The 57671-nt window shown below is 65.6% G+C and carries 46 protein-coding genes and 2 pseudogenes (1 of these 48 running past the window's edge); 18 read left to right on the top strand and 30 right to left on the bottom strand.

The window, feature by feature from the left end:
* Window positions 1-1733, bottom strand: the start of a protein-coding gene (locus tag V3B30_RS13935) for a type ISP restriction/modification enzyme (protein ID WP_262083108.1). The gene continues 3187 nt to the left of window position 1, outside the view; the window shows 1733 of its 4920 coding nt (coding positions 1-1733); its start codon is at window positions 1731-1733; its stop codon lies off the left edge, out of view.
* 573 nt (window positions 1734-2306) lie between these two features.
* Between V3B30_RS13935 and V3B30_RS13930 the strand changes: the two are divergent.
* Together V3B30_RS13930 and V3B30_RS13925 are read left to right on the top strand one after the other, a co-directional pair.
* A pseudogene (locus V3B30_RS13930) lies at window positions 2307-2969 on the top strand (substrate binding domain-containing protein); the annotation flags it as partial.
* A 551-nt stretch (window positions 2970-3520) separates the two neighbouring features.
* Window positions 3521-3892, top strand: a complete 372-nt coding sequence (locus V3B30_RS13925; protein WP_262084178.1) for a hypothetical protein — start codon at window positions 3521-3523, stop codon at window positions 3890-3892.
* A gap of 511 nt (window positions 3893-4403) precedes the next feature.
* Here the strand turns inward: V3B30_RS13925 and V3B30_RS13920 are convergent.
* The 8 genes from V3B30_RS13920 to moeB form a co-directional block, all read right to left on the bottom strand.
* Window positions 4404-4889 carry a hypothetical protein gene (locus V3B30_RS13920; RefSeq protein WP_262084177.1) on the bottom strand — a complete coding sequence of 162 codons (486 nt, stop codon included), beginning with the start codon at window positions 4887-4889 and terminating at the stop codon, window positions 4404-4406.
* A gap of 103 nt (window positions 4890-4992) precedes the next feature.
* Window positions 4993-5907: a nucleotide-binding protein gene (locus V3B30_RS13915; protein WP_329809670.1), complete on the bottom strand. Its 915-nt coding sequence runs from the start codon at window positions 5905-5907 to the stop codon at window positions 4993-4995.
* 277 nt (window positions 5908-6184) lie between these two features.
* The gene (gene guaA / locus V3B30_RS13910; RefSeq protein ID WP_142234605.1) at window positions 6185-7750 is read right to left on the bottom strand and encodes a glutamine-hydrolyzing GMP synthase; all 1566 of its coding nucleotides are present in this window, start codon (window positions 7748-7750) and stop codon (window positions 6185-6187) included.
* Window positions 7747-8226 (bottom strand): hypothetical protein, encoded by a 480-nt coding sequence (locus V3B30_RS13905; protein WP_315973638.1) that lies wholly within the window; start codon window positions 8224-8226, stop codon window positions 7747-7749. Before V3B30_RS13905 ends, guaA begins: the two co-directional genes overlap by 4 nt.
* Window positions 8227-8333: 107 nt before the next feature.
* Window positions 8334-9791, bottom strand: a complete 1458-nt coding sequence (gene guaB, locus V3B30_RS13900; RefSeq protein ID WP_329809679.1) for an IMP dehydrogenase — start codon at window positions 9789-9791, stop codon at window positions 8334-8336.
* 402 nt (window positions 9792-10193) lie between these two features.
* Window positions 10194-11072, bottom strand: a complete 879-nt coding sequence (folD, locus tag V3B30_RS13895) for a bifunctional methylenetetrahydrofolate dehydrogenase/methenyltetrahydrofolate cyclohydrolase FolD (RefSeq protein ID WP_014036908.1) — start codon at window positions 11070-11072, stop codon at window positions 10194-10196.
* Window positions 11073-11238: 166 nt separating this feature from the next.
* Window positions 11239-13071 (bottom strand): monovalent cation:proton antiporter-2 (CPA2) family protein, encoded by a 1833-nt coding sequence (locus V3B30_RS13890; RefSeq protein ID WP_262084173.1) that lies wholly within the window; start codon window positions 13069-13071, stop codon window positions 11239-11241.
* 277 nt (window positions 13072-13348) lie between these two features.
* A complete protein-coding gene (moeB, locus tag V3B30_RS13885) occupies window positions 13349-14485 on the bottom strand; it encodes a molybdopterin-synthase adenylyltransferase MoeB (protein ID WP_262084172.1) in 1137 nt (378 codons plus the stop codon).
* An 89-nt stretch (window positions 14486-14574) separates the two neighbouring features.
* Between moeB and V3B30_RS13880 the strand changes: the two genes are divergently transcribed.
* The 3 genes from V3B30_RS13880 (at window position 14575) to V3B30_RS13870 (ending at window position 16977) form a co-directional block, all read left to right on the top strand.
* On the top strand, window positions 14575-15390 hold the full coding sequence (locus V3B30_RS13880) for an AraC family transcriptional regulator (protein WP_262084171.1): 816 nt from the start codon (window positions 14575-14577) through the stop codon (window positions 15388-15390).
* 74 nt (window positions 15391-15464) lie between these two features.
* The gene (locus V3B30_RS13875; RefSeq protein WP_262084170.1) at window positions 15465-16100 is read left to right on the top strand and encodes a LysE family translocator; all 636 of its coding nucleotides are present in this window, start codon (window positions 15465-15467) and stop codon (window positions 16098-16100) included.
* Between the two features lie 94 nt (window positions 16101-16194).
* Complete coding sequence (locus V3B30_RS13870) at window positions 16195-16977, top strand: lysine transporter LysE (protein WP_262084169.1); 783 nt, start codon at window positions 16195-16197, stop codon at window positions 16975-16977.
* Between the two features lie 92 nt (window positions 16978-17069).
* Here the strand turns inward: V3B30_RS13870 and der are convergent, their stop codons facing one another.
* The 7 genes from der to ndk form a co-directional block, all read right to left on the bottom strand.
* Entirely contained in the window at window positions 17070-18467 is a 1398-nt protein-coding gene (der, locus tag V3B30_RS13865) for a ribosome biogenesis GTPase Der (RefSeq protein WP_014646861.1), read from the bottom strand.
* Window positions 18468-18484: 17 nt separating this feature from the next.
* Window positions 18485-19693 carry an outer membrane protein assembly factor BamB gene (bamB, locus tag V3B30_RS13860; RefSeq protein ID WP_100472043.1) on the bottom strand — a complete coding sequence of 403 codons (1209 nt, stop codon included), beginning with the start codon at window positions 19691-19693 and terminating at the stop codon, window positions 18485-18487.
* The gene (locus V3B30_RS13855) at window positions 19693-20331 is read right to left on the bottom strand and encodes a tetratricopeptide repeat protein (RefSeq protein WP_100472042.1); all 639 of its coding nucleotides are present in this window, start codon (window positions 20329-20331) and stop codon (window positions 19693-19695) included. The genes bamB and V3B30_RS13855 overlap by 1 nt, the downstream gene beginning before the upstream one ends.
* 65 nt (window positions 20332-20396) lie before the next feature.
* Window positions 20397-21269, bottom strand: coding sequence for a RodZ domain-containing protein (locus tag V3B30_RS13850; protein ID WP_100472041.1), 873 nt, complete (start codon window positions 21267-21269; stop codon window positions 20397-20399).
* An 18-nt stretch (window positions 21270-21287) separates the two neighbouring features.
* Window positions 21288-22073 (bottom strand): type IV pilus biogenesis/stability protein PilW, encoded by a 786-nt coding sequence (gene pilW, locus V3B30_RS13845; protein ID WP_262084168.1) that lies wholly within the window; start codon window positions 22071-22073, stop codon window positions 21288-21290.
* Window positions 22060-23265 carry a 23S rRNA (adenine(2503)-C(2))-methyltransferase RlmN gene (gene rlmN / locus V3B30_RS13840; RefSeq protein WP_005409296.1) on the bottom strand — a complete coding sequence of 402 codons (1206 nt, stop codon included), beginning with the start codon at window positions 23263-23265 and terminating at the stop codon, window positions 22060-22062. The genes pilW and rlmN overlap by 14 nt, the downstream gene beginning before the upstream one ends.
* A gap of 10 nt (window positions 23266-23275) precedes the next feature.
* Window positions 23276-23701, bottom strand: coding sequence for a nucleoside-diphosphate kinase (ndk, locus tag V3B30_RS13835; protein WP_008265389.1), 426 nt, complete (start codon window positions 23699-23701; stop codon window positions 23276-23278).
* 391 nt (window positions 23702-24092) lie between these two features.
* On the opposite strand from ndk, the gene V3B30_RS13830 reads away from it, so the two are divergent.
* From V3B30_RS13830 to V3B30_RS13820, 3 genes are all read left to right on the top strand, one after another.
* Complete coding sequence (locus tag V3B30_RS13830) at window positions 24093-24746, top strand: TetR family transcriptional regulator (RefSeq protein ID WP_043397021.1); 654 nt, start codon at window positions 24093-24095, stop codon at window positions 24744-24746.
* 39 nt (window positions 24747-24785) lie between these two features.
* Complete coding sequence (locus V3B30_RS13825; RefSeq protein ID WP_262084167.1) at window positions 24786-27158, top strand: 3-hydroxyacyl-CoA dehydrogenase/enoyl-CoA hydratase family protein; 2373 nt, start codon at window positions 24786-24788, stop codon at window positions 27156-27158.
* Between the two features lie 99 nt (window positions 27159-27257).
* Window positions 27258-28466, top strand: coding sequence for an acetyl-CoA C-acyltransferase (locus V3B30_RS13820; protein ID WP_046430192.1), 1209 nt, complete (start codon window positions 27258-27260; stop codon window positions 28464-28466).
* A gap of 375 nt (window positions 28467-28841) precedes the next feature.
* Here the strand turns inward: V3B30_RS13820 and galU are convergent, their stop codons facing one another.
* The 8 genes from galU to cmk form a co-directional block, all read right to left on the bottom strand.
* The gene (galU, locus tag V3B30_RS13815) at window positions 28842-29720 is read right to left on the bottom strand and encodes a UTP--glucose-1-phosphate uridylyltransferase GalU (protein ID WP_100472037.1); all 879 of its coding nucleotides are present in this window, start codon (window positions 29718-29720) and stop codon (window positions 28842-28844) included.
* Window positions 29717-31630, bottom strand: coding sequence for a nucleoside-diphosphate sugar epimerase/dehydratase (locus V3B30_RS13810; protein WP_100472036.1), 1914 nt, complete (start codon window positions 31628-31630; stop codon window positions 29717-29719). Before V3B30_RS13810 ends, galU begins: the two co-directional genes overlap by 4 nt.
* A gap of 3 nt (window positions 31631-31633) precedes the next feature.
* The gene (locus tag V3B30_RS13805; protein ID WP_100472035.1) at window positions 31634-32623 is read right to left on the bottom strand and encodes a glycosyltransferase family 4 protein; all 990 of its coding nucleotides are present in this window, start codon (window positions 32621-32623) and stop codon (window positions 31634-31636) included.
* Window positions 32624-32626: 3 nt separating this feature from the next.
* Entirely contained in the window at window positions 32627-33805 is a 1179-nt protein-coding gene (gene lapB, locus V3B30_RS13800) for a lipopolysaccharide assembly protein LapB (protein ID WP_005416232.1), read from the bottom strand.
* A gap of 6 nt (window positions 33806-33811) precedes the next feature.
* The gene (locus tag V3B30_RS13795) at window positions 33812-34096 is read right to left on the bottom strand and encodes a lipopolysaccharide assembly protein LapA domain-containing protein (protein ID WP_100472034.1); all 285 of its coding nucleotides are present in this window, start codon (window positions 34094-34096) and stop codon (window positions 33812-33814) included.
* Window positions 34097-34173: 77 nt separating this feature from the next.
* Entirely contained in the window at window positions 34174-34479 is a 306-nt protein-coding gene (locus V3B30_RS13790; RefSeq protein WP_005409286.1) for an integration host factor subunit beta, read from the bottom strand.
* A gap of 87 nt (window positions 34480-34566) precedes the next feature.
* A complete protein-coding gene (rpsA, locus tag V3B30_RS13785; protein ID WP_005416230.1) occupies window positions 34567-36252 on the bottom strand; it encodes a 30S ribosomal protein S1 in 1686 nt (561 codons plus the stop codon).
* Window positions 36253-36450: 198 nt separating this feature from the next.
* Window positions 36451-37128 carry a (d)CMP kinase gene (cmk, locus tag V3B30_RS13780; RefSeq protein ID WP_014036894.1) on the bottom strand — a complete coding sequence of 226 codons (678 nt, stop codon included), beginning with the start codon at window positions 37126-37128 and terminating at the stop codon, window positions 36451-36453.
* 197 nt (window positions 37129-37325) lie between these two features.
* Here cmk and ykgO point away from each other — a divergent pair, with 197 nt between their 5' ends.
* The 6 genes from ykgO (at window position 37326) to V3B30_RS13750 (ending at window position 41825) form a co-directional block, all read left to right on the top strand.
* Window positions 37326-37451 (top strand): type B 50S ribosomal protein L36, encoded by a 126-nt coding sequence (gene ykgO / locus V3B30_RS13775; RefSeq protein WP_005409283.1) that lies wholly within the window; start codon window positions 37326-37328, stop codon window positions 37449-37451.
* 145 nt (window positions 37452-37596) lie between these two features.
* Window positions 37597-37926, top strand: a complete 330-nt coding sequence (locus V3B30_RS13770; protein ID WP_100472033.1) for a hypothetical protein — start codon at window positions 37597-37599, stop codon at window positions 37924-37926.
* A 39-nt stretch (window positions 37927-37965) separates the two neighbouring features.
* Window positions 37966-39003, top strand: coding sequence for an agmatine deiminase family protein (locus V3B30_RS13765; RefSeq protein ID WP_100472032.1), 1038 nt, complete (start codon window positions 37966-37968; stop codon window positions 39001-39003).
* Window positions 39004-39167: 164 nt separating this feature from the next.
* Window positions 39168-40055 (top strand): carbon-nitrogen hydrolase, encoded by an 888-nt coding sequence (locus V3B30_RS13760; protein WP_049442792.1) that lies wholly within the window; start codon window positions 39168-39170, stop codon window positions 40053-40055.
* 14 nt (window positions 40056-40069) lie between these two features.
* Window positions 40070-40600 carry a GNAT family N-acetyltransferase gene (locus V3B30_RS13755; RefSeq protein ID WP_100472031.1) on the top strand — a complete coding sequence of 177 codons (531 nt, stop codon included), beginning with the start codon at window positions 40070-40072 and terminating at the stop codon, window positions 40598-40600.
* Entirely contained in the window at window positions 40593-41825 is a 1233-nt protein-coding gene (locus V3B30_RS13750; RefSeq protein WP_262084166.1) for a TraB/GumN family protein, read from the top strand. Before V3B30_RS13755 ends, V3B30_RS13750 begins: the two co-directional genes overlap by 8 nt.
* Window positions 41826-41972: 147 nt before the next feature.
* Here V3B30_RS13750 and V3B30_RS13745 read toward each other — a convergent pair whose 3' ends face one another.
* The 3 genes and pseudogenes from V3B30_RS13745 to V3B30_RS13735 all read right to left on the bottom strand — a co-directional run bounded on the left by V3B30_RS13745 (window position 41973) and on the right by V3B30_RS13735 (window position 49719).
* Entirely contained in the window at window positions 41973-45059 is a 3087-nt protein-coding gene (locus tag V3B30_RS13745; protein ID WP_262084165.1) for an efflux RND transporter permease subunit, read from the bottom strand.
* Window positions 45056-48511: pseudogene (locus tag V3B30_RS13740) on the bottom strand (efflux RND transporter permease subunit); the annotation flags it as partial. The gene V3B30_RS13745 and the pseudogene V3B30_RS13740, both read right to left, overlap by 4 nt.
* Before the next feature lie 62 nt (window positions 48512-48573).
* Window positions 48574-49719: an efflux RND transporter periplasmic adaptor subunit gene (locus V3B30_RS13735; RefSeq protein WP_262084164.1), complete on the bottom strand. Its 1146-nt coding sequence runs from the start codon at window positions 49717-49719 to the stop codon at window positions 48574-48576.
* Between the two features lie 205 nt (window positions 49720-49924).
* On the opposite strand from V3B30_RS13735, the gene V3B30_RS13730 reads away from it, so the two are divergent.
* Together V3B30_RS13730 and V3B30_RS13725 are read left to right on the top strand one after the other, a co-directional pair.
* Window positions 49925-50314: a c-type cytochrome gene (locus V3B30_RS13730; protein ID WP_005413034.1), complete on the top strand. Its 390-nt coding sequence runs from the start codon at window positions 49925-49927 to the stop codon at window positions 50312-50314.
* 9 nt (window positions 50315-50323) lie between these two features.
* Window positions 50324-50785 (top strand): cytochrome c, encoded by a 462-nt coding sequence (locus V3B30_RS13725; protein ID WP_100472027.1) that lies wholly within the window; start codon window positions 50324-50326, stop codon window positions 50783-50785.
* Window positions 50786-50932: 147 nt separating this feature from the next.
* On the opposite strand, the gene V3B30_RS13720 is transcribed toward V3B30_RS13725, so the two are convergent.
* Both V3B30_RS13720 and V3B30_RS13715 read right to left on the bottom strand, forming a co-directional pair.
* Window positions 50933-52819, bottom strand: a complete 1887-nt coding sequence (locus V3B30_RS13720; RefSeq protein WP_262084163.1) for an ATP-binding cassette domain-containing protein — start codon at window positions 52817-52819, stop codon at window positions 50933-50935.
* A gap of 397 nt (window positions 52820-53216) precedes the next feature.
* On the bottom strand, window positions 53217-54092 hold the full coding sequence (locus V3B30_RS13715; protein WP_262084162.1) for a LysR substrate-binding domain-containing protein: 876 nt from the start codon (window positions 54090-54092) through the stop codon (window positions 53217-53219).
* A 101-nt stretch (window positions 54093-54193) separates the two neighbouring features.
* Between V3B30_RS13715 and V3B30_RS13710 the strand changes: the two genes are divergently transcribed.
* Window positions 54194-55273, top strand: a complete 1080-nt coding sequence (locus V3B30_RS13710) for a YeiH family protein (RefSeq protein ID WP_262084161.1) — start codon at window positions 54194-54196, stop codon at window positions 55271-55273.
* A 154-nt stretch (window positions 55274-55427) separates the two neighbouring features.
* Window positions 55428-56804, top strand: coding sequence for an ATP-dependent RNA helicase DbpA (gene dbpA / locus V3B30_RS13705; RefSeq protein WP_262084160.1), 1377 nt, complete (start codon window positions 55428-55430; stop codon window positions 56802-56804).
* 90 nt (window positions 56805-56894) lie between these two features.
* Here the strand turns inward: dbpA and V3B30_RS13700 are convergent, their stop codons facing one another.
* Window positions 56895-57431 (bottom strand): adenine phosphoribosyltransferase, encoded by a 537-nt coding sequence (locus V3B30_RS13700; protein WP_100472022.1) that lies wholly within the window; start codon window positions 57429-57431, stop codon window positions 56895-56897.
* Window positions 57432-57671: the final 240 nt, after the last annotated feature.

Genomic DNA, 57671 nt, shown 5'->3' with positions numbered 1-57671 from the left:
CGTGGGGTTAAGAACAGCACTGCGTCCAGCGCGGGCACGTCCACACCTTCGGACAGGCAACGCACGTTGGACAGCACGCGGCAGGTGTCCGGCGGCGTGGGCGCCTTCAGCCAGTCCAGCTTGGCTTCCTTTTCGCCGGCGTTCATGCCGCCGTCCACGTGTTCGGCCTGGCAGGTCAGGCGGGCGCTGTCCTCGATGTCTTCGGCGTCCTGGTAGGCCTCGACCACGGCCTGGAACATGCCGGAAATCTCCTTGGAGCTGACCTTGTGGGTCTTGCCGCCCTTGCCCGGCTCGATCACCTGGCAGAACGCCACGGCGCGCTGCATGGGCTGCGGCGATTCGCTGCCGGTTTCGTGCAGGCCCACCTTGGCCAGCGCCTTCCAGCAGCCGACGATCTTGGCGGCATCGTCCACGCGCAAGGTGTTGTTCTCGTCCTTCAGCAGGGCCTGCAGCTTGCGGTTGATGTGGCTTTCTTCCACCGCCAGCACGATGACCTTGTAGTCCACTAGCAGGCCGCGTTTCACGGCCTCGGAAAAGGTAATGACGAACAGCTGCTTGCCGTACCAAGCCTCGTTGTCCATCGAGTACAGGGTGGCATTGTCGCGCTCGGCGATGGCCTGAGCCTCGTTGCCGTAGATGCGCGGGGTGGCGGTCATGTACAGGCGCTTGGCAGCGCGGATGTAGGCGGAGTCGTGCACGCGCACGAACGCGGATTCGTCATCGCCTTCAAACGTGGCGCCGGTGGTGCGGTGGGCCTCGTCGCAGACGATCAGGTCGAACTCGGCCAGGCCCTGCTGCTGGGCGTCGTGGATGACCTCGATGGAGTGGTAGGTGCTGAACACCACGGTCATGTGGGTGTCGTCGCTGCGCGCACCGACGCTTTTCGCCAGTGCACGGGCGTCGGTGGTGGCCGGGTAGCGCAGTTCGTGGGCGAGGGTCTGGACGGCGTCATCCTCCTTGCGGCCCTTCTTCTTGCCCACGTCGCTGTCCGAGCACACGGCAAAGCTGTGCAGCGGGATGGCGCTTTCCTGGGTCCATTCGGTCAGGGTCTGCTGCAGCAGCGACAGGCTGGGCACCAAGAACAGCACGCGCCCGCCTTTGCCGGCCAGGCTTTCGGCAATCTTGAGACTGGTGAAGGTCTTGCCGGTGCCGCAGGCCATGATCAGCTTGCCGCGGTCGGCATCCGCCAGGCCGGCGGTGACGGCCTTGAGCGCGGATTCCTGGTGCGGGCGTAGCGACTTCTTCGGCTTCAGCGCAACGGCGTCCTTCGGCTGGAATTTCGCCCAGTCGATCTGGCTGGCTTCCAGGTCATGCAGAGTGATCTTGCTGACAGGCGGCTGCTGGTCGATCAGCGCGTTCTCGGCGTTGTCGCTCCAGTGATCGGTGCTGCTGACGATGACGCGGTGGGCGAAGGGCTTGCGGCCCGAGGCGGTGAAGAAGCTGTCGATGTCCTTCTTCTGCAGCCGGTAATCGGGGTCGTAGAACTTGCACTGGATGGCGTGGATCGCGCCGGTGCCGACTTCCTCAGCGACCAGGTCGATGCCGTCGTCCTTGGCGCTGAAGCCGTGCGTGGGCGCCCATTCGGCCCAGGTCCACACCTGGCGATAGAGGTCCTTATAGGTGGCCTCGTTGCGCAGGTACGCGAGAATCAGGTCCTCGAAATAGGTACCCTTTTCGCGCTCGGTCATCGAGCTCTGGCGGAGGGTGTCGAGTAGGGTCTCAAGTGCGGTCACGAATCCGGATCCTGAAAAGCGGAAAATCGAAGGAAGAAATGGACGCGACAAGACTCCAACACCATCTGAAATCAATGACATGCTCGGCATCATGCTCCGTCCAGCCCTCGATTGTAGGGGCCACCGACCTAAAGGGCGACTAGCGGGGACGATCGGCAGCCGGAATTATTGCCCGGATCCACGTAGACCCGCGGGAACCAGACTGCGGGGCCGGCGGAAGGACTTCGCACTCGCCGCTGGACGCCGTCAGCTGCCGGATGATCCGGGCGGACTCCAGCCTGTCGACGAAATCATTGACGGGGGGGTGTAGAAGTTCGGAATCCGCTCGTTCTCTTCGTCGGTGAATACTCAGTAGGCAAGTCTCCCCTTGGCGAATCCCTCACGTTGGGCTTGGTCACGGGCGGCGTACTGGGTGAGGAAGAGCCTGTACAGCGCCCGCTCCTGGCGGAAGCTCCGACGCACTCAGTTGGTTGTAGAAAGCGATCCAGCCAGCGATCACCACCGTGCCGTGTACCTGGCTCTCGAGTCTGTGCCGGTGCAGGCATTGCTCTTCCATTGTCCACATCACGCGTCGACGTACTGGCCCAGGACGGCGCACTGGCAGGCCGCGTGCGCCTGAGCGTGCCCACCACCTATGGCCACTACCGGCTGCCGCCCGTGCTGGCGCGCTTTGCGCAGCAGTACCCGCAGGTGCAGGTGGAACTGAACATCACCAACCGCAACGTGGACCTGGTGGCCGAAGGCTTCGACCTGGCCATCCGCCTGGGCCAGCTGCCGGACAGCGGGCTGGTAGCGCGAAAGTTGGAAGACGCGCCACTGCTGCTGGTGGCCGCGCCGGACTACCTGCAGCGCCGCGGCACGCCGCAGACGCTGGACGACCTGCAGCAGCACCTGTGCCTGCCGTTCGTGATGCCGCGCACCGGGCGGCTGGCGCCGTGGATCTTCCGCGACGGCGGGCGCGACGTGGACTGGCTGCCGCGTTCGTCCATCGAGACTTCCGACGATGTGCTGGGCGTGGTGTCGCTGGCCGAACAGGGCATCGGCATCTGCCAGAGCTATGCGTTCATCGTGCGCGAGCGGTTGCAGCGTGGGGAGCTGGTGGAGGTGTTGCCGCAGCTGCGCGGGCGGTCGCGGCCGTTCTCGGTGATCTATGCGCCGCATCGGCGGCAGTCGGCGGCGGCACGGGCGATGATTGAGTTGTTGGTGGGGAATGCGGGTGAGGATGGCGTTGGGTGAAGCTGTGAGCTTGTTACGGTGTCGGGTTTGAACCGATTTTCGGGCTGTGCGATCGGTCGCGCGCCGCTGCCTGCCGAAGCGGACTAAGAACTGTTGTAAAGAAGGCTGTCGCGCTATTCGCTTGTGGCGTGGGCGATTGCGCCACTTTGATTCGCTATCGACAGACCAGCTGCGCGAATGCGGCTGTTGGCGTCGCGTGTTGCACGATTGGTGCGTGCAACAATAGTTCTTCGCTCTCGGATTCAGAGATTCCTTCGCGAATTTCTATTGGCATTCAGAGCGACCGCGTAAACACCATGGCGCGCCACCGACAACGGGTGGCAACGGGTCTGCAAACCCGCTTGATGCACGCGCACGTTGTTTACGCTTGCCCGTCGGCACCGTCCTTAACCGGTGCCGGGGGGCAATCCGTCGGCCTTTATGGCGGGCGGTGCGTGGGAGTCTTCGGACTCACCGGCCAATTGCGCAGCATCAACCGGTTTGCAGCCACGCATCGTCCGCCACCCGCTCACGCGGTGGCGCTGTTAAGCACAGCCAAGGAAACCGACGCCATGAACGAACCCGACACCTTCTCCTCGTACGCCGCTGTTGAGCCCATCAACGACGATACTCCCCTTCCCGACCTGAACTACCTCCTCGGCATCCTCAAGCGCATGCGCGGCTGCGAGGGTGCAGATGGGCATCCTTGGCCGGAAACCGACGTATCACCCGGCCGTCGCGTGAGTCTGGCCAGGAGCGAGCGCGCGATGGTCGGCGCGCTGACCGTGCTGGAGCTGTTGCACGCGGCGGACCGCTGCCGGGTGGCAGCGGACCCGGAGCGGCATTTGGATGAGGGGGTTGTGGATGGGTTGTTCCTGGCGTGCCGGGGGCTGGTTGAGTGGGCTGCTGTGGAGGTTAGGCCACAACGAGAGGAAATCCGCTAGATCTAGATCCAGTGAAATGTCCGATGATGTTAGCTGAGGAGCGAAAGTACGCTCACGCAGGTGACTTCACCAGCATTAATCTCGCAAGAGAACTCTGAATCAATAAGAAATTGTTAATGCTGAAACCCAAAGAATCCAGCAACTCTTCAAGCAAGTGGAAGCAAAGATTATCTTACACCGCGCTCTTTCAATACAAACAAGGATGCGGGATCAAATACTCTATTTGGCCACAACTCACCAGCGGTAAGCCGATGCACGGGCAACCTCAAGGCTCTGGCGATCGCCAGCTCGGCTCGCACCCACGGAGATTTCAAGCAGCCAGGAGTCTGGATCAACAGGAACACGTCCGATCGCAATAGAGCCGAAACTACGCCAAGCTGCTGAAAACGAAGGTTATGCTGAAGAACGCAATGTATAAATGGCTTACAGTGGCTACGCAGTGAATCATAGAGCGCCTTTAACATTTCGTCATCTACAAATCCATCTCTCCGCGTATATGAAACGAACAACCTCACGACACAAGCCCGCCCAAGTGCAGAATAAACACCACCAGATTAACCATCAAAATTATCGCGTAAATCCACATTGAACTATTGAAACCAGCCTTAAATATCAACTTGAATGCATTCCCTTTGCTTCGTTCAACACTAATTATTTCCGACGCCCTCGAACCTTTCGGAAGAGACTCTTTCTCGGAACCCCTTTCAAGAAGATTCCTCCGTATCTCCTCCATGCGACCGCGAATCTTAACCTGATAATAGTAAGCCGTAGAATCAAGAATCCAAAAACAAACCGCAACAACAGCTCCTGCAACAAACATCGACGCATCGATTGACTTTTGCAGGGTGGCAATCAATGAAATTACGACGAACCCCGTCGTAACACAAAACTTCTTGATCTCAAAACAAAAACCACTGAATTGAGACACAGCGACATGAAGCTGATCAAGAAGCTTCCAATCCAATTCATCATTCAACGTCTTGGAATACGAAGACATACCAAGCACCCTTCCAGTAAAAACAGCTTCCCTAGCTTAAATTAATTGCAAACACAGAGGAGCGAATCGACGCTTTTCGCCAGCGCTCTCAATACCCATGCAATTAACCGGAATTATTTAAATCAACCTCAATACCGCTAGCCTTCATCTCTTTAGCAAGCAAAAACCGCCATGCACCAGCCGGATCCAATGGAAGGTAAAGGACTCCCGAATAGTCCGAAGGAAGTTCAATATCCCCGGAGTATAGAACGCAGACTCGCTGCCGACCCAACGCCCCCATAAAGAACCCTAATTCAAGAACAACATTCTGACGCGGCCTTGACCTAGCTTGCTCCACCTTATTAACCGGATACCCAACGTCATCAGGAGTAAATAGAACGACCGCAAAATCAACGTCAGCAAGCCGCTCAAACTTCTCAATTATAGTTCTTCCCTGATTTGGCTGCTCATGAAGAATGACTGGTGTCATTTCAAGTTTGGACAAGTATCGGGCCACAGTTTCCTTCAGACCGTCATCATGGCCATGCACTACGAAAACACGCCGCGCGCTTTCACGGCCAATCACAGTAGATTTGGCCAATGCAGAAGCCTCATCAGAGTCTGCGATTCGCTCCTGAAAAATATCGCGAAGCGCCCTAAGCTTAAACAGCTCCCTCTTAATTCCCTCCCGATACCCAGCATGAACCTTCAGAAGAGGATCGGGGCCCCCTCCCATAATTAACGGAAGCGTATCCAAGGTCCCAATGGAATACTCTCTATATTCAACAGTGTCATGTCCAAGTACATCTTGAAGAGTACTGTTCACCCTCTTCTCCAAAGCTTCAATCGCTGGATCCCATCGCTGCTCAACCAAGTCGACGTCGAATGCCTCCAAATCTGCAATACGCCTCTCAATCTTTTTCAGACCAGACCGCATTTGTTCACCGGTAAAATTCGCAGATTTTCGCTGGGGAAGTTTAGCTCGGGCCATTGAGTTTTCACGTTTTAGGTTAAGTTTTTGGATTAACCAGAATATCAAGCAAGGAATCCACCTCAATCCAACCTAGAGGCAATTTCGATCTTAAGATCAATCCCCTTGACTGACAAGCTCAGAAGAGTGCCTTGCCTTACTCCGGCCATAAAGCTCTCAAGGGCTACTCGCCGTCGGAACATGCACCAATCGTCAGTTCGGCACCTTCTGCCGAGAGCCGAGCTCCAAGGCAGGTAAACTCTCTGACCACGGCAGGACGTCAGTGATGCAATCGAGCGTATGTAGAAACAACAAGGGCGCCTCTCGGCGCCCTCGTTCTTTCAACTCATTCCCACTCAATCGTAGCCGGCGGCTTCCCCGAGATGTCATAAACCACCCTTGACACCCCCCGCAACTCATTGATGATGCGATTACTCACCGTCCCCAGGAACTCATACGGCAGATGCGCCCAATGCGCCGTCATGAAATCAATCGTCTCCACGGCCCTTAGCGCAATCACCCACTCATAAGCGCGCGCATCGCCCACCACACCCACCGACTTCACCGGCAGGAACACGGCAAACGCCTGGCTGGTCTTGTCGTAGAGGTCCGCCTTGCGCAGTTCGTCGATGAAAATGGCATCGGCTTTGGCCAGCAGCTCGGCGTATTCGCGCTTCACTTCGCCCAGGATACGCACGCCCAGGCCCGGGCCCGGGAACGGATGGCGGTACACCATGGTGCGCGGCAGGCCCAGCTCGACGCCCAAGCGGCGCACTTCGTCCTTGAACAACTCGCGCAGCGGCTCCACCAGGCCCAGCTTCATGTGCTCCGGCAGGCCGCCCACGTTGTGGTGGCTCTTGATCACATGCGCCTTGCCGGTCTTGCTGCCGGCCGACTCGATCACGTCCGGGTAGATGGTCCCCTGCGCCAGCCACTTGGCGTTCTTCAGCTTGTTCGACTCTTCGTCGAAGATCTCAACGAACAGGTTGCCGATGATCTTGCGCTTGGCTTCCGGGTCGCTCACGCCTTCCAGCGCCTTGAAGTAACGGTCGGCGGCATTCACGCGCACCACCTTTACGCCCATGTGCTCGGCGAACATCGCCATCACCTGGTCGCCTTCCTGCCAGCGCAGCAGGCCGGTATCCACGAACACGCAGGTCAGCTTCTCGCCGATGGCCTTGTGCAGCAGTGCGGCCACGACCGACGAATCGACGCCGCCGGACAGGCCCAGGATCACTTCGTCATCGCCCACCTGTTCGCGCACGCGGGCGATCTGGTCGTCGATGATGTTGGCGGCGGTCCACAGGGTCTGGCAGCCGCACACGTCCACCACGAAGCGGCGCAGCAGCGCCTGGCCCTGCAGGGTGTGGGTCACTTCCGGGTGGAACTGCACGCCGTACCAGCGCTTTTCTTCGTTGGCCATGGCAGCCACCGGAATGCGGTCGGTGGTGGCGGTAATGGTGAAGCCCGGCGGCGCAACGGAGACGTGGTCGCCGTGGCTCATCCAGACATTCAGCTTCGGCTCGCCGCCGTGGTCGCTCAGGCCCTTGAACAGCGCATCAGGGTTGATCACGTTCACTTCGGCATGGCCGAATTCGCGCTGGTCCGCCGCTTCGGTGGCACCGCCCAGCTGCGCGGCCAGGGTCTGCATGCCGTAGCAGATGCCGAAGATCGGCAGGCCGCTGTCGAACACTTCCTGCGGCGCGGCCGGGGCGCCCGGCAGCGTGGTCGATTCCGGGCCACCGGACAGGATGATGCCCTTGGCGCCGAACGCCGCGATCTCGGCCGGGTTGTGGTCCCACGCCCAGATTTCGCAGTAGACGCCCAGCTCGCGGATGCGGCGGGCGATCAGCTGCGTGTACTGCGCGCCGAAATCGAGGATGAGGATCTTGTCGTTATGGATATTGGTCATGGTGCCGTTCCAGTGGTGTTTTTCGCAGCGCCCGGCGCTTCAAGGCTCTGCGTCAGCGTGGCGATGAACGCCTCGCGTTGTTGAATATGTGAGGGGTCTTCCTCGTCCCAGCGCAGCATCAGCAGGCTGTGCGGTGTGTTGGGGTTGGAGCGGTCAGCGCGCGGCAGCTCGGCGATTTCCTGCACTTCGGTGCCGGGCACGATGCGCCGTTGCATGGCGTGCATCGGGTAACCGGAATCCACGGCGTTGCCCCAGAACGCGGACTGCGCGCTCATCCGTTTCGGCTCCAGCGGCCCGAGCTCGGCGGTGACCACAGGATCTTCAAGCCTGTCACCCAGATCGGTAACGCATCGCAGGATGACCTGCAGCGGGCGCTCGCCGGTGCCTTTCAGCAGCCAACGCTGCTCGCCAGCGGCCTGCACCTGCCAGCCCTTCGGCAGCGAGAACGCGTTCTGGCACGCCTGCACGTCCTGCAATTGCGAAACCGCCGCGCCCGGAGACCCGGAGCGCGGCGGCGGTTCGGACAACGAACAGCCTGCCATCAGCAGGCTGCCCGTAATCGCAAGAGCAGTTCGCAAGCGCATCAGGCGCGGTAGTTCGGCGGTTCCTTGGTGATCGTCACGTCGTGGACGTGGCTCTCACGCTGGCCGGCGCCGCTGATCTTCACGAACTTGGGCTTGGTGCGCATTTCGTCGATGGTGGCGCAGCCCACGTAGCCCATGGTGGCGCGCAGGCCGCCCATCAGCTGGTGGATGATGCCGCCCACCGGGCCGCGGTACGGCACGCGGCCTTCGATGCCTTCCGGCACCAGCTTGTCGGCGCTGGCGGCGTCCTGGAAGTAGCGGTCCTTCGACCCCTTCTCCATCGCAGCCAGCGAACCCATGCCGCGGTAGCTCTTGTACGAACGGCCCTGGTACAGCTCGGTCTCGCCCGGCGATTCCTCGGTACCGGCCAGCAGGCCGCCGACCATGATGGTCGAAGCACCTGCGGCCAGCGCCTTGCCGATGTCGCCCGAGTAGCGGATGCCACCGTCGGCGATCAGCGGGATGCGATCCTGCAGGGCTTCGGCCACCAGATCAATGGCGGTGACCTGCGGCACGCCGACGCCGGCGACAACGCGGGTGGTGCAGATCGAACCCGGGCCGATACCAACCTTCACTGCGTCCGCGCCGCTGTCCAGCAGCGCCAGTGCGGCTTCGCCGGTGCAGATGTTGCCACCGATGACCTGCACGTTCGGGAAGTCCTTCTTGACCCAGCTGACGCGGTCCAGAACGCCCTGCGAGTGGCCGTGCGCGGTATCAACCACGATCACGTCCACGCCGGCGGCGACCAGCGCTTCCACGCGGCGATCGGTATCGCCACCCACGCCGACGGCAGCGCCGACCAGCAGGCGGGTCGACAGATCCTTGGCAGCGTTCGGGAAGTCGGTGTTCTTCTGGATGTCCTTGACCGTGATCAGGCCACGCAGTTCGAACGAATCGTTGACCACCAGCACCTTTTCGATGCGGTTGCGGTGCAGCAGCTGCAGCACTTCGTCGGAGGCGGCGCCTTCCTTGACCGTGATCAGGCGATCCTTCTTGGTCATGATGTGGCGGACCGGATCGTCCAGCTCGGTCTCGAAGCGCATGTCGCGGTGGGTCACGATGCCGGCCAGCAGGCCGTCGCTGCCCACCACCGGCACGCCGGAGATGTTGTGCGCCTGGGTCAGGGCCAGCACGTCGCGGATGGTGGTTTCCGGGCCGACGGTGATCGGGTCGCGGATGACACCGGCCTCGAACTTCTTGACCTTGGCCACTTCCGCGGCCTGCTGTTCCAGGCTGAGATTCTTGTGGATGATGCCCATGCCGCCGAGCTGGGCCATGGCGATGGCCAGGCGGGCTTCGGTGACGGTATCCATGGCTGCGGACAGGATCGGAAGCTTCAGCTTCAGGTCGCGAGTCAACCGCGTTTCGAGGTTGACGTCCTTGGGCAGGATGGTCGAATGGGCGGGGACGAGCGAGACGTCGTCGTAAGTGAGTGCTTCAGCCTGGATGCGCAGCATCGGCATACCCGAGATGTGGGGAAGCGCGACATTTTACCCCTTTTTCGCGCCCTGTGGCAGGGGGTAGATGCGACGCAGTGTCGCGCGGGCGGTGATTGGTTCAGGGGAGGCTGCAACCTGCTCTCAGGGCCTGGAATCTGCCCTTGGTGGGTGCGGACCGTTGGTCCGCACTCTCCCTCAGACACCAGTGCCCCAGCAGGAGCCCCACCCCTCTGGCATTGTGCCGACCAACGGTCGGCACCCACCGTAAGAGGATCACTCGGGCCAGTCCTGGAACTGCCTTTGGTAGGTGCCAACCTTGGTTGGCACGATCCGTCCGGCACCGTTGCCCCAGATGGGCCGATGGCCCCGATGGATGTGTGCCAACCAAGGTTGGCACCTACCAGGAGCGGGCCGCTGCGGTCAGCTCAGCGCTTCCGCCGCTTCCAACGTGTTCTGCATCAACGTGGCCACGGTCATCGGGCCGACACCACCCGGCACCGGGGTGATCCAGCTCGCCCGCTGGGCGGCCGCCTCAAACCCGACGTCACCCACCAGCCGGCCGTCATCCAACCGGTTGATACCCACATCGATCACCACCGCGCCCGGCTTCACCCACTCGCCCGGCACGATGCCCGGGCGGCCCACCGCCACCACCAGGATGTCGGCGTTGCGCACGGCCTGTTCCAGCACGTCCTTGGGGGTGAACTTGTGGCAGCTGGTCACCGTGCAGCCGGCAATCAGCAGCTCCAGGCCCATCGGGCGGCCGACGTGGTTGCTGACGCCGACGATGGTGGCGTTGCGGCCACGCACCGGCTGGTCGGTGTGGCCCAGCAGGGTGGTGATGCCGCGCGGGGTGCACGGGCGCAGGCCGAACTCGCGCAGGGCCAGGTGGCCGACGTTTTCCGGGTGGAAACCGTCCACGTCCTTGCGCGGGTCGATGCGCTGGATCAGCCGGCGCGCGTCGGGGATTCCCGGCAGCGGCAGCTGGATCAGGATGCCGTTGATCTTCGGATCGGCGTTGAGCTGGTCGATCAGGTCGAGCAGCTCGGCTTCGGTGGTGCCGGCCGGCAGGTCGTAGTCATGTGCTTCGATGCCGACCTTCTCGGCGGCACGGCGCTTGTTGCGCACGTACACGGTCGAGGCCGGGTCGCCACCGACCAGCACCACGGCCAGGCCCGGGCGGCTGCCACCGGCGGCCACGCGGGCGTCGACGCGCACCTTCAGGCTGTCGAGCAGGTCCTCGGCGATACGGCGGCCATCAAGGATGCGGGCAGGAAGCTGGGGGGCGGAATCGGTCATCGGGAGCAGGCGTGGGGCGGCGGGGACGCTATTGTCCCTGATTCAGGCCCCCTCGCCCACCGCGGAATGGGGTCGGATCCCTTTGCCGCAGGCAACGGGCTCTGACCCCAATCTGGCAAAACGGGTCAGAACCCTTTCCTTCAGAAAGGGATCGGACCCGCACACCTCAGTCTTCCTCTTCCGGCACATCCTGCGGGTTCAGCGTCTTGCTCTCGCGCTTCGGCGCAGTGAACGGCGTCGGCGTCGGCACGCCCTGCGGGCTGTTGCCGTAGATCATCCGCGCGCCGGCATTCAGACCGCCACCAGCAATCTCCAGCTCGAAACGTTCGGCGTCGCGGCGACGGATCTGCTCGGCAATCTCCACCGCATCGTCCTCATCCGCACCCAGTTCCACCAGCGCGGCCTGGCCGAACAACACCGCCGACTCAAACGTCTCGCGGATCTGGAAGTCGACACCGGCATGGATCAACCGCAGCGAATGCTCGCGGTCGAACGAGCGCACCATCAACTTGGCCTGCGGGAATTCATGGGCCACCAGTTCCACGATACGGTCGGCCGCCTCGGCCTTGTCCACGCACACCGCAATCGCACGTGCGGTGGCAGCGCCCGAGGCATGCAGCACATCCAGGCGGGTGCCATCGCCGTAATAGATCTTGAAACCGAACCGCGCCGCGCTCTGGATCATCTCCACATCGTTGTCGATGATGGTCACGTCCACATCGCGCGCCAGCAGCGACTGGCTGGCGACCTGGCCGAAGCGGCCGAAGCCGATCAGCAGCACGCTGCCGGACAGGCCATCGGCCTCGTCCACGCCATCCATGTTCACCGTCGGCTTCGGCGCGATGCGCTTGTAGACCAGCACCACCAGCGGGGTCAACGCCATCGACAGCACCACCACGGCGGTGAAGTTGGCATTGATCTCCAGATTGATCACACCGGCCGATGCGGCGGCGGAGAACAGCACGAAGGCGAACTCGCCACCCTGCGCCATCAGTACGCCACGATCCAGCGCCTGCGCATGATCGCTGCCCATGATGCGCGCCACCACGTAGATGCACAGCGCCTTGGCTGCCATCAGCGCCAGCACCAGGCCGAGGATCAGCTGCCAGTGCGCAGCTACCACGCTCAGGTCCAGCGCCATGCCCACGCTGAGGAAGAACAGGCCGAGCAGGATGCCGCGGAACGGTTCGATGTCCGCCTCGATCTGGTGGCGGAAGGTCGACTCGCTCAGCAGCACGCCGGCCAGGAACGCGCCCATCGCCATCGACAGGCCGGACAGCTGCATCAGCAACGCCGCGCCCAGCACCACCAGCAGCGCGGCGGCGGTCATCACCTCGCGCGCCTTCGATTCGGCCAGTACGCGGAACAGCGGGTTGAGCAGGAAGCGGCCAACCAGCACCAGGCCGACGATGGCACCAACACCAATCGCCACCGACAGCCAGCGCGAACCCTCGCCCTCGGCACTGCCTGCGCTCGGGCCCATCCAGGCTACCAGCGCCAGCAACGGCACGATCAGCAGATCTTCGAACAGCAGGATGGAGACGATCTTCTGCCCCGACGGCAACGCGATGTCACCACGCTCGGCGAGCAGCTGCATCACCACCGCGGTGGAGGTGAGCACGAAGCCGGTAGCGCCGATGAAGGCCACCTGCCACGGCAACCCGAACAGCTTGGCGATGCTCGTCAGTACCACCGCACAGGTGACGATCTGCAGCGTGCCCAGCCCGAAGATTTCCTTGCGCAGGCTCCACAGGTGCGAGGGCCGCATTTCCAGCCCGATCACGAACAGGAACATCACCACGCCGAGCTCGGCGGTATGCAGGATCGCCTGCGGGTCGGAGAACCAGCCCAGCCCGAACGGTCCGATCGCCAGGCCGGCAGCGAAGTAGCCCAGCACCGAGCCCAGGCCGGCCCGGCGGAACAAAGGCACCATCACCACCGCCGCGCCCAACAGGGCCACGACCTTGACCAGCTCGCTGGTCGCTGCTTCTACCGCCATGCGGTGTTTTCCCCAAGATCCAGACTCGAGTTCAACAATAGAGCAATGCCGATGACGGCAATAGCACGCATGTTGCGCCGGATTGTCTTGGAGGTAGAACGATGTCCGGGGCAGACCCCAACATCATCCCGAAACCATGTACCCGCTTCGGTAGGTGACAACCATGCACCCGCTTCGTTGGGTGCCAACCATGCACCCGCTTCGGTAGGTGCCAACCTTGGTTGGCACAAGAGCGCCGATCAAGGTCGGCATCCACCAATGCACTCCCCGGCCGGGTTCACCCGCCCCGGCAAAACGCGGCGTAATCGATATACCCCGGGAACGGCACACCCGGCGCACACACCGGGCAGTGCGGGTCCGGCCGGATGCCGGTCTCGCGGAAGCGCATGCCCAGCGCATCGAAACGCAGCAGGCGCCCCACCAGCGGCTCACCGATGCCCAGCAGCAGCTTCAGCACCTCGGTGGCCTGCAGCACCCCGGCCAGACCGGGCAGCACACCCAGCACACCGGCCTCGGAGCAGTTCGGCGCGAACTCCGGCGGCGGCGGCTCCGGGAACAGGCAGCGGTAGCACGGCGCCACGCCACGCTGGCGGCCGGCGTCAAACACGCTTACCTGGCCGTCAAAGCGCTCGATGGCGGCATACACCAGTGGCTTAGCGTGCTTGATGCAGGCGTCGTTGAGCAGGTAGCGCAGCGGGAAGTTGTCCGACCCATCCAGCACCACGTCCACGCCCTCCAGCAACGCATCCACGTTCTCGGACGTGACCCGTTCCGGCACCGCCTCGACCTCGATCGACGGGTTCAGCGCCAGCAGCCGCTCGCGCGCCGAATCGACCTTGAGCTGGCCGACACTGGCTTCGGTATGCACGATCTGCCGGTGGAGGTTGCTGCGCTCCACCCGGTCGTGGTCGGCGAAGCGCAGGTGCCCTACCCCGGCGGCGGCCAGATAGAAACCAGCCGGCGCACCCAGCCCGCCCGCCCCCAGCACCAGCACGCGCGACTGCTGCAGCGTGCGCTGGCCCGCCTCACCCACCTGCGGCAGCAGCAAATGCCGCGAATAGCGATCAAAGAAGTCACGGTCGGCGGCGCTGGCCAGCGGCTGCACCAGCGGCAGCGACTGCTCGCGCCAGGCCACGGTACCGCCCGTCACGGAAGCGACGTGGGTGTAGCCGGCCTCCAGCAGGAACTGCGCGGCATCGGCCGAGCGTTTGCCGCTCTGGCAGATCAGCAGAATCTCTTGGTCGAGTCGCGGCAGATGCGCAACCGGGTCGGCCTGCAGCTCGCCCTTGGCCACGCCGCGCGCGCCCTCGGCCATGCCGCCGGCCCGTTCGTGCGCCTCGCGCACATCGATCAGCACGGCGCCATGGGCCAGGCGCTCGCGTGCCTGTGCGGGGGAAAGCTCGTGGATGCTCATGGCTGCATTATCGCGCAGACACACTCGACGCGCCTTGCCCCGAACATGGCACCATGCGGGCGTTGCCCCCTGCCTCCCGGAACCGCTGCATGCGCTCTGCCACCGAATTCTGGCGTGACCCGCGCATGCCCTTCGTCGAAAGCCGACGGGCGTGCGACAGCCGCGCCTGCCATCGCCCGCACAGCCACGACACCTTCTCGATCGGCGCCGTGGACGCTGGCAACAGCGTGTTCACCGGCGCGGTAGAAGGACCGCGCCTGCTGCAACCCGGCAATCTGGTCGGCGTACCCGCAGGCCGCGTGCATGCCTGCAACCCCCTGCCCGGCCAGGTCTGGAGCTACCAGATGCTGCACCTGGATGCGCGCTGGATGGCCGAGGTCCGCGCCGAGTATGACGGCCTGCCCGGACCCGATTGGCAGCAGGAACCCATCCGGATTTCCCACCATCGCCCGCGCTACCAGCAGTACTGCCAGCTCAACGAGACGCTGTTCTCCGGCGATCCGGTCAGCGTCAAGGAAGCGGCCCTGATCGCGTTCGTCGGCGATCTGGATGAGCACGATGGTGTAGCCGTCGCCGGCCCGCCTGAAGATGCCGCACTACAGCAGCGGGTGCAGCCGGTGATGGACGTTCTGCGCCAGCGGCTCGAACACACTCCGGCCCTGCAGGAGCTCGCATCGCTGGCAGGCATGAGCCGCTACCAGCTGATCCGCGCCTTCCGACGTGCCACGGGCCTGACCCCACACGCCTGGCAGATCGACCAGCGCATCCAGGAGGCCCGCCTACGGCTGTGCGAAGGGCAGGCGCTGGCCGTGGTCGCGCATGCGCTGGGCTTTGCCGACCAGAGTCATTTCCAGCGGGTCTTCAAGGCCCACGCCGGTGCGACCCCGGGCCAGTACCGGCGCTGAGCCTGCAATAACGTTCAATACCACCGCGCGGCACATCCTCACACTGGCGCCCCAGCCAGCCTCCGCCGGACCCGATGGAACAGTTTCTGGTCATCGCCACCGTACATTTTCTCGCCCTGCTATCACCCGGCCCCGATTTCTTCCTCGTTGCACGCACCGCGATCACCTCTGGCTGGCGCACCGCCAGCGGCGCCTGCGCAGGCATCGCCGTCGGCAACGGCGTCTTCATCGTGGCGGCCTTCACTGGGATGGCCATGCTGCGCGCGGGCAGCGCAGGGTTCATTGCGGTGCAGTTGGCGGGCTGCGGATTCCTGTTGTACCTCGGCACGCTGTTCCTGCGCCATGCGGGTTCGACGACGCTGCAGGCATCTGAAGCTGCCGCCGGATCGCCAGCGGGCGGTGCACATGGATGGTGGAAGGCGGCAGGGCTGGGCGCCCTGTCTGCGCTGCTGAACCCGAAGAATGCGCTGTTCTACGCAACGTTGGCGGCAATGCTCAACGGCCCGCAGGCCAGCGCCGCAACGAAATTCTTCTATGGCGCGTGGATGTTCGGCATCGTCCTGCTTTGGGATCTGCTGGTAGCCGCGCTGGTCGGCCACCCGTGGGTGCTGCGTCGGTTCGCACGCGCCCTGCCCTGGCTGGAGCGGGCCGCAGGGCTTCTGATGATCGCACTGGCGCTATGGATCGTCGTGTCGCTTTGGGCCGGCTGATGCCGGCGATTCGCGCCTGTCGCAACGGCGTTCAATACCGCGCGTTCACACCCGCCCACACTCTGCACTTTCTGTAGGTCAGCGGCAGGTTTACGTGCAGCAGTTCTTCATCGTCGCGGTGCTGTACGGTTTCGCCATGCTCCTGCCTGCTTCGCATCACGCGAAGATCCTGCGCACCGCGATGGGCGCGGGCGGGCACGCCGCCATGGCCGCGTCGTTCGGTATCGCCATCGGTACGGGCGTCATCTGTGCCACGGCTTTCATTGCAGCGGGCATGCTGGCAAACCGCGGCCTGTGGACGCTGGCGATGCAGTGCGCGGGCTGCCTCCTGCTGCTGCGCCTGGCGGGCATGTGCCTGCGCGACGCAGGCTTGACCCCTTTCTCTCCGCTTTCCCTGCAGATGCCTTGGGGCCTGCGCGCCCGCTCCCGTTGGCCGCACGCCGAAGCAGGATGCCTGCTGGCCCTCGCCAGCAGCAACAGTTGGATGCTGCAGTTCGCGATTGCAGCCCTGGTTACCGGCCTCGTCGCCGACTCTGGCGCCAAGGTTGCTTACGTGGCCTGCCTGAGTGGCGTCGCGCTGTCGCTCGGCCTGCTGATGGCGTGGCTCGGCAGCCAACCGCGCTGGGCACAGGGGTGTTGCCGACTCCTTCCATGGCTGGAGCATGCCGCGGGCCTGCTGATCGGGGCGGTGTCGGTGGCGTACCTGGCAGGTGCACTGGGTACGACCCTGGTCTGGGCAAGCATCACGGGGCAGGTGCAGCTGCCGGAATCGATCCCTGCCACACGCCAGGCGCAACCGGCTTCAACATCGCGGCGCGGCCGAGGCATGCCATGCGCGTTGCCGCATTGCCGCGCTCGTCGCAGCAGTTCGCCATGATCGAGATCTGTAGACGTGGGGTAGTGCCGGCCGGCCGCTGGCCGGCACTATCACAAACGAAAAAGGCGGCCCTGCGGTCGCCTCTTCCTGCATCACTTGCCCTTGACGTGCTTCATCAAGCGCCGCTTGGCCTTGACCTGCCGCTCGGTGAGGACATTCTTCTTGCCCTCGTACGGGTTGGTACCCTCGCGGAAGATGAAGCTCACCGGCGTGCCGATCAGCTTGAAGCGCTTGCGGAAGAAGTTCTCCAGGTAGCGCTTGTACGATTCCTGCAGCTCCTTCAGGCGCGTGCCGTGCACGATGAAGGTCGGCGGATTGGAACCGGCCGGGTGCACGTAGCGCAGCTTGGAGACATGGCCGCGGATGGTCGGCGGCGGGTTGGTCTCGTAGGCCACTTCCAGCGCCTTGTTCACTTCGCTGGTGGTGAAGGTCTTGTTCGCCGATTCGTGCGCGCGATGCACCGCACGGAACAGCTCGCGCAGGCCAGAGCCATGCTTGGCCGAGATGCGCACGGACTCGGCCCACGGCACGAAGCCCAGCTTCAGCGACAGCATGGTCTCGGCCTGCTCGCGCTGGTACTCGGTCAGGCCATCCCACTTGTTGATGGCGATCACCAGCGCACGGCCCGCGTCGAGCACGGCACCGAGCACGGTGGCGTCCTGGTCGGTCACGCCTTCGGTGGCGTCCAGCATCAGCACAGCCACCTGGCACTGCTCGATCGACTGCATGGTCTTGACCACCGAGAACTTCTCGACGACCTCGTCCACGCGCGAACGACGGCGCAGGCCGGCGGTGTCGATCAGGCGGTACTCGCGGCCGTCACGCTCCAGGTCCACCGCGATCGAGTCGCGGGTGGTGCCCGGCACGTCGGAGGCGATCATGCGCTCCTCGCCGAGGATGCGATTGACCAGGGTCGACTTGCCCACGTTCGGGCGGCCGACGAAAGCGATGCGGATGCGGTTCGGATCGTTGTCCAGCTCTTCGCCGCTGCCCTCTTCCGGTAGGCGCTGGATCACTTCATCCAGCAGGTCGTCCAGGCCCTGGCGATGCGCAGCGGAGACGGTCAGCATCTCGCCGAAGCCATAGCGGGCGAACTCCGAACGCACGGTGTCCTCGTCGGTGCCGTCGATCTTGTTGATCAACAGCAGCGTCGGGCGCGACAGCTTGCGCAGCCAGGCCAGGATCTCGTCGTCCATCGCCGAGGTACCCTCACGGGCGTCGACCACGAACAGGATCAGGTCGGCTTCCGCCGCAGCGGCACGGGCCTGGCGGGTGGTAGCCCCTGCCAGACCCTCTTCCTCTTCCGCGATACCGCCGGTGTCGACGACGAGGAAATGATTGTCCTCGTCCAGACGGCAGACACCGTAGTTGCGGTCGCGGGTGACGCCGGGCTGGTCATGGACCAGCGCGTCACGGGTGCGCGTAAGCGCATTGAAAATAGTCGACTTGCCGACATTCGGCCGTCCAACCAGGGCGACCAAAGGCAGCATCGCGATTACTCCAATTTTTAATTTGCCAACCGGAAGGCGGTCAGCTTGCCATCAACGTTCTGCACCAGCAGCACCCCGTCTGCGACGACCGGCTGGGCCAGCAGGGCGTCGCCGCCACTTTTTGCCCGTGCCGCCATCGCACCATCGGACGCCTGCAGCCAGTGCACGTATCCCTTGTAGTCGCCGACCACCACGTAGTCGCCGTGCAGCGCCGGGCCGGTCAGCGAACGACGCGCCAGCGCGGTCTGCGACCACATCGCCGCGCCGCTGGCCTTGTCCAGGCCGAACACGCCGCCCTTGTTGTCGGTGACGAACACATTGCCCGACGACACCGCAACGCCACCGGCACCGCCATGGTCGCGCGCCCACAGCGGGCGACCGGTCGGGCCTTCGATGGCCATGGTCTGGTTCTTGAAGCTGCTCACGTAGAGGGTGTTGCCCTCCAGCACCGGAGCGCCGTCGACGTCCGCCATGCGCTCCAGCTCGGTGCGGCCTTCGCCGTTGCCGAGGGTCTGTTCCCAAAGGGTGCGGCCATCCTGCTGGGCCAGGGCCGCAACCGCGCCCTCGTCCTTGCCGATGAACAGCACGCCCGGACCGGTCACCACGGGCGCGTTGCCGCGCACGGTCAGCGCCGGCAGTTCGCTCGGGTTGAACCACTTCTGGGTGCCGTTGCCGGCATCGAAGCCGGTGATGCGACCGTCGTTGCTGCGCACGTAGACCATGCCCTGGGCAACGGCCGGCGCGGCAATGACCTCACCCGGGACACGGGCACGCCACTTCTCGCTGCCATCGTTGATATCCAGGGCGATGACCTGGCCATCCAGCGTGCCGATCACGACCAGGTTCTCACCGACACCCGGGCCGCCGGACAGGCGCAGCTTGGCCTTCTTCTTTTCCTTCTTCGGCTCCCAGGTCCAGACCTTCTTGCCGGTCTGCAGGTCGATGGCGTGCACGCCACCGGTGATCGCCGCGGCGAACACGTGGCCGTTGGCCACTGCCGGACCCTGGCGCACGCCGATGCGGCGCTCGCCCTTGCCGAGGTTGACCGACCAGGCCTTGCTGACCTTCAGGGTGGGCTCGAACTTGACCAGCTCAGCCGGTTCCTGTGCTTTCTTCGCGGCCGCGTCCTTGCCGGCGAACCAGCCCTTCATGGTGCTGCAGCCGGTCAGGGCCATGCCCATCAGGAGCACGGTGGCGACGCGGGTGATCATGACCTTCTGACTCATCAAACCGACTCCGCAGGGGCGGCGACGGTGCCGCCGGCGTCCATAACCTTGGTTTCCAGCAGGCGCCGCTGCGGCGCTGCCACATCCAGCGTCTTCAGCGCCTTCTCGTACTGTGCACGGGCGTCGTCACGCTTGCCCTGCGCCATCAGCGCATCACCATGGATTTCCAGGCTGCTGCTGTCGGTGGCGCTGCCCAGCAGCTTGATCGCCTCGTCGCTCTTGCCGGTGGCCACCAGCAGGCGGGCCACACGCTGGTCGACCACGCGCTGCAGGTCGCCTTCGACCTTCACATTGCGCAGGGTAGCCAGTGCCTCTTCGTTCTTGCCGGCGTCGACCTGGGCCTTGGCCAGCTGCAGCGCCGCGAGGTCGCCGTAGATGCTGGACGGGCCGGCTTCGAGCGCCTTGACCGCCTTGGCGGCGTCGTCAAGCTTGTTCTGCTGCAGGCCCTGCAGGGCCTTCTGGTACTCGACATTGGCCGCAGCCATCTTGCCGCCCTGATCCTTCTGGTACCACTGCCAGCCGGCAATGGCACCGATGGCGATGACTACGCCACCGAGGATGCTGGCGCCATTCTTCCGCAGCCAGCTGCGGACGCGTTCACTTTGTTCGTGCTCGTCGAGCAGATCGTCGATCGCCATGCGTACTCTCGCCCCGCCCATCGGGAGGGACCATTGGGTTTAATCGAAGGTGGTGAAACCGCGCCTCAGTGCGAAACCGGGACTACGGAGCCTTCAGAGGATACCTGAAAGCGTGCCACGTTGGCTCGCTGGTAGGGGGTCAGATCGACGATAGCGCCGTTCTGCTGAACCTGGACCGCCGAGGCGTTGCCCAAGGTCACCCGGGTCACCTGGCCCGGCGTGAAGCTGCGGGTCTCGCCGGACTTGATCAGCGCCTTCTCGACAGTGCTGCCGTCCGGGCCGCCGATGTCGACCCAGCTGTCGCCGCTGAACTGCATTTCCAGCGCATTGCCGGAAGCCGCCGGGGCCGGCGCCGGGCGCGGCACCGGGGCCAGCGAGGCCACGTACGGGGTAGCCGCCGGCTTGTTGGCCGGGGCAGTGGTCGCTTCTGCCGGCGCGACAGCCTCGGCACCGGCCGCGGACGGGGCGACCGGCACGGCGGCCGGGATCACGTCCAACGAGGCGGTGCTCGGCGACGGGGTCGCGCTGTCGTCGAAATGGCCACGGGTGGCGAACCACACCGGCACCGCCAGCACTGCAGTGATGCCGACGTACAGCGCGCGCCGGCCGAGGTTCTCGGCGATGCGGCGCGCACGCGGGGTATGGGTATGGCTGACCAGGGTGGGCGGAACCACCGGGCCGACCTGGGCCTGTTCCAGCAGCTGGCCCACGTCCACGTCCAGCAGGCGCGCGTAGCTGCGCAGCTGGCCGCGCACGAATACCGGCGCCCCCAGCTTCTGCCATTGTTCCTCTTCCAGCGACTTGACCACCTGGACCGGCATGCGCAGGCGCGAGCCGACATCTTCGAGGGTCAGTCCGGCCGCTTCACGGGCCTGGCGCAGGCGGGTGCCGCAGCCGGCCGCAGTCTCGAGAGCGCTCACAGTCTGGTCATCAATCACAATGCATCAACCCTGGAGTTAGGAGCCCGCTTCCTGCGGAAATTCCTGTCGAATCCGCTGCAGATAGCGATCAGATGCCGCCCGATCGCCCAGCCTCGCTTCGATTTGAGACGCAAGTTGTAACACGGAACGCGTTGCGGGTGCAGCCGCAATCCTACGTTCGGCGAAGGCCCGGGCCTCCATGTAGCGGCCCTGGCGGAAGCTCAGCTGGGCCATCGACTCCAGCGCGACCGGGTTGGCCGGCGCCGCGACGAGGGCCGCACGCAGGTCGCGTTCGGCACGCTCAAGCTGGCCCGCGTCCAGTGCGCAGCTGCCGGCATTGGCCTGCGCCTCGCCCGGGGTGGCATAGCCCGGCGCCTGCAGCGCCCGATCGAACCAGACCAGTGATTCGGCCGCCTGGCCCTGCTGGCACAGCCAGGCACCGTAGTTGTTGAGCACGTCTCCGCGCTGCGGCGCCAGCTCGGCGGCCTTGCGGAAGTTCTCTCCCGCCTGGCGGGTGCGGCCACGGCGGTCGTCGATGCCGGCCTGCAGCACCAGCGCATCGGGGGCCTCGGGCGCCAGCTTCAGCGCTTCGCGTACCTTGCGCTCGGCGGCGTCGAGATTGCCGACCTGCATGTCGCGGGTCGCCAGGGTCAACAGGTCGCGCCAGCGCACTTCGCGCCGCACGCTTTCCGGGTCACCCACCGAATAGACCGGCGCCTGGCTCGGGCCGAGCTTGGCCTTGGGATGGGATTTGCAGCCGCCGACCGCAACGGCCAGCACGCCTGCGAGCAGAACCAGCCAGAGGCGGTCAGGCCGCGGCATCGCTCCCCTTCCCCGCCTGCAGCGTCTTGTTGAACTCCGCCTGGCGGCGGGTGCGGTCCATCACCTGGCCCTTGAGCTGGCCACAGGCGGCGTCGATGTCGTCGCCACGGGTGCGGCGGACCATCGTCAGCACGTTGCTGTCGAGCAGGATCTTCTGGAAGGCGCGGATGTGTGCTTCTTCCGAACGCTCGTAGCGGGTGCCCGGGAACGGGTTGAACGGAATCAGGTTGACCTTGCCCGAATCCTTGGCCTGGACCGCGTTGTCGAACTGGCGCATCAGGCGGGCCAATTCGCGGGCATGCTCGGGCTTGTCGTTGATGCCCTTCATCAGGGTGTATTCGAAGGTGACCGACTCGCGGCGCTTGTTGGCGCGCAGGTAGCGCGCGCACGAAGCCATCAGCTCGGCGATCGGGTACTTCTTGTTGAGCGGCACCAGGGTCTCGCGCAGCGCGTCGTTCGGCGCATGCAGCGACACTGCCAGCGACACGTCGCTTTCGGCGGACAGGCGGTCGATCTGCGGCACCAGGCCGGAGGTCGACAGGGTCACGCGCTTGTTGGCCAGGCCGTAGCCCAGGTCGTCGCGCATCACGCTCATGGCGCGCACGACGTTGTCGAAATTCATCAGCGGCTCGCCCATGCCCATCATCACCACGTTGGTGAGGCGGCGCATCTGGTGCGGCACGTTGCCCAGGTGGCGTGCGGCAACCCACACCTGGCCGATGATCTCGGCGGTGGTCAGGTTGCGGTTGAAGCCCTGGGTGGCGGTGGAGCAGAACGTGCAGTTCAGGCCGCAACCGACCTGCGAGGACACGCACAGCGTGCCGCGGGTCTTGTCGGGGATGTACACGGTCTCGATGGCGTTCTTGCCATCCACGCCCATCGCCAGCAGCCACTTGTGGGTGCCGTCGGCGGAGGGCTTGTCGAACACGATGTTCGGAACCAGCACCTCGGCATGGGCCTGCAGCTTGGCGCGCAGGACCTTGCCGAGGTCGGTCATTTCATCGAAGTCGGTGACGTAGCGATGGTGGATCCACTTCATCACCTGGTGGGCACGGAACTTCTTCTCGCCGAGAACCTCGACGAAAAACTTCTCCAGGCCCGCGCGATCGAGGTCGAGCAGGTTCTGCTTGCCAGCCGTGGGTGCCGACTTCGGCAGCGGCTGGATGGCGGGGGACTGTACGACCTCGTTCACGGCATTACTCTCAGCGCGAAACGACTTCGGTAGCGGCGAAGAAGTAGGCGATTTCAATCGCGGCATTCTCGACCGAGTCCGAGCCGTGGGCGGCGTTGGCATCGATGGATTCGGCGAAGTCGGCGCGGATGGTGCCCGCAGCGGCTTCCTTCGGGTTGGTGGCGCCCAGCAGGTCGCGGTGGGCCAGGACGGCGTTCTCGCCTTCCAGGGCCTGGATCATCACCGGGCCGGAGATCATGAACTCGACCAGCGCGTTGAAGAACGGACGCTCGCGGTGCACGGCGTAGAAGCCTTCGGCTTCACGGCGCGACAGCTGCTTGTACTTGGCGGCCACGACCTTCAGGCCGGCCTTCTCGAAGCGGGCGTAGATTTCGCCGATGACGTTCTTGGCAACGGCGTCCGGCTTGATGATCGAAAGGGTGCGCTCCAGCGCCATGGGATGTCTCCAATGGAATCGGGCCGCGGATGGCCCGAAGGGTAACATGAAAAAAACCCGCGTCGGGACGCGGGCTTAGCCTGATAAACGTAGGCGAATTGTAAAAGATAAAGCGGCAGGGTGGTAGTGGCGGGGGGGGGGGGGGGGGGGGGGGGGGGGGGGGGGGGGGGGGGGGGGCGGGGGGCCGCCCCGCCCCCCCCCCCCCCCCCGCGGCCCCCCCCCCCCCCCCGCCCGCGCCCCCCCCCCCCCCCCCCCGCCACTACCCTTTGCGCCCATTCACCCACCTGAGCGGATTCTGACCGCTCCGGGCATTTTTGCTGCACTGCAAAATGCCATACGCCACCGTCTGGTCCTAGTATCAAACAATCGTTTGATTAAGGTCCGCCCGCCGATGGCCAAACCCGCCCACTTCTCGACCAAGGACCGCATCCTCGGCGCGGCTGAGGAGCTGTTCGCACAGCACGGCTTCGCCGGTACTTCGCTGCGCCAGGTGACCAGCCAGGCCGACGTCAACATTGCTGCGGTCAACTACCACTTCGGCTCCAAGGAAAACCTGGTCAACGAGGTGTTCCGCCGCCGCATGGACGAGATGACCGGCGCCCGCCTGTCCCAGCTCGAACGCGCCCGCAGCGAACACCCCGGGCAGCTCCGCCCGGTGCTGGCCGCCTTCGTCGAGCCGGCGCTGGCACTGGCCCAGGACCGCCAGAACGGCGGCGCCTTCGTGCGCGTGATCGCCCGCGCCTACGCCGAGAAGAACGACAACCTGCGCAAGTTCCTGTCCGACCACTACGGCCACGTGCTGCGTGCGTTCGGCAAGGCCATCGGCGAGTGCGTGCCCGGCCTGAGCAAGGAAGAGCTGTACTGGCGCCTGGACTTCCTCGCCGGCTCGCTCACCTATGCCATGGCCGACTTCGGGCTGATCAAGCGTCCCGCCGGTGTCACCGAAGCGGCGCATCGTGCCCATGCCGCCCACGAACTGATCCATTTCGCCGAAGCCGGGTTCCGCGCCGCCGCTCGCGCCAGCGCCCTGCCCGCTTCCCTTTGATTCCACCCAGTAACTGCTGACCAACAAAGGCCCTACACCATGTCCAATTCCCTGCTAGTCCGCCGCGCCGCCGTGCTGGGTGCCGGCGTCATGGGTGCCCAGATCGCTGCCCACCTCACCAACGCTGGCGTCGACACCGTGCTGTTCGACCTGCCCGCCAAGGAAGGCCCGGCCGACGGCATCGTGCTGAAGGCGATCGCCAACCTGGGCAAGCTGAGCCCGGCACCGCTGGCCAGCAAGTCGCTGGCCGAAGCCATCACCCCGGCCAACTACGAGTCCGGCCTGGAGCAGCTGAAGGACTGCGACCTGATCATCGAGGCCATCGCCGAGCGCATGGACTGGAAGCAGGACCTGTACAAGAAGATCGCGCCGTTCGTGGCCGACCACGCGGTGCTGGCCTCCAACACCTCGGGCCTGGGCATCAACAAGCTGGCCGACGTGCTGCCCGAGCAGCTGCGCCACCGCTTCTGCGGCGTGCACTTCTTCAACCCGCCGCGCTACATGCACCTGGCCGAGCTGATCCCGGCCACCACCACCGACGCCGCCGTGCTGGAAGGCCTGGAAGCATTCCTGGTCACCACCCTGGGCAAGGGCGTGGTGTATGCCAAGGACACCCCGAACTTCATCGGCAACCGCATCGGCGTGTTCTCGATCCTGTCCACCATCCACCACACCCAGCAGTTCGGTCTGGGCTTCGATGAAGTGGACGGCCTGACCGGCCCGCTGGTCGGCCGCCCGAAGTCGGCCACCTACCGCACCTCCGACGTGGTCGGCCTGGACACCATGGCCCACGTCATCAAGACCATGGGCGACACCCTGCCGAACGACCCGTGGCATGAGTTCTTCAAGTCGCCGAAGTGGCTGGATGCGCTGATCACCAAGGGCGCGCTCGGCCAGAAGACCGGTGCCGGCATTTTCCGCAAGGTCGGCAAGGACATCGTCGTGCTGGACCTGGAGAAGCAGGACTACCGCCCGGCTGACCGCGCCGCTGCACCGGAAGTGGTCGAGATCCTGAAGATCAAGAACCCGGCCGAGAAGTTCGCCAAGCTGCGCGAGAGCCAGCACCCGCAGGCGCAGTTCCTGTGGGCGACCTTCCGCGACCTGTTCCACTACAGCGCCTACCACCTGGCCGACATCGCCGAGACCGCGCGCGACGTCGACCTGGCCATCCGTTGGGGCTACGGCTGGTCGTTGGGCCCGTTCGAAACCTGGCAGGCCGCCGGCTGGAAGCAGGTCGCGCAGTGGATTGCCGATGACATCGTCGCCGGCAAGAGCATGAGCAACGCCCCGCTGCCGGACTGGGTGTTCGATGGCCGCGATGGCGTGCACGCCGCCGAGGGCAGCTACAGCCCGTCGCGCAACGCCAAGCTGCCGCGCTCGTCGCTGCCGGTGTACCAGCGCCAGCGTTTCCCGGATCCGCTGCTGGGCGAAAAGTTCGCGCCGGGTGAGACCGTGTTCGAGAACGACGGCCTGCGCATGTGGCACGACGGTGATGGCATCGCGGTGGTCAGCTTCAAGACCAAGATGAACACCGTGTCCGACCAGGTGCTGGACGGCCTGCAGGAATGCGTCAGCCGCGCCGAGAAGGACTTCCAGGGCCTGGTGATCTGGCAGCAGAAGGAACCCTTCTCCGCCGGTGCTGACCTGGCCGGCGCGCTCGGTCTGCTGCAGGCCGGCAAGGTCGACCAGTTCGAAGAGATGGTGGCCAACTTCCAGCGCACCAGCCAGCGCATCAAGTACTCGCTGGTCCCGGTGGTTGCGGCCGTGCGCGGCCTGGCCCTGGGTGGCGGCTGCGAGTTCCAGATGCACAGCGCCAAGACCGTGGCCTTCCTGGAAAGCTATATCGGCCTGGTCGAGGCCGGTGTCGGCCTGCTGCCGGCTGGCGGTGGCCTGAAGGAACTGGCCGTGCGCGCCTCGCAGGCCGCGGGCCCAGGCGGCGACGTGTTCGCCGAACTGAAGAAGACCTTCGAGACCGTGGCAATGGCCAAGGTCTCCAACTCCGCGGTCAACGCCAAGGAACTGGGCCTGCTGCGCAGCACCGACAAGGTGGTGTTCAACAGCTACGAGGCCCTGCACATCGCCAAGGCCGAAGCGCGTGCCCTGGCCGAGGCGGGCTATCGTCCGCCGCTGCCGGCACGCCGCATCCAGGTCGCCGGTGACGTGGGTATCGCCACCTTCAAGATGATGCTGGTCAACATGCTGGAAGGCCGTTTCATCAGCCCGTACGACTACGAGATCGCCGAGCGCATCGCCACCGTCCTGTGTGGCGGCAAGGTCGACCGCGGCACCCTGGTCGACGAAGAGTGGCTGCTGACCCTGGAGCGCAAGCACTTCGTCGAACTGGCCCAGCAGGAAAAGACCCAGGCCCGCATCGCGCACATGCTGAAGACCGGCAAGCCGCTGCGTAACTGATTGATGGCGGGTGCCGACCTCTGGCCGGCACTTCTCTGCTTCTGGTGGGTGCCGACCGTCGGTCGGCACTCCAGCTAAAAAATTCGAGAGATCACTGCAATGACCAAGCAAATCCAGGACGCCTACATCGTCGCCGCCACCCGTACCCCGGTTGGCAAGGCGCCCAAGGGCATGTTCCGCAACACCCGCCCCGACGACATGCTTGCGCACGTATTGCGCAGTGTCGTCGCCCAGGCCCCGGGCGTGGACGTCAACCGCATCGATGACGCCATCATCGGCTGCGCCATGCCGGAAGCCGAGCAAGGCATGAATGTGGCTCGCATCGGTGTGCTGCTGGCCGGCCTGCCGAACACCATCGCGGCGCAGACGGTGAACCGTTTCTGCTCCTCCGGCCTGCAGGCCGTGGCGCAGGCCGCCGATGCGATCCGCCTGGGCAACGCCGACCTGATGCTGGCCGGCGGCACCGAGTCGATGTCGATGGTGCCGATGATGGGCAACAAGATCGCCATGGCGCCGAGCGTGTTCGACAACGACCACGTTGCCATCGCCTACGGCATGGGCATCACTGCCGAGAAGGTCGCCGAAGAGTGGAAGGTCTCGCGCGAAGACCAGGACGCCTTCGCCCTGGCCTCGCACCAGAAGGCCATGGCCGCGATCCAGAACGGCGAGTTCAAGGACGAGATCAGCCCCTATGAGATCGTCTCGCACCTGCCAGACCTGGCCGATGGCCAGCGCATCATCACCCGCAACAAGATCGCCGACACCGACGAAGGCCCGCGCCCGGATTCCTCGGCCGAAGGCCTGGCCAAGCTGCGCCCGGTGTTCCGCAACGGCCAGTTCGGTGGCACCGTCACCGCCGGCAACTCGTCGCAGATGAGCGACGGCGCCGGCGCGGTACTGCTGGCCTCGGAGCAGGCGATCAAGGACTACGGCCTGACCCCGCTGGCCCGCTTCGTCAGCTTCTCGGTGGCCGGCGTGCGCCCGGAAGTGATGGGCATCGGCCCGATTGCCGCGATCCCGAAGGCACTGAAGCAGGCCGGCCTGACCCAGGACCAGCTGGACTGGATTGAACTGAACGAAGCATTCGCCGCGCAGTCGCTGGCGGTGATCCGCGATTGCGGCCTTGATCCGGACAAGGTCAACCCGCTGGGCGGCGCGATCGCCCTGGGCCACCCGCTGGGTGCGACCGGCGCGATCCGTACCGCGACCCTGCTGCACGGCCTGCGTCGTCGCCAGCAGAAGTACGGCATGGTGACGATGTGCATCGGCACCGGCATGGGCGCGGCGGGTATTTTCGAAGCGCTGTAAGGTTCAAGGCGTGCCGGCGGACGTTTCGGTTCGCTGTGGGGCCCGGGTGGGTGAGACTGCCCGGGCCATCCAATATTCCCCGCGGCGTAGGGATGAGCAAAAGCAGTAGGTCCATGCCATGCGTGGATGCTCTGGAAGCAAGAAAGGCAGCCATCGGCTGCCTTTCTTGTTTCTGCTCCGCTCTTGATTCCGCCCTTCCCGTCCGCGCCCACGGGAAATCTGACAGGTGGGACGGGTGGACCTTTGCAGGACCGTTGGCGCCATGGATGGCGCCATCGAGCCCCCATGGACGGGTTTACGGTGTGTCCTGCAAAGGCCCACCCATCCCGCCCATCACGTATCAATCAAGGCGCTGCACGGAGCGCTCGATAAACCTTATTCCGCCAACATCGCCGCCAGCTTCTCCCGCGCCGGGCCAGCCAGCTTCGGGTTGTCCAGCGCGAAGCGGATCGTCGCCTCGACCAGCCCCAGGTGCGTGCCGCAGTCGAAACGCGTGCCCTCGAAGCGATAGGCATCGACCTCTTCGGTCTTCAGCAGCGCCGCGATCGCATCGGTCAGCTGGATCTCGCCACCGGCACCCGTGCCGGTCGCCTCCAGCAGTTCGAAGATCTTCGGGCTCAGCACATAGCGGCCGACCACGGCCAGGTCGCTCGGCGCGTCCTCCGGCTTCGGCTTCTCCACGATCTGCGAAATGCGACCCTTGCGGCCGTCGAACGCATCAGTGGCAACGATGCCGTAGCTGGCAGTCTTGTCATGCGGCACGTCTTCGACGGCGATCACGCTTGCACCACTGGCCTCATTGAGGTCGGCCATCTGCTTCAGCGCACCGGCACCCCGGTTCCAGATCAGGTCGTCGGGCAGCAGCACGGCGAAGGGTTCGTCGCCGATCACCGCCTTGGCACACAGCACGGCATGCCCCAGGCCCAGCGCCTCGGCCTGGGTCACGAAGATCGCGCGCACGCCATTGGGCAGCACGTGGCGGATCAGCTCCAGCTGCTCCTGCTTGCCAGCGCGCTCGAGCTTCTGCTCCAGCTCGTAGGCCTTGTCGAAATAGTCAGCGACCGCGTGCTTGTAGCGGTTGGTGATGAACACCAGCGTATCGCAGCCGGCTTCAATCGCCTCATCCACGGCGTACTGGATCAGCGGCCGATCAATGATCGGGAGCATCTCCTTCGGCACAGTCTTGGTTGCTGGCAAGAAACGTGTCCCCAGCCCTGCCACCGGGAAAACTGCTTTGCGGATTCGCTTGCTCATTGGTGCCTGTTTGCCTCACGTGCCGGAAAAGGCACGACTTTAGCGGATGAAATGTAAGCATCCTGTTCGATTGGCGAGAATTCCGGCATCGTCGCAAACAGGATTTCCTGGATGCTGGCAGTGTCGTAGCTGGCAATCGCCTCACGCAGGCGCGGGACGTTGCCCAGCACCAGATCCCGCGAGAATGCACGCACGCCGGCCTCGAGAATCTTCGGGTGTGCGGTGGAGCGGTAGTCTTCGTCCGAATAGAACAACGTCTCGTGCAGCTTCTCGCCCGGACGCAAGCCGGTATAGATGATCTGGATGTCCTTGTACGGTTGCTTGCCGGTCAGGCGGATCATCTGTTCGGCCAGCACGCGGATCGGCACCGGCTCGCCCATGTCGAGGGTGTAGATCGCGCCATGCGAGGCCGAGGCGGCCGCCTGCAGGATCAGCTGGCAGGCCTCGGGGATGGTCATGAAGTAGCGGCTGACTTCCGGATCGGTGACAGTCACCGGGCCACCGCGCAGGATCTGCTCGCGGAACAGCGGCACGACGCTGCCGGCCGACGCCAGCACGTTGCCGAAGCGCACCGTGACGAAACGAGTGTGCGTGGACTTCTGGTCCAGGCTCTGGCAGATCATCTCGGCGTAGCGCTTGCTTGCACCCAGCGCATTGACCGGATCGACCGCCTTGTCGGTGGAGATGAACACGAAGTGCTCCACGCGGGCCTCCAGGCAGGCGCGGGCCACGTTCTCGGTCGCCAGGATGTTGTTGCGCACCGCCTCGCGCAGCTGGCGCTCCAGCACCGGCACATGCTTGTAGGCCGCAGCATGGAAAGCGGTATCGACCGGGTGCAGCGACAGCGCGTAGCGAATCACCGCCGGATCGCCACAATCGCCCAGCACTGCCTCGATCTCGACATCGGGGAAGCTGCGACGGAGCTCGCCTTCGATGGTCAGCAACAGCAGTTCACTGATTTCCAGCAGGATGATGCGGCCGGCACCATGGCGCGCGCACTGGCGACAGAGCTCCGAGCCGATCGAACCACCGGCGCCGGTGACCATCACGGTGCGCCCGCCCAACCAGCCGCGGATCAGGTTCCAGTCCGGCATGATCGGCTTGCGGCCCAGCAGGTCCTCGATCGCCACTTCCTTCAGCTGGCCCGGCAGCGACTGGCCCTGCAGGATGTCACTGAGCTTGGGCACGGTACGGAACGGCACGCCGGTGCTTTCGCAGATCGCGACGACGCGCTGCATGCCCGCAGCATCCAGCGACGGCATGGCAATGACCAGCAGCTTGGCAGCAGTCTCGCGGACCACCGTCGGTGCGTCATCCAGGGTGCCGAGGATCGGCAGGCCCTGCAGCTTGGCACCACGCAGGTGGGGTGCATCGTCGAGCAGGCCGACCGGCTCGAAGTTGCCGGAACGGCGCAGGTCGCGGACCAGGGTTTCGGCGGCCTGGCCGGCGCCGAGGATCAGCACGCGACGGGCGCTGGAATCGGACTGCAGTGCCTGGTAGTCCTTCCAGGCCCGGTACAGAAGGCGCGGCGCACCCAGCAGCGCCGACAGCGCGAACGGATAGATCACCAGCACCGACATCGGCACGCCGTCGAAGCGCTTCCACATCAGCACCAGGACGATGGCCACCATTCCGATGAAGCTGGCCTTGAAGATGTTCAGCAGGTCGCTGACGCTGGCGAACCGCCACAGGCCGCGGTACAGGCCCACGCGCCAGAACACCAGGCCCTGCAGCAGCAGGACCAGGGTGGTATCGACGTTCCACAGAGGTAGCGCCGGGGCGTTGGGCAGGATCGAGTAACGCCCTGCATGGAGCAACTGCCAGCATGCCCAGACCATGAAGAGGTCGTGGCAGACGATGGCCGAACGCGGCATCAGGCCGAGGATTCTGTCCCGCCAGGGTGAAGCCATAAGTCAGGTAATTCCTTGTCGGTGGCGCATTCCATTGCGCAGGAGGAGCCAGAGGACGCTCAGCGCGATGAACCACGCGATCGCCACGGCAGCCTCCCACCTCGGCTGCAAATTGGAGCAGACATTGAACACTGTAATACTGAACAGGCCCAAAGCAAAGTACATCCCTGTCACCTGGGGGTGACTGGCTCCTGCCTGCACCGCGCGCTGGTAGACATGCTGGGTATGGGGTTCCATCCAGCGTTGTCCTGAAATGATGCGCGCCAGCAGTGTGAAGCCCGCGTCCACAAGGAACGGCGAAACCGGTACCAGCAGCAGCAGCCAGTTGATATCGGTCCGCACGCTGGCGAGCGCCAGCACGGCGGCGACCGCATACCCCAGCGCGCCACTTCCGACATCGCCCATGAAGATCCGGGCCCGAGGGAAGTTGAACGGCAGGAATCCGAGGCACGCCAGCCCCAGGGCCACAGCGGCAAGTGAGTACGGCCACGGCAGCACCGGCACCAGCCCCAGCATCGCCACGACGGCCTGGCTGGCGGCAATGCCATTGATGCCGTCCATGAAGTTCCAGATGTTGATCAGCGAGGCGGTGAACAGCAGCACCAGCGCCGCCAACAGCCAGCTGCCACCGTTCACCTTGACCAGGCCGGCCAGCAGCGCCGCAGCGATGAAATGCACCAGCAGGCGACGCATCGCCGGCAGGGGCCTGTGGTCGTCCCACCAGCCGATGCCGGCCACCAGCACCAGCCCAAGGCTGGCCACCAGCACACTGGGCGTGCTTTCGGGCCAGGCCCAGATGGCCACGCCAGCAGTCACCAGCAGGCTGATGACGATGGCGATGCCGCCACCGCGCGGGGTGGCGACGCTATGGCTGCGGCGTTCGCCGGGCTGGTCCATCAACTGCTGGCGCAGTGCATAGCCGCGTGCAGCCCAGGTCAGCAACGCACTCAGCAGGGCGAGCCCCAGCAGCGCGCCCATCACAAGCCAGGGCATGGATCAGAGCACCGCGTAGTTCAGCAGCGGCTTGACCGTTCCCCATTCCTTGCAGCTCGGGCACTGCCAGTGGTGGGTACGCGCACCGAAGCCGCAGCGCGTGCAGCGATAAGCCGGGTTGCGCACCAGCAACTGGTCGGTGATGTGCTTGAGGTCATGCAGGGTGGCGGTGGAATCGGCCCCCTCGGCGAGGGTCAGGTCGATCAGCGCGGACTCACCCCGCACCGACGGCCGATCCTTGAGCTGGCGACCGAGGTAGGCACGGGCCGGAGCCACGCCCTCCTGCTCTTCCATCAGCCGGGTCAACGCCAGCACCGGGGCAATGCCGCGGTAATGCTCGGTCATCTCAGACAGGAAGGCACGTGCGCCGGCCAGGTCGCCGACCTTGCGATAGTTCTGCATCAACGCCGGCAGCAGTTCCGGCAGGTACTCAGGATCGTTGCGCGCGGCGCGCTCAAAGGCGCGCACGGCAGCTTCCGGATTGCCCGCGTCGGTTTCCAGCCGGCCCTCGATGATACCGGCGCGCACCGACATCGCATCGGCCTGATAGGCCCGGGCGATCGCTGCCCTCGCCTCTTCCAGCTTGCCGGCACCGCGGAACCGCTCGGCCAGCTCGCACTCGAACTGCCCGATCAGCTTGCCCATCGGCTCGCCGGTGACGTCCTCGAAACGGGTGGCGTTGTCGATCGCCTTTTCCCAATCGCGTTCGGCCTGGTAGATACCGATCAGGTGCTTGAGCGCCTGCGGTGCACGTTGATCCAGCTGCGCCAACTCGGTGAATACAGTCTCGGCACGATCCAGCAGGCCGGACTTCATGTAGTCCTCGCCCAGCGCCAGCAGCGCCTGCACGCGCTGCGCGTCACTCAGGTCATGGCGGTTGACCAGACCCTGGTGCAGGCGGATGGCGCGGTCGACTTCACCGCGGCGGCGGAACAGGTGGCCCAACGCGACCTGGGTCTCGAAGGTTTCCTTGTCCAGCTCGGCGATGTGCAGGAACAGCTCGATGGCCTTGTCCGGCTGCTCGTTGAGCAGGTAGTTCAGGCCACGGAAATAGGTGCTCGACAGGCGGCTGACCTGGCTGTCACCGTGGCGTTGACCACCACGCCGCCCGATCACCCACCCGGCCAGTGCGGCCAGCGGAACGAACAGGAAGAACCAGAACCACTCGGTGACGAAATCCATCTTCGATCAACGTCCATCAAAAGATTGCGGGGAAGCCACCGGTGCCGGCGAAGCGACAGCGGACTTGTTGGCACGGCGCAGCTGGCCGTAGAGCGGAATGACCACGCTCACCAGCACCAGCCCGGCACCGACCACGACACCGACCAGCAGCGCAGCGATCAGGGCCACGCCCACCGAGGTATGCAGTTCGGTAAACAGCAGATTGATCGACATCGCGGTCATGTTGACCGCACCGATGATCAATCCAAGGATCAGCACCGCCAGCAGGACCAGCAGACGAAAAACCTTCATGCGACAGCTCCAGTGGCAGGAGTCCGTAGCTTATCCGACTCGCGGCTGGATTCGCACGCGGTGGCGCGACGGAAGGCTCAGGCCGGATCGGCGTCCAGCGGCAGCACACTGCTGACCCGCTCGCGCAGTTCCTTGCCCGGCTTGAAATGGGGGACATGCTTGCCCGGCAGGGCAACCGATTCGCCGGTCTTCGGGTTGCGACCCAGGCGCGGCGGACGATAGTGCAGCGAGAAGCTGCCAAAACCCCGGATTTCGATGCGATCCCCGGCGGACAGCGATCCGCCCATCATTTCCAGCAACGACTTCACCGCCAGATCGACATCATCGGCCTTCAGGTGCGCCTGGCGGCGCGCAAGGATTTCGATCAGTTCGGATTTGGTCATTACCGGCTCACATCAGGGGCATCTCAGCCTGAAACGGCCCGGGCAATGCCCGGGCCGTCCAGGAAACAACGAACAGCGTAAGGCCGATTACTCGGACTTGTTGCCGTTCAGCTGTGCACGCAGCAGCGCGCCCAGCTGGGTGGTGCCGCTGGAAGCCGAAGAGGACTGGTATTCCTCCAGCACTTCGCGCATTTCCGCGTCGTCCTTGGCCTTGATCGACAGCTGCAGGGTACGGCCCTTGCGGTCCATGCCCACAAACTTGGCTTCGACCTTGTCGCCGACCTTCAGGTGCTGGGTGGCGTCGTCAACGCGCTCGTTGGCGATGTCGCGGGCCGAGACGTAACCTTCGATGCCGTCAGCCAGCTCGATGATCGCGCCCTTGGCGTCGACTTCCTTCACCACGCCTTCGACCTTGGAGCCCTTCGGATTGGCAGCCATGTACTGGCCGAACGGATCCTGCTCCAGCTGCTTCACGCCCAGGGAGATGCGCTCGCGCTCCGGATCGACAGCCAGGACGACGGCGTCCAGGGTATCGCCCTTCTTGAAGTTGCGAACGACGTCTTCGCCGGTGGTGTTCCAGCTGATGTCCGACAGGTGGACCAGGCCATCGATGCCGCCGTCCAGGCCGATGAAGATGCCGAAGTCGGTGATCGACTTGATCTGGCCCGAGACCTTGTCACCCTTCTTGTGGGTGGCAGCGAAGGTTTCCCACGGATTGGCGGCAACCTGCTTCATGCCCAGCGAGATGCGGCGACGCTCTTCATCGACGTCCAGCACCATCACTTCGACTTCATCGCCAACCTGGACAACCTTGGACGGGTTGACGTTCTTGTTGGTCCAATCCATCTCGGAGACGTGCACCAGGCCTTCGACGCCCGGCTCGATCTCAACGAACGCACCGTAATCGGTGACGTTGGAGACCTTGCCGAAGACGCGGCTGTTGGCCGGGTAACGACGGCCGATGTTGTCCCACGGATCCTCGCCCAGCTGCTTCAGGCCCAGCGAAACGCGGTTGCGCTCGCGGTCGAACTTCAGCACGCGGACGTCCAGCTCGTCGCCGACGTTCACGACTTCCGACGGGTGACGCACGCGCTTCCACGCCATGTCGGTGATGTGCAGCAGGCCGTCGATACCGCCCAGGTCCACGAATGCGCCGTAGTCGGTCAGGTTCTTGACGACACCCTTCAGGATCGCGCCTTCCTGCAGCTTGTCCATCAGCTGCTCGCGCTCTTCCGAGTGCTCGCTTTCGACGACAGCGCGGCGCGAGACCACGACGTTGTTACGCTTGCGGTCCAGCTTGATGAGCTTGAACTCGAGCTCCTTGCCTTCCAGGTAGGCCGGATCGCGCACCGGGCGCACATCGACCAGGGAACCCGGCAGGAAGGCGCGGACATCCTTGATGTCCACGGTGAAACCACCCTTGACCTTGCCGCTGATGCGGCCGGTGATGGTTTCGTTCTTTTCCAACGCTTCTTCCAGCTCGTCCCACACCATCGCGCGCTTGGCCTTCTCGCGCGACAGGACGGTTTCGCCGAAGCCGTTCTCGATCGAGTCGAGGGCGACCTTGACGATGTCGCCTTCGGCGACGTCGATTTCGCCAGCGTCGTTACGGAACTGTTCGATCGGCACGATGCCTTCGGACTTCAGGCCAGCGTTGATCACCACGACGTCGCCGCGGACTTCAACAACGGTACCGCTGACGATGGCGCCCGGCTTCAGCTTGGCCAGATTGGCCTGGCTGGCTTCAAACAGTTCGGCAAATGATTCGGTCATTAGATTTACTCTGTTGGACACATGGGTCGGTGGCGTCCCCTTCAGGGGAATGGCGACCGCCCGCCTGTTGGTCGACCCCGGAAACGCAGGTCGTGTGTAGTAGGAAAACCGCCACGCATCATTGCGCGACGGAGCTGGTACAGCACTGCTATGCGCGACCACCGCCGATGCTGCTGGCAGTGCTCCCGCGCGAACGGATCAGGCAGCCGGAACCGGAAGCAGATCCATCACTCTGGCAACGACATCATCGATGCCGATGCCTGTGGTGTCGATGAGGACAGCATCGTCTGCCGGCTTCAGGGGCGCCACGGTACGCTGAGCATCACGGGCGTCGCGGGCCATGATCTCGCGCAGGAGGTCATCAAAGTTAACAGAAACCCCCTTGTCTTTCAACTGCTTATGCCGGCGCTCGGCGCGCTCCTCGGCACTGGCGGTCAGGAAGACCTTGTAGGAGGCGTCCGGGAAGATCACCGTACCCATGTCGCGGCCGTCGGCGACCAGGCCCGGCAGCTCCCTGAATGCGCGCTGGCGCTCCTTCAGCGCAGCCCGGACCTCGGGAATGGCGGCAATGGCCGAGGCCAGCGCCCCGGTGGTCTCCAGGCGCAGCTCGTCGGTGGCATCGGTGCCGTTGACCATGACCCGCATGGCATCACCCTGCTCGACAAACTGAACGTGGGTGTCGAAGGTGCATCGAACCAGCGCCGAGGCATCGGAGGTATCGATGTCGGCCCAGCTTGCAGCCACCCCCACCGCCCGGTACAGCGCACCCGAATCCAGGTAATGCCAGCCCATCCTGCGCGCGATGATGCGGCTGATGGTACCCTTGCCGGCCCCGGATGGGCCGTCGATGGTCAGGACGGGAGCGAGTGGATTCATGGGGGTCCCAGAGCGTGTGAAGAGGCCATTCTAGCCCCTGCCAGACGCCCCGAGCGGGATCTTTTGTGCAACCACTTGAAACCACGAGGAAAAGCCCGGTAGAATGGCGGGCTTGAACGAGCGTCAACTGCCGATTGTCTTTCGCATATCGCGGCCACGCTCCACCCGAACAACTACTGTTTACGCCGAGGTATGCCATGAAAGTCCTGTCCTCCCTGAAGTCGGCGAAGGCCCGTCACCGTGACTGCAAGGTCGTGCGTCGTCGTGGCAAGATCTTCGTCATCTGCAAGTCGAACCCGCGTTTCAAGGCGCGTCAGCGCTAAGCCTCACAGCCTTCCGGCTGCGGCTGGCCCTGCGCGGGGCCGACCCGATGCAAGAAACCGCCTTCGGGCGGTTTTTTGTTTATGCGGCTTTTTCCTGCCGTTTTTGCTGTAATCGCCTTTCTTGACCACTGGGGAGTAGATCGAGATGAAGCGTTACCTGTCCGCCCTGGCCGTGATGGCCACCCTGGCCGCCGCCACACCGGCACTGGCCGATACCCTGCTTGTCGACCGTGCCCGCGAGAAGCCGGCCGGTGCCGTGCCCGTGCGTGGCCAGAGCATGCAGCAGGTGCAGGCGCAGTTCGGCGCACCAAGCGAGCAGCTGCAGCCGCGTGGCGGGCAGAAGCGTCAGTGGCCGACCATCAACCGCTGGGTGTACCCGCAGTTCACCGTCTACTTCGAGAAGCAGAAGGTGATCAACGTGGTGGCCAACCAGGCGGACCCGAACGAAATCGGCCCGAAACCGCCGATCCGTTGATCCCATTACCCGCCGTGGGCGGGCCTGTGTAGCGAGACCATGAACCAGACCCTTCGTTTTCCTGCCGAGTGGGAAGCCCAGAGCGGCGTCCTGATTGCCTGGCCCACCGCCGACACCGACTGGGCCGACCGCCTGGGCCAGGTGGAAGAGACCTACATCGCCCTGGTCGCGGCCATCACCCGCTTCCAGCCGGTGCTGATCTGCGTGGCCGACGACGATGTGGAGACCTATGCCGAGATGCGGCTGCGTTCCAACCGCATCGACATGGACAAAGTCCACTTCACTACGGCGGCGTACGACGATACCTGGCTGCGCGATTCCGGCCCGATCACCCTGCGCCGTGCCGACGGCGGGTTCCAGCTGCTGGATTTCCGCTTCACCGGCTGGGGCGGCAAGTTCGACGCCACGCTGGATGACCAGCTGGTAGGCGTGCTCGACCAGGCCGGCGTGTTCAACGATGCGCCGGTGCGCAGCATTCCGTTCGCGCTGGAAGGCGGCGGCATCGAAACCGATGGCGAAGGCACCCTGCTGACCACCTGGAAGTGCCTGCACGAGCGCCATCCGGACCGCGACCGCGCCAGCCTGAGCGCCGACCTGGCCGACTGGCTGCAGCAGGACCGCGTGCTGTGGCTGGACCACGGCTACCTGGAAGGCGACGACACGGACGCGCACATCGATACCCTCGCCCGCTTCGCTTCGACCGACAGCATCGTCTACCAGGCCTGCGACGACGAGAGCGACTCGCATTACGCCGAACTGCAGGCGATGGGCAACGAACTGGCCGCGCTGCGCACAAAGGACGGCCAGCCGTATCGCCTGTTCCCGTTGCCGTGGGCGCAGCCGGTGATCGACGAAGGCCGCCGCCTGGCCGCCTCGTACGCCAATTACCTGATCGTCAATGGCGCGGTGCTGATGCCGGCCTATGGCGATCCGGCCGATGATCTGGCCCGCGATGTGCTGGCGCAGGCGCACCCGGGCCGGGAGATCGTGCAGGTGCCCTGCCGCTCGCTGATCTGGCAGAACGGCAGCCTGCACTGCATCACCATGCAGCTGCCGGCGGGGTTGTTGAAGGCGTAAATCGCGCGGTAGCGCCGGGCCATGCCCGGCGAGCGCAGCGGCATCTGGAAAATCCGCCGGGCAGGGCCCGGCGCTACCGGTTGCGTGCACCCATTCAGCGCGCGACACGCCGTCGCCGCCCATCCGCGCTAACATGCTGCTTTTCCCCCGCAGGAACGCCCCGCATGAACTCGCGCAGCCCCCTTACCGTCGCCCTGATCCAGGAGCGCAACCACGGTGATGCCGCCGCCAACCTGGCGGTGATCGAAGCACGCGTGGCCGAGGCGGCTGCGCAGGGTGCCAAGCTGGTGCTGCTGCAGGAACTGCACAACGGCCCGTATTTCTGCCAGCACGAATCGGTGGACGAGTTCGATCTGGCCGAGCCGATTCCGGGCCCGAGCACCGAGCGCCTGGGCGCGCTGGCGAAGAAGCATGGCGTGGTACTGGTCGGCTCGCTGTTCGAGCGCCGCGCTGCCGGCCTGTACCACAACACCGCCGTGGTGTTCGAGAAGGATGGCACCCTGCTCGGCAAGTACCGCAAGATGCACATCCCGGACGATCCGGGCTTCTACGAGAAGTTCTACTTCACCCCGGGCGACATCGGCTTCACGCCGATCGACACCTCGGTGGGCCGCCTTGGCGTGCTGGTCTGCTGGGACCAGTGGTACCCGGAAGCGGCACGCCTGATGGCGCTGGCCGGTGCCGAACTGCTGCTCTACCCGACCGCGATCGGCTGGGATCCGGACGATGTGCAGGACGAGAAGACCCGCCAGCGCGACGCCTGGGTGCTGAGCCACCGCGGCCACGCCGTGGCCAACGGCCTGCCGGTGCTGAGCTGCAACCGCGTCGGCCACGAAGCCTCGCCGCTGGGCGCGTCGGGCATCCAGTTCTGGGGCAACAGCCACGTGCTCGGCCCGCAGGGCGAGTTCCTGGCCGAAGCCGGCACCGACGCCACCGTGCTGCTGTGCGATGTCGACCTGCAGCGCAGCGAGCACGTGCGCCGCATCTGGCCGTTTCTGCGCGACCGCCGCATCGACGCGTACGGCGACCTGCTCAAGCGCTACATCGACTGAGCCGGAGCCCGCGCATGGCCGTCCTCATCCGTGATGCCGGCCCGGCCGACATCGACGCGATCACCGCGATCTATGCGGTGGAAGTGACCGACTTCGTCAACACCTACGAGTACGACATTCCGGACGCGCCCGAGATGCTGCGCCGCATGCGCGACATCATCGACCGCGGTTTCCCCTACCTGGTCGCCGAGATCGACGGCCGGGTCGCCGGCTATGCCTACGCCAACACCTATCGCACCCGCGTTGCCTACCAGTGGACCGTGGAGAACTCGGTCTACGTCGATGCCCGCTTCCAGGGCCAGGGCGTCGGCACCGGCCTGCTGCAGGCCCTGATCGATGCCTGCGTGGCGCGTGGTTACCGGCAGATGGTGGCGGTGATCGGTGAGCCGACCAACACCGCGTCGATCAAGCTGCACGAACGCTTCGGCTTCGAGCTGGTGGGCGTGTTCCGTGGCCTTGGCCGCAAGCACGGCCGCTGGCTGGATACCGTGCAGATGCAGCGCGCGCTCGGCGATGGCGCCGACACCGCACCTTCCAATGAATGAATCCATGACTGAAACCCTTCCCGAGACCGGCGACGACCTGTTCGCCGGCCAGCCGGTGCGCGTCGTCGAACGCGACGGCGTGCGCTACACCCTGCTGGGCACCGCCCACGTTTCACGCGCCAGCGTCGAGGCAGTGGAAAAGGCCATCGACAGCGGCCGCTTCGATGCGGTGGCCGTCGAACTGGACCCGCAGCGCCTGCAGGCACTGAGCGACCCGGATACGCTGGCCAAGCTCGACCTGGTCGAGGTGATCCGCAAGGGCCGCGTCGCCCTGTTCGCCGCCAACCTCGCTTTGTCCGCCTACCAGCGGCGCCTGGCCGAACAGCTCGACATCGAGCCCGGCGCCGAACTGAAGCGTGCAGTGGAACTGGCGCGCGAGCGCGACCTGCCGGTGCACCTGATCGACCGCGAAGTCGGCCTGACCTTCCGCCGTGCGTCGCAGCGGCTGGGGTTCTTCGGCAAGCTGAAGCTGGTCGCCGGGCTTGGCGCCGGCCTGTTCTCGTCCGAGGAAGTGGGCGAGAACGAGATCGAGAAGCTCAAGCAGGGGGACATGCTGGAATCGAGCTTCGGCGAGTTCGCCAGCGAGAGCCCGGCGCTGTACGAGACCATCATCGGCGAGCGTGACCGTTACATGGCCACGCGCCTGCGCGAAGAACACGACCTGCAGCAGCGCGAAGTGCTGGCGGTGGTCGGCGCCGGCCACCTGGCCGGGCTGGCCCGCTACCTGGAAACCGACACCGAGGCGCCGGCACCGCTGCGTGCCGAGCTGGAGGCGGTGCCGAAGAAGCGCAACATTCCTTGGTTCACGCTCGGCATCCTGGCGATCGTGGCGACCGGCATCGGCGTGGGCTTCTACCGCGGCGGCCTGGGCGTGGGCACCGAGCTGCTGGCGACCTGGGCGATGTATACCGGCGGCTTGGCGGGCCTGGGCTGCCTGCTGGCCGGCGGCCACCCGCTGAGCATCCTCACCGCGATCGCGGTGGCCCCGTTCAAACCGTTCCGCCTGAGCATCCCGACCGGTGCGTTCTCGGCGCTGGTGGAAGCGCGGCTGCGCAAGCCCGCGTATGAGGACTTCCTGAAGCTTCGCGATGATGCGCAGAGCCTGAAGGGCTGGTACCGCAACCGGGTCACCCGCGTGGTGCTGACCTTCATGCTGACCAACATCGGTAGCATGCTCGGCCTGTGGCTGACCACCTTCAAGGTCTGGGGCAAGGTCGCCGGTTGACGGCTTTGTCTGGAGTCGAGCCATGCTCGACTGCGCTCTGGTAGGTGCCAACCCTGGTTGGCGCCGCCATGGCCGGCGAGGGAAAAAAAAGGGGGAGGCCGCCCCACTACGACCGGCCTCCCCCACACCACAACACGTTGTCGCGCATTACAGCCGGGCAGCGCCCGGCTCTACCATCTCCAGGCCACGCGCGCGGCGGATCAGCCGCGTCACGGCAGTGCGCAGGTCATCGAGCACCGCGTAGATGGTCGGCAGGAACAGCAGGCTGACCACGGTCGAGAACGCCAGGCCGCCGGCAATCGCGCGCGCCATCGGTGAATACTCCGGGCCATCGCCGAACATCTGCGTATCCGTCAGCGAGATCGGCACCATCGCCAGGATCGCCGTGCCCATGGTCATCATGATCGGGCGCAGGCGTTCGCGTGAGCCCTCCACCAGCGCCTGGGTACGGCCCATGCCGCTGCGCCGCAGGTTGTTGATGTGCTCGATCATCACGATGCCGTTGTTCACCACCACGCCCATCAGCACCAGGATGCCGATGAAGGACATGATCCCGAACGAGGTTCCGGTGATCCAGAACAGCCAGAACACGCCGAAGATCGAGAACAGCACGCCGCTCATGATCGCCGCCGGGAACAACAGCGATTCGAACACCGCCGCCATCACCACGTAGATCATCACCAGCGCGATCAGCAGGTTGAACACCATCTGCTGCATGGCTTCGTCATCGTTGCCGTAGTCACCGCCGTCGAAGGTAAAGCCATAGCCGGCCGGGAAGTTCATCGGCTTGAGCACGGTTTCAATCGCCTTGCGCCCATCCGGTGCCGTGATCTTCTCGGCCAGGTTGGCCTTGATGGTCAACGTGGTCTGGCGGTTGGTGCGGCCGATCTGGGTGGCCGACGAACCGACATCGACGGTGACCAGGCTCAGCAGCGGCACGCTGCGACCGTCGCCGGTGCGCACGCTGAAGCCGGCCAGGTCTTCCGGGCTGCTCTGCTCGGCACCAGCGAAGCGCACCCACACCGGTACTTCATTGTCGCCGCGGCGGAACTCGCGCATCGGCGCACCGCGCAGCGCCAGCCCGACGAAGCTGGCCACCTGCTCGGCATTGAAGCCGAACGCCGCGGCACGCTCGCGGTCCACGCGCACCTTCAGTTCGCCGCCCTTCTCGCCGTTGTCGATGCGCACGTCGCGCAGTTCGGCACGCTGCGCCAGCAACGGCACCACTTCCTGTCCGATCTCCTGCAGCATCGAGCTGGAATCACCCACCAGCTGCACCTGCACGCCCTGGTTGCCGCCGCCACCGCCATCGCCGCCCTGGTTGCCGACGAAGTAATCGGTGCGGGCCGACTTCGGCAGGCCCTTGCGCAGTTCCTCCTGCAGCGACTTGATGTCCTTGGCGTACTTTTCGTCCAGGGTGACGACCGTGGAGCTGCCTTCCTGCTCGCTGTACCAGGAGTACACCTGCTTCACGTGCAGGCGTTCGCGGTTCTGGTCGATCCAGTTCTCCACCCGCGCCACCTCCTCGGACATCTGCCGGTAGGTGTAGGCACCCTTCCACATGTAGCCGATGAAGATGTCCTTGCCACCCTCGCCACCGAACATGTCGACCTTGGTCAGCTTCATCGGCACCAGGCTGACCAGCACCACCAGGAGGATGCCGAGCAGGCTCCATCCGCGGTGATGCAACGACCAGTCCAGCAGCTGCGCGTAGCGCCGCTGCAGGCGCGCGATGAGGCCGGTCTGCGAGTGCACCAGCTTGGGCGTGGCCATCCGTGCGGACAGCATCGGGATCAGGCTGACCGCGACCAGCCACGAGGCCAGCAGCGAGACCGAGATGGTGATCGCGATCTGCGCCATGAAGATGCTGATGTTGTTGGTCTCGCCGAACAGGTTCGGCACGAACACGATGCAGTGGCACAGTGTTCCGGCGCTGAGCGCGATGGCCACGTTGCGCGTGCCGATGATCGAGGCCAGCCGTGGCTGCCCCGGCATGCGCTCGCGCTCCTGGTAGATGCTCTCCACCACCACCACGGCATTGTCGACCAGCATGCCCACCGCCAGCAGCAGGCCCATCATGGTCAGGATGTTCAGTGTCACCCCGACGAAGTACATGAAGCCCAGGGTGATGGTGAAGCAGATCGGGATGGCCAGCGTCACCATCAGCGTCGACGGCCAATGGCGCAGGAAGAAGAACAGCACGGTTACCGACAGGATCAGGCCCACCGCGCCGGCCTCGGCCAGCTCCAGCAGCGAGGACGTCACCGCCTTGCCCTGGTTGTCGATCACCTTGATCTGCACGTCGCGCATCGACGGCTGCGCGCGGATCGACTCGACCTCGGCCAGCGCCGCACGCGAGACGTCCACCAGGTTGGCACTGCGCTCCTTGAAGATATCCAGGCCAACCGCCGGGTTGCCATCGAGACGGCGCCCGTAGTTCATCCGCGCCGGCTTCAGGCGCACATCGGCGATGTCGCCCAGGCGCAGCCCCTTGGCATTGATCACCAGGTCGCGCATCTCCTGCAGGTCGGTGATCTCGCCCACCGGCTGCACGCGCACGCGCTGGCCGTTGTCGTCGATCTGCCCGGCCGATATCGAGAAGTTCAGCGTGCGCAGGCGCTCGCTCAGCTCGTTGATGCTCAACCCATGCGCGTTGAGCCGGTTCGGATCGATGGCGATCTCCACCTCGTTTGGCGGCGCGCCGGTGATATCGACACGGGCCACGCCAGGGATGCGCTCGATGCGCCGCTTGAACTCGCGGTCGAGCATGTCATAGGCGTTGGTCAGATCGGTGGTGCTGGCGAGGCGCACCTTCAGCACGGGCTGGTCGCTGCTGGACCACTTGAACACGTTGTAGCGCTGCAGGTCGTCGGGCAGGTCGCTGCGGATCGCATCGATGCGCTCACGTGCATCGGACGCGGCAATCGCAATGTCGCGGTCCCAGTCGCTGAACTCGATGTAGATCAGCGCCGCCTCGGAGGTGGCCGACGAGCGCATGCGCTTGATGCCGGTCATCGTCGCCAGCGATTCCTCGACCGGCCGGATGATGGTCCGTTCCACTTCTTCCGGGGTCGAGCCGGTGTACGGAATCTGCACGAACAGGAACGGTGCGGAGATGTCCGGCAGCGCCTCCAGCGGCAATCGGAACGAAGCGATCAGTCCGATCACCACCAGCGATACGAAGCACATGATGGTGGTGACCGGGCGGCGGATGGAGAACTCGGCAACACTCATGCCGGTTCCTCCCCACCTGCCACGCCGCCTTCATCGCCGTGCAGGCCTTCACCGGCGTGCTTGCGGCCGCGCTCTCGATAATAGGCGTCGCCACGGCGATCCATCAGGTCATATACCACCGGGATCACCAGCAGGGTCAGCAGCGTCGACACCAGCAGGCCACCGATCACGGTGATCGCCATGGGTGCGCGAACCTCGGCGCCCTCGCCCATCGCCACCGCCAGCGGCAGGAAGCCGAACAGCGTGCACAGGGTGGTCATGATGATCGGGCGCAGGCGCGAGCGTGCACCTTCCACCAGCGCCTCGTGCTTGGCCACGCCGGCCTCGCGCAGCTGGTTGACCTTGTCGATCAGGATGATCGCGTTCTTGGTGACCAGGCCAACCAGCAGGATCAGGCCGATGAACACCACCACCGAGATGGGCTTGCCGGTCAGCATCAGCGCCAGGATCGCGCCGACCAGCGCCAGCGGGATGGTGAACAGGATCACGAACGGGTGCAGCAGCGATTCGAACTGCGAGGCCATCACCAGGTAGACCAGGAAGATCGCCAGGCCGAAGGCGAAGATCAGCGACTTCGCCGCCTGCGCCAGCTCCTCGCCCTGGCCGCCGATGTGCAGGCCGACGCCCGCGCCCAGCGGCTGCTCGGCGACCATCTGCTGCACTTCGCGCATGGCTGCGCCAAGATCGATGTCGCGCAGGTTGGCCGACACCACTGCAACCCGGGTCTGGTCGGCGCGGTGGATCTCGCTGGGGCCAGTGGTGGCGACCACATCGGCCACCGCGTCCAGGGTGACCGGACGGGTGCTGCCGGGGTTGACGATCAGGCGGCGGATGCTCTCCACGCTGGCGCGGTCACCTTCCTGCGCACGCACCAGCACGTCGATCTTGCGGTCACGGAAGCTGTAGCGGGTGGCGACATCGCCGCGCACCTTCTTCACCACCACGTCGGCGATCTGGCGGGTGGTCAGGCCCAGCGCACCGGCGCGCTCCTGGTCGAAGCGGATCTGGATTTCCGGGAAGCCCTCTTCCACCGTCGACTTCACGTCGGCGTAGTGCGCATTGCCGCGCAGCATCGCCGCCAGGCGCTGGCCGGCCACTTCCAGGGTGGCCATGTCCTGCCCGCGCAGCTCGATTTCCAGCGGCGTGGAGAAGCTGAACAACGCCGGTCGCGCGAAGTCGACCTGGGCACCCGGGTGCTGGCTCATGGTGCCGCGCAGGCGCTCGGTGATCGCCGCTTCAGTGTGGGCATTGCCGCCGCCTTCCATCACCACGGTCAGCTTGCCGATGTTCTCGCCGCTTTCGGTCGGGCTGGCATCCAGCCGGGTGCCGCTGCCGCTTACGCCATACAGCGAGGCCACGCCTTCGCCCTTGCCGTGCGCCAGCTGCAGCTCGCGCACCAGCGCATCGGTCTGCTTGAGCGGCGTACCGGCCGGCAGCTTCACCGTCATTTCGAAACGGTCCTGTGCCAGCTGCGGGATCAGGTCCGCGCCAAGCATCGGCACCAGCGCCATGGTCGCCACGAAAATGATGGCCGCCACGCCCAGCACCTTGCCGGGATGCGCCAGTGCGCCCGGCAGCAGGCGCAGGTAGCCACGCTCGGCACCGGCATAGGGCTTCATCGCCAGGTCGCTGGCCTTGCGCATCACCGGGCCGACCACCGCGACCATGCCGCGCCACAGGCGCACCACCAGCCAGGCCAGCGCATAGAAGCTCCAGCGCACGCTGGCGACCACGCCACGGCGGCCCAGCGCAACCGGCTTCTGCCAGCGCTTCTGCGGCTGCCACGCTGCGTTCGGCGCCTCTTCCGGGAACGCCAGCGGTGGCCGTCCCTTCAGCGAGCTCAGCATCGGGATCAGGGTCATCGACACCAGCAGCGAGATCGCGATGGCGATCGCCACGGTCAGCGCCTGGTCGCGGAACAGCTGCCCTGCGATGCCGTCGACGAACACCAGCGGCAGGAACACGGCGATGGTGGTCAGGGTCGAGGCGACCACCGCCATGCTCACTTCACGGGTGCCAGCAATCGCTGCCTGCAGGATGCCCAGGCCACGCTCACGGGCCTTGGCGATGCTCTCCAGTACCACGATCGAGTCATCCACCACCAGGCCCGTGGCCAATGCCAAGCCCCCCAGCGACATCACGTTCAAGCTCAGGCCGAGCTGGCCCATGAAGAAGAACGTGGCGATGATCGAGACCGGCAGCGACAGGCTGATCACGAACGTGCTCCAGCCATCGCGCAGGAACAGGAAGATGATCAGGATCGCCAGCAAGCCGCCGATCACGGCATCCTTCTTGACGTCGGCGATGGCGTGCTCGATGAAGCGCGACTGGTCCTCGATGGTGGTCAGCTCGACATCGGACGGGAACGTGCCCTTGATCTGCTCCAGGCGCTTGCGCAGCGCTTCGGCGGTGGACACGGTGTTGGCGTCACCTTCCTTGTAGATGGCCAGCTCGACCGATTCCTTGCCGCCCAGGCGGATGATTGCTTCACGCTCCTTGTAGCCCTGGCGCACGGTGGCCACGTCCTTCAGGCGCACCGGCACGCCGTTGGCAACCACGCTGGAGCCACCACCGGACGATGCGCTCTGTGCCGCCGACGCCGCGGCGATGGCGGCCGCCGAACCGGTCGACGCGGCGATGTTGAACATCTGCTGCAGCGCCGAGTCCGCCGCGCTGCCATTGGCGGCCTGGGTAGTGACCAGCAGGTTGCGGATTTCCTCCAGGTCGGCGAACTGGTTGACGGTACGCACCAGGAAGCGTTGAGAACCCTCCTCCAGGCGACCGCCGGAAATGTTGATGTTCTCGTCCTTCAGACGCTTGATGACGGTGTCGATCGGCAGGTTCAGCTGGGCAAGCTTCTGCTGGTCGATGTCGACCTGGATCTCGTCCTCCAGGCCACCGCCCACCTTGACGGCCGCCACGCCGGTGACCGGCTCCAGCTTCTTCTTGAGGTCTTCATCGGCATAGCGGCGCAGGCCGGTCAGCTCGCGCACCGCATCGGCATCGCTGGTCGGCGCCGTCTTGTTCGACAGCACCAGGCGCATGATCGGCTCGGTGGATGGATTGAAGCGCAGCAGCACCGGGGCCTTGGCCTCCAGCGGCAGGTTCAGCGCCTCCATCTTGTCGCGCACCTCCAGGCTGGCCTGGTCCATGTTGGTGCCCCAGGCGAACTCCAGCACCACGTCGCTCTGGCCGGTACGCGAGACCGACTTCAGCTTGCGCAGGTTCTTGACCACGCCGACCGCCTCTTCGACCGGCTGGGTGATCAGGGTTTCGATTTCAGTCGGCGCCGCACCGGTGTATTCGGTGCGCACGGTCAGCGTCGGGTAGCTCAGGTCGGGCAGCAGGTTGACCTTGAGGTTGCCCAGCGCGATCAGGCCGAACAGCAGCAACGTGACCGTGCACATGGCGATGGTCACGCGGCGGCGGGTGGCGAATTCCACCAGGCCGCCGCGCATGCCGGCGGCGGCGCCGTCGCTCGCCGGCGAGGCACCGTGGTCGTGGCCCGGGGCGGTCATTGCTTGCTCCCGGCCTTGTCTGCCGGCTTGGCGGCCGCTGCGACCGTCTTCGCCTTCGGATCGGCAATCACCTGCACCGTGGTGCCGTCGCGCAGGGCGACCTTGCCGGCGGTGACCACCTGATCACCGGCCGCCAGGCCATCACGGATCTCCACCCACGGGCCCTCGGCGTAACCCAGCTTGACCGGAACGCGCGCGACCTTGCCTTCGCGCACCCGGAACACCGCCGGCTCACCGTCGTCGAGCAACGCCAGGCGCGGTACGACCAGCGCATCGGCACGCTGGTCGTAGTCGATGCGGATGCGACCGAACATGCCGGGCTGCAGCGCGTCTGCGGCACCGTCGAAGGCGCTGACCACGCGAAACGTGCCGCTGCCCGAGTCCACCACCGGCGCGATGCGATCGACGGTGCCGGTGAAGCTCTGCCCCGGCAGCGCGTCCGCCGCCAGCGTCACCGGCTGGCCGGCGCGCAGGGTGGCCAGCTCGCGCTCGGGCACGTTGAGGGTGGCTTCCAGCCGCGAGTTGTCGACGATGCGGAAGATCGGCGTGTTGATCTGCACGAAGTTGCCGGTCTTGATCGAGCGCGAGGCGATCACGCCGGAGATCGGTGCCACCACCGTGGTGTAGGACAGCTCCAGCGTGGCCAGCCGGTACTGCGCGCGGACGTTTTCCAGGTCGTAGCGCAGCTGGTCGACATCGGCGGCGCTGACCATCTGCTGGCCGACCAGCTTCTGTGCACGCTGGTAGTTGTTTTCCAGCTTGCGCATCTGCGCTTCGCTCTGCGCAACGGCCAGGCGTGCACGATCCGGGTCCAGCCGCACCAGCGGCTGGCCGGCGGTGACCCGCTGCCCTTCCTCGACCAGCACCGCCAGCGCTACGCCGGAGGTCTTGGCGACCACCTGCGACTCGGCGCGTGGTTCCAGCGCGGCAGTGCCGGTGTAGCTGGCGGCGACGGCACGATGGCTGGCCACCGCCACTTCGACCGGGACGGCGTCGACCTTCTTCTCCTCCTTGGTCTCGGCAGCCTTGGCTTCGGAATTGGGCCCTGCGGCGCAACCGCCCAGCAGCAGGGAGGTGGAGATCAGCAGTGCGGCAGCGCAGATTCCGCTGCGACGGCCGGACAGGAAGGTTGGGTGCGACATCGTCAGGTCCCTGGAGGATGCGTGGACAGGTGTGGTAGCAAAGTAATGCACCACTTCACGGCAACACCATATCCCAAAGGTCATGGTGTCTTCACGCCGCTGGTCGGCCCACCCCCATTTCAGCTAGATGAAACCTGGGGCTATACTCGGGTCGTTCCGTACCCCACGCCGGAACGACCAGACCCGAATCCCCGGAAACGACACCATGCGCCCGCAGCCGCTCGCCGCTTGTCTCGCTCTGGCCGTCCTCCTGCCCCTTGGGGCCGCCGCACAGCCCGCTCCTGCTCCTGCCACACCCGCCCCGGCACCGGCTCCCGCCGCTGCGCCCGCGCCCGCCGCGCCCACTGGCAATTTCGACAATGGCCGCGTGCTGGCCTACACCTGCCAGGGCTGCCACGGCATCACCGGCTACAAGAACGCCTACCCCAGTTACCGGGTGCCGAAGATCGGCGGCCAGACCCAGCAGTACCTGGCCCAGGCGCTGACCGAGTACCGCCAGGGCAAGCGCCGGCATCCGACGATGCAGGCGCAGTCGATGAGTTTCAGCGAACAGGAGATCGCCGATCTCTCTGTTTACCTGTCCACCGTCAAGTAAGGCCCGCCCATGTCGAAAGCCGCGCATCCGATGCGTCACGCCATCGCCCTGTCCGTTGCCCTGCTGCTGGCGGCCTGTTCACAGTCGCAGGTGGAAAACAGCGAGAAATCCGCCGCCGACCCGGGCCATGCCAGCGGCGAACACGGTTCTTCATCCTCCGCTGGCCTGCCGCCGGGCCGCGAGGCTGCCGGTGAAGCCCGCGCCAAGGTGAAGGGCAAGGCCACCAACCAGAGCTGCATCGACTGCCACGGGGCCGATGGCAACGCGCCGATCGATCCGACCTATCCGAAGCTGGGTGGGCAGTACGGCGATTACCTGGCGCATGCACTGCAGGCCTACCGTGCCGGTGACCGCCAGCATGCGCTGATGACGCCGCAGGCCAAGGACCTGAGTGATCAGGACATTGCCGATCTGGCGGCGTATTTCGGCAGCCGGCCGAGCCAGCTGCGGGATCTTCACGGGGTCAAATGACCGCTGGCCCCCCCGGTGGGTGCGGACCTGGGTCCGCACTGATGCAGCCATCCACGCAGGGCGTGGATCTACCCGGCATCGGCGTCGGTAGGTGCGGACCGTTGGTCCGCACGGATCCCTGAGTTCACCGGCAGCGCCGGCAGACGCTCAGCCTTCCAGTTCTTCCCAGCGTGCGTACGCGGCATCCAGCTCGGCCTGCACCTTGGCCAGCTGCTGGGTGTGCGCGGTCACTTCGGCACTGCTGCGGGTGTAGAACGAGGGGTCGTTCATCGCCGAGGTCAGGCCTTCGACATCGCTTTCCAGCTTCTCGATGGTCTTCGGCAGCTGCTCCAGCTCGCGTGCTTCCTTGTAGGCCAGCTTGCGCTTGGGGGCTGCGGGAGTCGCCGCCGCCGCAGCAGCCGCCGGTGCAGCGGACGCCGGCTTGGCTGCCGGGGCCGCGGCAGGCGCAGCCACGCTGGCCGCATAGCGCTGCCAGTCGCTGTAACCACCGACGTACTCGCCGATCACGCCGTCGCCTTCCATCACCAGCGTGGACGTCACCACGTTGTCGATGAAGTCACGGTCGTGGCTGACCAGCAGCAGCGTGCCGGTGTACTCGCCCAGCAGCTCTTCCAGCAGCTCCAGGGTTTCCACGTCGAGGTCGTTGGTCGGTTCGTCCATCACCAGCAGGTTGGAGGGCTGCGCGAACAGCTTGGCCAGCAGCAGGCGGTTGCGCTCGCCACCGGACAGGCGGGTGATCGGCGCGCGCGCGCGCTCCGGAGTGAACATGAAGTCCTGCAGGTAGGCATGCACGTGCTTGCGCTTGCCGTTGAACTCGAGGAAATCGCGGCCTTCGGCCACGTTCTCGATCGCGCTCCAGTCTTCGCGCAGCACCGCGCGGTACTGGTCGAAATACGCGATCTGCAGGTTGGTACCGGCGTTGACCTCACCCTTGGCCGGCTGCAGTTCGCCCAGCAGCAGCTTCAGCAGCGTGGTCTTGCCGCTGCCATTGGGGCCGATCAGGCCGATGCGATCGCCACGCAGGATGGTGGTGGTGAAATCGCGGACCATGGTGCGCTCGCCGAAGGCGAACGAAATGTCCTTGACGTCGATGACCTTCTTGCCGGAGCTGACGCCCTGCGCGGCTTCCATCTTGACGTTGCCGCTGAGGTCGCGGCGCTGCGAACGTTCGGTGCGCATCGCCTTGAGGCGGCGTACGCGGCCTTCGTCGCGGGTGCGGCGTGCCTTGATGCCCTGGCGGATCCAGACTTCTTCCTGCGCCAGCAGCTTGTCGAAGCGTGCGTTTTCCTGCGCCTGTGCGTTGAGGCGTTCCTCACGGCGACGCTCGTAGTTGGCCCAGTCACCCGGCCAGCTGGTGACCTGGCCGCGGTCGATCTCGACGATGCGGGTGGCCAGCGCACGCAGGAAGCGGCGGTCATGGGTGACGAACACCACGCTGCCGCTCCAGCCCTTCAGGAACGCTTCGAGCCAGTCGATGGCCTCGATGTCCAGGTGGTTGGTCGGTTCGTCCAGCAGCAGCACATCGGGGCTGGACACCAGCGCGCGGGCGAGCAGCACGCGGCGCTTCATGCCGCCGGACAGGCGGCCGAACTCGGCCTCGCCGTCCAGGTCGAGCTTGGTCAGGGTTTCGCTGACCCGTTGGTCCAGGCCCCAGCCGTTGGCGGCGTCGATCTTGGCCTGCACGTTGCCGAGGGCTTCGCCATCGAAGACCTCGGCATGGCTGAGGTGGTGGAACTCGGCCAGCCACTGGCCCAGTTCGCCGAGGCCATCGGCGACGACGTCGAACACCGAGCCGGCCGCGCCGTGTGGCACTTCCTGCTCCAGGCGGGTGACGCGCACGCCCTGCTGCACGCGGACTTCGCCGTCATCGGGCTTGTGGTCGCCGGACAGCAGCTTGAGCAGGGTGGATTTGCCGGCGCCGTTGCGGCCGATCAGGGCGATGCGTTCGCCCGGCTCGATCGACAGTTCGGCCTTTTCCAGCAACAACGGGCCGCCGACGCTGAAGTCGACGTTCTGCAGAGTAATCAGAGGCATCCGGATATTGTACGGGTTGGGGGCGTCGGCCGGGTTGCACCCGGCACCCGCAGAGGCAACGGCCGCAGCCAAAGCAACGTCAAAAGCTGGTTTCCTGTGGGATGGCGGGGTGGGTCCGGTTGCGGGGGCCGCTGCAAGTACGTCCATGTAAGCTCGGTCGCCGCATCCATGCGGCTCACGCCCCCGCAACCGGACCCATCCCGCCTTCGACAGATTTCTGCGATCTGTCGGAACGGCATTCTGCTCTGGTGGGTGGCGACCTTGGTCGGCACGGTAGATCCACGCCATGCGTGGATGAGCGCTGCAAGACCTGTCGATCTGTCGGGGTCGGATCCCGTTGCTGCGCAACGGGCTCTGACCCCTTCGTGAAATTCGCGCAGTGTAAGACCGATCCCTGCTACTGCACCTCCCCCAACAACGCCTGCAACCCCGGCAGCCATTGCTTGCCGGGGTGGCGTACCAGCCACAGGGTGCGCTGCAGGGGCGGCAGCGGGGTCTCCAGCACACGCAGGCGGCCGAGAGCCAGCGGCTCTTCCAGCGCATGACGCGAAAGACAGGCCAGGCCGAGGCCGGCGATGGCGGCTTGCTTGATCGCTTCGGTGTTGCCCAGCTGCAGGGTCTGGGCGAAGCCGCGCAGATGCGGCAACAGCGCCTGTTCGACCGCTTCGCGGGTGCCGGAGCCCGGTTCGCGCAGCAGCCAGCGTGCGCGGCGCAGTTCGTCCAGTGACCAGCGCGCGGCAGCGTCTGCCGCGCCGACGATCACCAGCGGATCCTGCTGCCAGGCGGTGACCTGAAGCCCGCGCTCGTGGCATGGGCCTTCGATCAGGCCGGCGTCCACATCCAGGCGCTGCACAGCGGCAACCACGCAGGCACTGTTGTCGATGCGCAGGTCGACTTCGGCCTGCGGCGCCTGTCGCAGCAGATCGGCGATGCGCGGTGGCAACAGGTAGTTGCCGATGGTGGTACTGGCCGCCAGCACCAGCCGCAGCGGTGCACCCTGCGACGGGTCGCCGCCAGCGGCCAGCTGCCGCTCCAGATCGGCGGCGTTGACCAGCAACGTGCGCGCCGGCTCCAGCAGCGCGCGGCCGTGCCCGTTCAGGGCCAGGCGGCGGCCGATGCGGTCGAACAGCGGGGTACCGAAGTGCGCCTCCAGCTCCTGCAGCGCGGCGCTGCTGGCCGACTGCGAGAGCGCAATGGCCTGGCCGGCGGCAGTAGTGCTGCCATGGTCGGCGATGGCGACGAAGACCTGCAGCTGGCGCAAGGTCAGGCGCATGGCATTTACCCGCTTGATAGGTAGGTTTCACCCATATTATTCGTTTTACAGGTCAGCGACAGAAGCGCACGCTTGCCTCATCACTCCAGCCCTGCCCTGCCATGAATGCCCCCGCTCTCTCCTCCTGGTCCCTGCCCGCCCTGCGCCAACGCTGGCAGCCGCGGCTGCCCGGCCTGCTGCTGGTCGGCCTGATCGCGGCGGTCTCGCTGTACCTGGCCGAGCTGCCCTGGCTTCAGGCGCACGGCCTGAGCGCGCTGACCGTGGCCATCGTCGCGGGGATCGTGGTCGGCAATACGTTCTACCCGCGGCTGGCACCGGGCAGCGCGGCCGGTGTCGGCTTCTCCAAGCACTGGCTGCTGCGCGCCGGCATCGTGCTGTACGGCCTGCGCCTGACCTTCCAGGACATCGGCCATGTCGGCGTCACCGGCGTACTGATGGACGTGCTGGTGGTCGCCAGCACCTTCGGGCTGGCCTGCTGGCTGGGCATGCGCGTGTTCAAGATGGAGCGCGAAGCGGCAATGCTGATCGGCGCCGGCAGTGCGATCTGCGGCGCGGCGGCGGTGATGGCTGCCGAACCGGTGGTGCGCGGCCGTGCTGCGCAGGTCACCGTCGCGGTCTCTACTGTGGTGGTGTTCGGCACGCTGGCGATGTTCCTGTACCCCGCCTTGTACGCGCTGGTGCAATCGCATGGCTGGCTGGCAATGGACGCGCGGCAGTACGGCCTGTTCACCGGTGCGACGGTGCATGAAGTGGCACAGGTGGTGGCGGCCGGCCGTGCGGTCAACGAAGCGGCGGCTGACACGGCGGTGATCACCAAGATGGTGCGGGTGATGCTGCTGGCGCCGTTCCTGGTCGCGCTGTCGTTGTGGCTGGCGCGTGGCGGCAAGGCCAGCGCCGACAGCAGCAAGGCGCGCATCGTGGTGCCCTGGTTCGCGTTCGGTTTCGTGGCGGTGGCCGGGTTCAACTCGCTGCATCTGCTGCCGGCCGGCCTGCAGGCCGGGCTGGTGCAGCTGGATACCGTGCTGCTGGCAATGGCGATGGCCGCGCTTGGCCTGACCACCCACGTCTCGGCACTGCGCCAGGCCGGGCTGAAGCCGCTGCTGCTGGCGCTGATCCTTTTTGCGTGGCTGCTGTTCGGTGGCCTGGCCATCCATCAGGGTGTGCTGGCGGTGCTGGGCTGAGCAGGAGCGTGCCGGCCAAGGTCGGCACCCACCAGCAGATCCACGCCATGCGTGGATGGCGGCTCCAATTGGGGGTCAGAGCCCTTTCCTGCGGAAAGGGATCCGACCCCACCCCATTAGACGGGGGCGGCCGCGCGGACGGGTACAATGCGCCATGACTGACTTCTCGACCCTGCCGCTGAGCCCGGCCCTGCAGCCCGGCCTGGATGCCCTCGGCTACACCACCCTCACCCCCGTGCAGGCGCAGAGCCTGCCGGCCATCCTCGATGGCCGCGACGTGATCGCACAGGCGCCGACCGGCAGCGGCAAGACCGCCGCCTTCGGCCTGGGCCTGCTGCAGGCCATCGACCCCAGCCTGATCCGCGTGCAGGCGCTGGTGCTGTGCCCGACCCGCGAACTGGCCGACCAGGTCGGTAAGCAGATCCGCAAGCTGGCCACCGGCATCCCCAACCTGAAGCTGCTGCTGCTGGTCGGCGGCGTGCCGCTGGGGCCGCAGCTGGCGTCGCTGGAAGGCCACGATCCGCATGTGGTGGTCGGCACGCCTGGCCGCGTGCAGGAGCTGGCACGCAAGCGTGCGCTGAACCTGGGCGCGGTGCGCACGCTGGTGCTGGATGAGGCCGACCGCATGCTCGACATGGGCTTCGAGGAGCCGATCCGCGAGATCGCCGGCCGCACCCACAAGGATCGCCAGAGCCTGCTGTTCTCCGCCACCTTCCCCGACAGCATCCGCGCCATGGCACGTGACCTGCTGCGCGACGCGGTGGAAGTGACGGTGGAGGGTGCCGACCAGGCCCCGGCCATCCGCCACCTGTTCTGCGAGGTGGAGCCGGCGCATCGCCAGAAGGCGCTTGCCGGCCTGCTGCTGAAGCACACACCGGAATCGGCGGTGGTGTTCTGCAACACCCGCAAGGACGTGGACGAAGTGGCCAACTCGCTGCAGCAGTTCGGCTTCTCCGCACTGGCCCTGCACGGTGACATGGAACAGCGTGACCGCGAGGAAGTGCTGCTGTTGCTGGCCAATCGCAGCTGCAACGTGCTGGTGGCCAGCGACGTGGCCGCACGCGGCCTGGACGTGGAAGAGCTGGCCGCGGTGATCAACTACGAGCTGCCGACCGACGTGGAGAGCTACCAGCACCGCGTGGGCCGTACCGGTCGTGCCGGTGCCAGTGGCCTGGCGATCAGCCTGGTGGCCGGCCGCGAGAAGACCCGTGCCGAAGCGATCGAAGCGCAGATGGGGCAGCCGCTGGACTGGCAGAAGACGCCGCTGGCGACCGCGCGCCCGGCCGAGCTGCCGCAGGCCGCGATGCGCACCCTGCGGATCGACGGTGGCAAGACTGACAAGCTGCGCCCGGGCGACATCCTCGGTGCCCTGACCGGCGACGCCGGACTGTCGAGCAAGTTCATCGGCAAGATCGCGATCTTCCCGACCCGCTCCTATGTGGCAATCGCGCGTGAGCAGGCCAACAAGGCCGTGGCCAGGCTGGAAGCCGGCAAGATCAAGGGCCGTCGTTTCCGCGTGCGGATGATGTAATCGGGTGACCTGCAGGGTCGAGCCATGCTCGACCCTGTGCGCACAGCAAACGGCAGGCGGTGGCAACCAAGGTTGGCACCCACCCTCTGATCAGAACACCAGTTCGGTGTGCAGCGGCAGGTTCGCTTCCCAACGGGCGCGGCCACCGAGGCCATCGAGCTCGACCAGCACGCCGGCACCGACCACGTCAACGCCCAGGCGGCGCACCAGCGACAGCGCAGCGACCAGCGTGCCGCCGGTGGCCAGCACGTCATCGATGATCACTACGCGGGCACCCGCCGTCAGCGCATCGGCGTGCACTTCGATGCAGTCGCTGCGGTATTCCAGCGTGTATTCCTCGCGCAGCACCTGGCCCGGCAGCTTGCCCGGCTTGCGCACCGGCACGAAGCCCACGCCCAGCTCCAGCGCCATCGCGGCGCCGAGGATGAAGCCACGCGATTCGATGCCGACCACCGCGTCCAGCTTCTGGTCGCGCCAGCGGTCGGCCATCGCGGTGATCGCGCCGCGGAAGTCCTCGCCGTGGGCGAGCAGCGGCATGATGTCCTTGAACAGGATGCCGGGCTTGGGGAAGTCGGCGATGTCGCGCAGGCGGGAGGCCCACTGCGGAGCGACGATGGCGTCGGTCATGTCACATTGGCTAACTGATGGCGGCATAGGGTACCTGTTCCGGGCGCCGCCTGCCTGATGGGGGTGTCGGCCGGGCTGCGCCCGGCACTTGCAGAGGCCAGAGCGCAATCAAAAGCGAAAGCAAAAGCCGCATTCCGAGGGATGGCGGGGTGGGTCCGGTTGCGGGAGACGCCGTAAACCCGTCCATGGGGGCTTGGCCGCGGCATCCATGCCGCGGACACCCCCGCAACCGGACCCACC

Source organism: Stenotrophomonas sp. SMYL41, from assembly GCF_036319965.1.
GTDB classification, from domain to species: Bacteria; Pseudomonadota; Gammaproteobacteria; order Xanthomonadales; family Xanthomonadaceae; genus Stenotrophomonas; species Stenotrophomonas maltophilia_R.
The sequence above is the reverse complement of the archived record's forward strand: the minus strand, read 5'-3'. Positions and strand labels throughout refer to the sequence as shown.

Excerpts from the sequence above, each read along its gene's own strand:
- V3B30_RS13925 (WP_262084178.1), top strand. The coding sequence starts at position 3,521 with ATGAACGAACCCGACACCTTCTCCTCGTACGCCGCTGTTGAGCCCATC.
- V3B30_RS13920 (WP_262084177.1), bottom strand. The coding sequence starts at position 4,889 with ATGTCTTCGTATTCCAAGACGTTGAATGATGAATTGGATTGGAAGCTT.
- guaA (WP_142234605.1), bottom strand. The coding sequence starts at position 7,750 with ATGACCAATATCCATAACGACAAGATCCTCATCCTCGATTTCGGCGCG.
- guaB (WP_329809679.1), bottom strand. The coding sequence starts at position 9,791 with ATGCTGCGCATCCAGGCTGAAGCACTCACTTACGACGACGTCTCGCTC.
- folD (WP_014036908.1), bottom strand. The coding sequence starts at position 11,072 with ATGACCGATTCCGCCCCCCAGCTTCCTGCCCGCATCCTTGATGGCCGC.
- V3B30_RS13890 (WP_262084173.1), bottom strand. The coding sequence starts at position 13,071 with ATGGCGGTAGAAGCAGCGACCAGCGAGCTGGTCAAGGTCGTGGCCCTG.
- moeB (WP_262084172.1), bottom strand. The coding sequence starts at position 14,485 with ATGAGCATCCACGAGCTTTCCCCCGCACAGGCACGCGAGCGCCTGGCC.
- V3B30_RS13880 (WP_262084171.1), top strand. The coding sequence starts at position 14,575 with ATGCGCTCTGCCACCGAATTCTGGCGTGACCCGCGCATGCCCTTCGTC.
- V3B30_RS13875 (WP_262084170.1), top strand. The coding sequence starts at position 15,465 with ATGGAACAGTTTCTGGTCATCGCCACCGTACATTTTCTCGCCCTGCTA.
- der (WP_014646861.1), bottom strand. The coding sequence starts at position 18,467 with ATGCTGCCTTTGGTCGCCCTGGTTGGACGGCCGAATGTCGGCAAGTCG.
- bamB (WP_100472043.1), bottom strand. The coding sequence starts at position 19,693 with ATGAGTCAGAAGGTCATGATCACCCGCGTCGCCACCGTGCTCCTGATG.
- V3B30_RS13855 (WP_100472042.1), bottom strand. The coding sequence starts at position 20,331 with ATGGCGATCGACGATCTGCTCGACGAGCACGAACAAAGTGAACGCGTC.
- pilW (WP_262084168.1), bottom strand. The coding sequence starts at position 22,073 with ATGCCGCGGCCTGACCGCCTCTGGCTGGTTCTGCTCGCAGGCGTGCTG.
- ndk (WP_008265389.1), bottom strand. The coding sequence starts at position 23,701 with ATGGCGCTGGAGCGCACCCTTTCGATCATCAAGCCGGACGCCGTTGCC.
- V3B30_RS13830 (WP_043397021.1), top strand. The coding sequence starts at position 24,093 with ATGGCCAAACCCGCCCACTTCTCGACCAAGGACCGCATCCTCGGCGCG.
- V3B30_RS13825 (WP_262084167.1), top strand. The coding sequence starts at position 24,786 with ATGTCCAATTCCCTGCTAGTCCGCCGCGCCGCCGTGCTGGGTGCCGGC.
- V3B30_RS13820 (WP_046430192.1), top strand. The coding sequence starts at position 27,258 with ATGACCAAGCAAATCCAGGACGCCTACATCGTCGCCGCCACCCGTACC.
- galU (WP_100472037.1), bottom strand. The coding sequence starts at position 29,720 with ATGAGCAAGCGAATCCGCAAAGCAGTTTTCCCGGTGGCAGGGCTGGGG.
- V3B30_RS13810 (WP_100472036.1), bottom strand. The coding sequence starts at position 31,630 with ATGGCTTCACCCTGGCGGGACAGAATCCTCGGCCTGATGCCGCGTTCG.
- V3B30_RS13805 (WP_100472035.1), bottom strand. The coding sequence starts at position 32,623 with ATGCCCTGGCTTGTGATGGGCGCGCTGCTGGGGCTCGCCCTGCTGAGT.
- lapB (WP_005416232.1), bottom strand. The coding sequence starts at position 33,805 with ATGGATTTCGTCACCGAGTGGTTCTGGTTCTTCCTGTTCGTTCCGCTG.
- V3B30_RS13795 (WP_100472034.1), bottom strand. The coding sequence starts at position 34,096 with ATGAAGGTTTTTCGTCTGCTGGTCCTGCTGGCGGTGCTGATCCTTGGA.
- V3B30_RS13790 (WP_005409286.1), bottom strand. The coding sequence starts at position 34,479 with ATGACCAAATCCGAACTGATCGAAATCCTTGCGCGCCGCCAGGCGCAC.
- rpsA (WP_005416230.1), bottom strand. The coding sequence starts at position 36,252 with ATGACCGAATCATTTGCCGAACTGTTTGAAGCCAGCCAGGCCAATCTG.
- cmk (WP_014036894.1), bottom strand. The coding sequence starts at position 37,128 with ATGAATCCACTCGCTCCCGTCCTGACCATCGACGGCCCATCCGGGGCC.
- ykgO (WP_005409283.1), top strand. The coding sequence starts at position 37,326 with ATGAAAGTCCTGTCCTCCCTGAAGTCGGCGAAGGCCCGTCACCGTGAC.
- V3B30_RS13770 (WP_100472033.1), top strand. The coding sequence starts at position 37,597 with ATGAAGCGTTACCTGTCCGCCCTGGCCGTGATGGCCACCCTGGCCGCC.
- V3B30_RS13765 (WP_100472032.1), top strand. The coding sequence starts at position 37,966 with ATGAACCAGACCCTTCGTTTTCCTGCCGAGTGGGAAGCCCAGAGCGGC.
- V3B30_RS13760 (WP_049442792.1), top strand. The coding sequence starts at position 39,168 with ATGAACTCGCGCAGCCCCCTTACCGTCGCCCTGATCCAGGAGCGCAAC.
- V3B30_RS13755 (WP_100472031.1), top strand. The coding sequence starts at position 40,070 with ATGGCCGTCCTCATCCGTGATGCCGGCCCGGCCGACATCGACGCGATC.
- V3B30_RS13750 (WP_262084166.1), top strand. The coding sequence starts at position 40,593 with ATGAATGAATCCATGACTGAAACCCTTCCCGAGACCGGCGACGACCTG.
- V3B30_RS13745 (WP_262084165.1), bottom strand. The coding sequence starts at position 45,059 with ATGAGTGTTGCCGAGTTCTCCATCCGCCGCCCGGTCACCACCATCATG.
- V3B30_RS13735 (WP_262084164.1), bottom strand. The coding sequence starts at position 49,719 with ATGTCGCACCCAACCTTCCTGTCCGGCCGTCGCAGCGGAATCTGCGCT.
- V3B30_RS13730 (WP_005413034.1), top strand. The coding sequence starts at position 49,925 with ATGCGCCCGCAGCCGCTCGCCGCTTGTCTCGCTCTGGCCGTCCTCCTG.
- V3B30_RS13725 (WP_100472027.1), top strand. The coding sequence starts at position 50,324 with ATGTCGAAAGCCGCGCATCCGATGCGTCACGCCATCGCCCTGTCCGTT.
- V3B30_RS13720 (WP_262084163.1), bottom strand. The coding sequence starts at position 52,819 with ATGCCTCTGATTACTCTGCAGAACGTCGACTTCAGCGTCGGCGGCCCG.
- V3B30_RS13715 (WP_262084162.1), bottom strand. The coding sequence starts at position 54,092 with ATGCGCCTGACCTTGCGCCAGCTGCAGGTCTTCGTCGCCATCGCCGAC.
- V3B30_RS13710 (WP_262084161.1), top strand. The coding sequence starts at position 54,194 with ATGAATGCCCCCGCTCTCTCCTCCTGGTCCCTGCCCGCCCTGCGCCAA.
- dbpA (WP_262084160.1), top strand. The coding sequence starts at position 55,428 with ATGACTGACTTCTCGACCCTGCCGCTGAGCCCGGCCCTGCAGCCCGGC.
- V3B30_RS13700 (WP_100472022.1), bottom strand. The coding sequence starts at position 57,431 with ATGACCGACGCCATCGTCGCTCCGCAGTGGGCCTCCCGCCTGCGCGAC.